The following is a 41,059-nucleotide window of genomic DNA, read 5'->3' on the forward strand; positions in this document are numbered from 1 at the left end:
TAAGCCTTTCAGCGCCGATGGTACTGCAGGGGGGACCCTGTGGGAGAGTAGGACGCCGCCGAACAATTGTTGGCCGCAGTCCCCTGGATCGTGAGATCCCGGGGACTGCGGCATTTCTGCGTTCAGGACCCTGTGGTTCCTTCACGATCTCACCCATGACCGTGGTCTTCCCATTCAAGGTCAAAGCCTTTGGCTTTCTCGAAGCCGGTCAGGCACTGCGGGCCAGATCCGCTGCCGTCACCTCACCCAGCAGCGGGAGACCCCGCACCAGCCGTTCGACTTCGGCGACCGCGTAGGCACCCAGACGGCTTACCTCGCTGCCCTGGGCACCGGCGATATGCGGAGTGACCAGGACGTTGCGCAGCGAAAGCAGGGGGTGCTCTGCCGGCAGAGGCTCGGGGTCGGTGACATCGAGGTACGCGGCGAGCCGACCGGTGGCGCATTCGTGGGTCAGCGCCTGGGTGTCGACAAGCGAACCGCGGGCGGTGTTGATGACCGTACCGCCGTCGGGGAGCAGCGCCAGCCGCTCGGCGTTGAGCAGGTGCCGGGTCTCGGGGAGTTCGGGGGCGTGGATGCTGACGATGCTGCTGTGGCGGCAGAGCGCGTCCACCGGAACGAGTTCCGCGCCGAGCTCCTGGGCCTCCGCCACGCTGACGTACGGGTCGGCGAGCAGGATGCGATAGCCCGCGCCGTGAGCGGCCAGGCGGGCGATGACACGCCGCCCGATCCGGGATGCGCCGATGATGCCGACCGTGCGGCCGTCGGCCCCTTCCCGCTCCGCCACGGTCGGCCAACCCATCGCGTACCGGGCCGCGGTCGGAAGCGCCTGCTTGGCGGCGAAGGCAATCGCGGCGCAGGTGAAGTCGGCGACGGGCCCGGCGTTGGCGTCGGCGGCGGAGGAGACCACGATGCCGCGTTCCCACACCTCGGGGGAGAGAAGATGTTTGACCGAGCCGGCCGCGTGCACGACAGCGCGCAGCCGCGGCGCCTGGTCGAGGGCGGACGCGTCAAGGCGCGGGCAGCCCCACCCGGTGATGAGGATGTCGGTATCCGCGAGCGCTTCTCTGCCGTACGCGGCGGGGGGCTCCGCAGCGATCAGGTCCGGAGCGAGCTCGACGACCGCGGCCAGCCGGTGGCGCATGTCGGAGGTCAGGGCCGCCCTCACGGTGTCGGCCCCCATGGAGATCACTGCGATGGGACGGCGGTCGGCCACGGAGTCCACCCGGCTTCTCGGACAAGTGGTGGGGAGGCTAGAACCGGCCGCCCTCGCGGTCAACCACCGTCGTCGCGGCGTCGTACGTCACGTAGGGCACGACCGGAGTCTTCCCCGGTGGAAGCCGGGCGCCTGGGCCCGCGACGGCGATGGCGGCCTCGGCTGTCCCGGGGGCTGCGCGGCGCTGCCTCGTGCGAGCATCAAGGCATGGGCTATGCGATCCGTACGGTGTGCGTCGAGGACTGGGCCGAGCTGAAGGAGCTGCGGCTCGCCGCGCTGCGCGACCCGGTGGCCCGTGTGGCCTTCGTCGATACGTACGAGAAGGGCGCAGCACAGGCCGATGACTTCTGGCGCGGGCGTGCCACCCCCATCGCCGAAGGCGGTCTCGCGACAAGTGTGATCGCGGCGGATGACGCCGGCCACTGGGTCGCGATGCTGGCCCTGCTCGACGAGACGGGCCGGTCGGCGCCGCCCGACGGTGCGCTCGGCGGCCTCGGCAAAGACGGGGTCGCGCCACCGCAGATACATCTCGTGAGCGTCTACGTACGCCCGGAGCACCGGGGCACGGGCGTCGCCGAACAGCTTTTCCGGGCGGCCATCGAATGGACCTGGGAGCACACCAAGGCCGAGCGCATCCGGCTCTGGGTCCACTGCGACAACCCGCGGGCCCAGGCCTTCTACGACCGGCTCGGCTTCACCCTGACCGGTGAGACCATGCCTTTCCCGCCCGTCCCGGAGGAGTTGGAGTACGAGATGGTGCTGCCGAGGCCCTGAGGAGCTTCGACGTGCCTCGAAAGGCCGGTGCGTGGAGGGGTTCCGCCTGCGTGCGGAGGTGCTTCGGCGGCTTCGTACGGATGACCGCGGATGACTGAGGACGGCCGAAAGCCTCAGGTGACCAGATTCCGGTGCGGCCAGCGTGCCCGAGCCTGCTCCTCGGAGCGGAGCAGTGCCAGCGTCGGAATCCCCTGTGCCGCGCCCCCGGCGAGGAGTTCCGGGAGCTGCGGGAGTGGTGCCACGGCGGCCACGTCGTCGAGGATCAGAGAGAGTGGTGGGTCGAGCCGGCCGGCGGATGACCGTTCGGCCATGCGGCGGCCGTGCTCGACCACGCTTGAGACGAGTGCGGTCAGCAGCGGCATCGCACCCGGGTGGGTCCGCGGATCCTCGATCGCTTCGCCCACCACGTACAGCGTTCCCCCTTCGGCGACGAATGACTCCAGTGCGAGCGAATCGGCGCGCTTGGGATTACAGGCGTCCCTGATGTGGATCGAGGAGAGGGCGGAGAGCGCACGGGCCGTCAGCTGCTGGGCCACCTCGCGGCGTTGGGGATGCCCGGTGAGGGTGCTCTCCAGCTCGCCGGCGGAACCGGACGCGGCCTTGGAACTCGTACGGAGGATCCGCACGGGCTCGTGTGCGGCGCTGCCGGACGCCCAGCGGTGCACCTCCCGGAACGGCCGCCCGTCCACAGCCGCCGCGTGCAGCCAGCAGCGAAGCAGGGTCGCCGCCGCCTCCGCCATGGCCGAGTCGAGTGCGTGAACCGGCCGTACGGGTGCGAGCAGTGCGGTCGCGCGTGCGGCGGCGATGTCACGGGACTCACAGCCGGCGGTGGGGGACCAGCGGAGCCGGGCGGGGGTGTCCAGGAGATGACTGGGGTCGTAGAGATGTGTGGGGCCGAGCTTGGCGCGGGCGCCCTTGGTCTCGGTCCACAGGGCGGGTTCGGACGTGGTGACGAGGACGGGCCCGTCGGCGGCGAGGATCGCCTGCACTGCGAGGGCGGTGTGGTGATCGTCGCGGGGACCGGTGAAGTGGAGGCCCGAGGCATGACGTTGACCGGGCAGTACCGCTGGTACGGCGGCTGTCGGTGGTACGTCGAGGGCTGCCGGTACATCGACTGTCCGTGGTTCGCCTGCTGCCTGCGGTACGTCGGCGGCAGGCGGTGCGTCGGCGGCAGGTGGTCCGCCCGCGGGAGGGGATGTGTCCCCCGCCCGCGGCCGTGCCGGTGCCCCGTACGCCGCGATGGCGGGTGCGTCGCCGACGGTACCCGGTGGCGGTCCCGCGGCCGGGACCGGTGTCGTTCCAGGGCCGCCCGTGGTTCTCTCGCCAGGGATGCCGAAGCCGTTCCTCGGCATTCTCGCCGCAGGGTCGCCCTTCGGGCTGTGGACGCCCGTGGTGGCTCCCGTAGCGGGAAGGGCCGCGTCGGTTGCTGGCGCGGCCGTCCCTGTGGCTCCAGGCCCGGCAACCCCCATGCCTCCGGGCTTGGCAGCTCCCGTACCGGCGGTGGGTCCGGCTCCAAGTCGAGCAGTCGCCGCGTCCGCCGCCTGTACCGGCCCGGCCTCGATCGGCCCGGCCTGTACCGGCCCGGTCTGTACCGGTCCGGCCCCGGCGTGCCCCGGGGTCATCGGTCCCGCCTCGAGTGGCCTCGCCTCGGTGGCGGTGGCCCGCGGCCCCATCGCGCTGTCACCAGGGCCTGGTGTCCGCGCGGCATCATGCGTGAGGCGAGCGGCCCGGCGGAGGGCACGCCACCGCGTCACCACACCGATCACGAACACCGACAGCACGAACAGCACCATCAGCTCGCTGATGAGTACGCCCCAGAACAGCCCGTACCCCGACAGCCCGTCCGCCGGGGCCTCCGGCCATGCGGCCGCCAGGTCATGGGGGTTCGCCACCAGATGGCGCATGGCCAGCGGGGTGTGCGTGAAGGAGATGCCTTTCGGCCACGTACCCCGGGCGAAGAGGGCCGACAGTCCCGTTGCCGTCCACACCAACAGCGTCAGCCCCAGCAGAAAGCCCAGGGCCCCGACGAGCAAACCGTCAGGAATGCCGCGCTCCTGCCGGTGCCCCTCCCTGGCGTCCCTGCCTCTCGCCGCGGACGTCACGTCAGGCCACCGTCGACTCGTCCGCGAGCCGCTGTTCCATCGCCTTGGCCGCGCGCTCCTCCGCCTCCGCTTCGGCTGCTCGCTCCACGGCCAGCGCTTCATCGCTCATCGAGGATTCCGTCATCGCGCGGTCGGTGTAGACCAGAGGCCGCTCCGCCTCCGTCACCAGGTGCTTCACGACCTGGACGTTGCCGTTCACATCCCACACCGCGATGCCGGGGGTGAGCGTCGGGATGATCTCCACGGCCCAGCGGGGCAGCCCGAGCACCCGCCCCGTGGCCCGTGCCTCGTCAGCCTTCTGGGCGTAGATCGTCCGTGTCGACGCCATCTTCAGGATCGCGGCCGCCTCCCGCGCCGCCGCGCCGTCGACCACATCGGAGAGATGGTGGACGACGGCGACGAATGACAGGCCGAGGCGGCGGCCGAACTTCAGCAGCCGCTGAAACAGTTGGGCCACGAAGGGCGAGTTGATGATGTGCCAGGCCTCTTCGACCAGGAAGATCCGTTTCTTGCGGTCGGGGCGGATCCAGGTGTGCTCCAGCCACACGCCCACGATCGCCATGAGAATCGGCATCGCGATCGAGTTGCGGTCGATGTGCGAGAGGTCGAAGACGATCAGCGGCGCGTCGAGATCGATCCCTACCGTCGTCGGCCCGTCGAACATGCCCCGCAGGTCACCGTCGACCAGCCGGTCCAGCACCAGGGCGACATCCAGGCCCCAGGCTCGTACGTCCTCCACGGCGACGTTCATCGCCTCGGCCGACTCCGGCTCCGGGTGGCGTAGCTGCTCGACGATGTCGGTCAGCACCGGCTGTCGGTCCGTGATGGTCTCGTTGACGTACGCGTGGGCGACCTTCAGCGCGAAGCCGGACCGCTCGTCGAGCCCGTGCCCCAGCGCGACCTCGATGATCGTACGGAGCAGGGCCAGCTGCCCCGTCGTGGTGATCGACGGGTCGAGCGGATTGAGCCGGATTCCGCCGTCGAGGGCGGCCATCGGGTCGAGCCGGATGGGCGTGATCCCCAGCTCCTCGGCGATGAGGTTCCACTCACCGACTCCGTCCTCGCCCTGGGCGTCCAGCACCACCACCTGCCGGTCGCGGAAGCGCAGCTGCCGCAGGACGTATGTCTTCTCCAGGGCCGACTTGCCGTTGCCGGACTCGCCGAGCACCAGCCAGTGCGGGGCGGGCAGCTGCTGCCCGTAGAGCTGGAAGGGGTCGTAGATGTAGCCCTTGCCCGAGTACACCTCGCGACCGATGATCACGCCGGAGTCGCCGAGACCGGGGGCGGCTGTGGGCAGGTAGACGGCCTGCGCCTGGCCCGTGGACGTACGGACCGGCAGCCGAGTCGTCTCCACCTTCCCGAAGAGGAAGCTGGTGAACGCCTCGGTCACGGCGGTCAGCGGATCGAGCACGGCGGAGCCCCTATCGTCGGATGCCGGTCGCGAAGGGCAGCGTGTTCACAAAGGCCCGGTGGTGTTCGCGGTCGCACCACTCCAGCTTGAGGTAGGACTTGCCCGCCGAGGCGCGGATCGTCCGCTTGTCCCGGGCCAGAGCCTCCGGGTTGCGGGACGAGACGGTGATGTACCCGACCAGGTTCACGCCTGCCGCGCCGCTGGCCAGGTCCTCACCGCGCTGGTCCAGCCGACCGTGCGCTGCGATGTCCCGCGGGTCCACGGTCCGGTTCATCTTCGCCGCACGCGAGGCCTCAGCCTCGTCGTTCGTCTTCTCCGTCAGCATCCGCTCGATGGCAATTTCGGTCGGTTCCAGATCCATGCAGACCGCGACCGTACGGATCACATCGGGGGTGTGGACGAGCAGTGGCGCCAGGAAGTTGACCCCGACGGGGGTCATCGGCCACTCCTTGACCCATGCCGTGGCGTGGCACCAGGGCGCGCGGGTGGTCGACTCGCGCGTCTTCGCCTGGAGGTACGTCGGCTCCATCGCGTCCAGCTCGGCCGGCCAGGCGTTCCGCTGTGTCATCGCTTGGATGTGGTCGATCGGGTGGTCCGGGTCGTACATCGAGTGCACGAGTGAGGACAGCCGCGACTGCCCGAGCGGCTGGCGGACCCGGATGTCGGCCTCCGTGAGCCGGGCGCAGATGTCGGTCAGCTCGCGCGCCATGACCACGGCCAGGCCCGCGTCCTTGTCGAGCCTGCCGCGCCCCTGCCGGGTGGCCCGGGCCATTGCGTGCGCCTCGGCGGCCAGCTCGCGTGTGTAGTGCATACAGGCGACCAGATAGGCCCGGTGCTGCTCGGAGGAGGTGGACACCATCGACTGCAGTTGGTCGTACGAGTCCTGGAGCCACGCGGGGGCCTTGGTGTCACCACGACGCTCCACGTCCTTCGCGTGCGCGTCCGGGTCCGCGGGGAGGGTACGGGCCAGCATCTGCAAGCGCGTCACAAAGCCGTCTCCGTTGGCGACATGCTTCAGCAGGGTCCCGAACCGGTCGACCAGCGCCTCCTGGTCCTCGCTGTCCCGGAGCCCGACGCCCGGTCCCTCGATCTCGATCGCGGCGGTGACGGTGCGGCGGTCCGCGTGCAGCAGCACCGCGATCTCATCGGGACCGAAAGGGGCGGCAAGCCAGCTGATCCGCCCGATACCGGGCGGCGGCCCGACCTCGACCTCCCGCCCGTCCAGCCGGGTACCGGCCTCGGCGGCGCCCGAGCGGTAAGCCGTGCCCCGGCGTAGGGACCGCTTGTACGAGCGGTTGATTTCAAACCATTTGTAGAAGGTGCGCTGCTTGTACGGCACGTAGACGGCGGCCAGCGCCAGCGCCGGAAAGCCCGTCAGTGTGGCGATGCGCAGCGACAGGACGGGGACGAGCAGTCCGCACATCATGCCGAGGAACGCGCCCGCGATGATCAGTGCGATCTCGCCGGTCTCCCGGTTCTTGCCGATGATCGCATTCGGCCGGGCCCGGCCGATGAGATACGTACGGCGGGGCGCGATCGGCTGGGACTGGGTCGTCAACGCCGCTCACCTCCAGTGGAATTGCTGCTGTTACCGGCGTCGCGGTCGTGCGTACGGGGCCCGGGGGCGGACGCGCCGCTTCCGTTACCGCCGTTGGTCCTGAAGGGGGAGGAACTGCCGCGGGAGCTGTGCGCGGCCACCCCGCCGGACACGCCGCTGGGCTGGGCGGGCAAGGACGACCGGGACGAGCCGTCGTCCCCGCCTCCGCCGCCGCGGCTGCTGTGGGTCTTGATGCCCTGCTTGACGAGCGCGGCGGGGGAGGAGATGACGGCGGCGGCCTGACTGCCGTCCGTGGCGGCCTTGCGGTTGCTGCGGGCGCCCGCGATCTCGTCGCCGAATCCGGGGACGAAGCGGTAGATCATGGCGCTGGCGAAGATCGCCAGCAGGACGATCGCTAGACCGGAGACGACAGCGGAGAAGGCGTCCGGGCCGTCCTCGGAGGCGGAGAGAGCCCCGGCGAGGCCGAGCACGATGATGATGACCGGCTTGACGAGGATCACCGCGATCATGATCCCGGCCCAGCGGCGTACATGGCCCCACATGTTCTTGTCGACCAGGCCCGCGTAGACGGCGGTCCCGAGCAGAGCCCCGGCGTAGAGCAGTGCGGCCCGGATGACCAGCTCGAGCCAGAGCACACCGGCGGCCAGAACGGACACGAGGCTGACGACGATCAGCATGATCGGGCCGCCGCCGATGTCATCGCCCTTCTGCAGGGCATCGGCGAACGAACCGAAGAAGGTCTCGGTCTGTGAGGACGTACCGGCGGCGATGATTTCGGTGACGCCGTCGGTGGCGGAGACGATCGTGTAGAGGATCAGCGGCGTGAAGGCGGAGGCCAGGACAGTCAGCCAGAGGAACCCCACGGCTTCGGTGATCGCTTCGGTGAGCGGAACGCCCCGGATCGCGCGCTTGGCCACGGCGAGCAGCCAGAGGAGCAGGGTGAGGATGGTGGAGGCGGCGAAGACGACGGCGTACTGGCGGAGGAAGGCGTCGTTGGTGAAGTCGACGTCGGTGGTCTCATTGACCGCCTTGGACAGCTTTCCAATGATCCAGGAGGCGGCGTCGGCACAGCCCTTGGCGAGGGAGGAGAGGGGGTCTAGCGGATTGTCTTTCAGGGGATCCCCACCGCCGCCACCGACCTCGCTGGGGTCCTGGTCGCCGCGTTCGCAGTACTCCTTGGCGGGGCCACGAATGAGATCGCAGGGGTCGTTGCTCGGCGAGGGGCTCGGCGATGGTGCGGCGAAGGCACGTGCCGACACGACAACGGCTGCCATTTGGATGCCTGTCACGGCACCCGCGAGTGTGAGGGCGCGGCGGTGACGACTAGCGGGCATAGGTAAACCCTCCGAACCCCTGGACGGCATCGGCCATGTCTTCGGCCGACGAGGCGGCTTGGTCCCGGCCGACCGGGGTCGGCCCGTCCTTCTGCTGGAAGTCGGTGATCTTCCAGTCGTCGCCGACCCACTTCATCTGGAACGTATTCGTGTACCAGCTTTCGGCGACCGGGTTTTTGGAGCCCTCACCGGCCAACCCGAACAGTGTCGAGTACCAGACCGACACTCTGGCGCTGTCGCCCTTCAACTGCTCCAACTTGGTGCCCACGGGGTTGGTCCGGGATACGAAGGTCATCCCGTCCGGAGCATTGCCGTTGGCGTTGAGCCCGATGCCCTTGAGGAAGTCCTTGCCCGAGTACACGTCGTCGAGGTCGTCCTGGCGAGCGGCTGCCACATCAGGTGCGTAGACCGCGCTCACGATCTGGCGACGAGTGTCCGCTCTGAACATCCCGTCGCCTCCCAGCGCCACCGCGTAGTTCGCCGCCGCGCTCTGCGCGCCCTGTTCCGTCTTCGGGAAGCCTGATGCGATCCCGCCGTCCGAGCCCGGGACCGGTTTCTCGCCGGTCGGGGCCGTCGGCTGCGACTGCGGGCCTCTGCCGGACGAGCCCGCGTCGGAGGAGTCCCCGCCGCCGCCCCGGTTCGCGAAGGCGATGGCCGCGATCAGCAGCACCACCACACCCACGACCGTGACCATGCCCTTCGACGGCCGGGTGCCGACTCGAGCGCGCCGTCCGGCAGCGTACGCTCCGCCGTCCGGCAAGCGAGTACGAGTCTGACGGCCGCCCGGTGCCAAGCTCGTGCCCGCCCTCTCTCGCTCGTCGTAATCATCGCCGCCGATGGTCATGCCGCGCGTGCCCCCTGCCCTTTCGCTGCTCAACCAGCGCCAGTCGTCCGTGCATTGTCTCCTCACACGACGTTAGCGGTGCAGCCCCCCGTGCGGGGAACCTGTGGACAGGCAGCTTGCAATTTGAGACGTCCCCTCCAGCAGCCGGTGGCGACGTGGGCGTTCAGGCCGGGCACCACGCCGCGGAGGGCTTCGTTGCTCTCGGGGCCAGCTGAGGCTTCATGGCGCGGATGTGCCAGGTCGCCCTGCTGCGAGTCCGACCGTACACAGGCTCGCTAGGTGAAGGCCGCGATGGCCGGAGGCGTCGCGCCGGTCCCGCCGGCTCGGCTCACCACCGGTGGTGTTTGATCAACGCTCGCCGCCGAAGTCCAGGTCTCCGGCCTTGATGTGGCCGAGCAGGGCCCGTACGGCCGGGAGAGGAGTCGTGAGTATCGCGGTGGGCTCGTCGCTTTCCCGTAGGTGGAGAGCGCCGGTGGGCCCGGTGGCGAGCTCTACGCAGTTGGTGTTGCCGTCGCCGCTGCTGAAGGAGGACTTTTGCCAGTTCAGACCGATCACAGATACCCCTCACAGGATGTACAGCAGATGCTGCAACAGGCTAAGCGAATCTCGTTGTGAGGCGTACTTGCGTTCGGATTCCGAGGCAAGGGGCGGCAGTGCAAGTGCCACGAGCCGGTCGAAGATCTCGTTGTACCGGGTGAGGTCGGCCACGTCGCTGAGGAAGACCGAACCTGCGTCGTGTTCCAAGTAGACCGTGTTGAGCGTGGGGTCGTCACCTCCGAACACGACGAAGGGTCCGCCTACGGCCGGGAGAGGCCCGGCCGCCCGGAACGGAACGATCTGGATGGTGACATGTGGCAGCCGTGACACCTCGATGAGGTGGGTGATCTGACGGCGCAGGACCTCCGTATCGACGAAGTTCATCCGGAGAGCGGCCTCGTGGATGATCGCGTGGTACTTGGGCGCGGGATCGTGAGTCAAGATCTCCTGTCGTTTGAGCCGGAACTCGTAGAAGCGCTGCACCGCCTTGGTGTCCTGATTGACCGCTTCGATGAGTGCTCTCGCGTACTCGGGTGTCTGGAGCAGGCCTGGGAGGTGTACGACCTCGAAGCCACTGAACGAAGTGGACATCGACTCCAACTCGGCAAGGTCACGCGCGCGAACGTCGACATCACCGATGAACTCACGCCACCAGCCGCGCCTGTTGGTCTCGTTCATGGCAACAAGTGCTTCGACATAGGTTTCAGACTTGCATCCGTATGAGTGGGCGAGCGTGCGTAGCTTTGCTTCGGGAATGGCGGTCCGACCGCCCTCGATGTGACTGAGGTGAGGCCCGCCCAGGGCGACGAGAGCACCGGCCTCAACTGCTGACATTCCGCTGGCCGTGCGGAGTTTACGCAACTCGTATCCCAAACGGCGCTGTCGCTGCGTTGGGTTGGTTCGAAGTCCCATGGAGCTCTCCTAGCAGCGGAGTCCGTCTCGTGGTGTGGATGCCTGGGCCTGTCACCCGATGGAACGAAGAGCCCACAGAAGGTATCAGGATGCAACTCTGTGTGCCGTACCTTCTCACTCGTAGCGCCCGGACCGGATCAATCGGAAGTGCACCACGCCCGCCCTCGCTTGGAGGCGGGTTGCGGCATCGCCACCGCAGCGGGTCCGGTCCGTTGAGGTCCGTCATCGCGCCACCGACGCCCCCGCGCGAGTGAGCGGTACCCCCGACACCTCGGAGGCCCCATGTTCCACACGCCTGTTCCCAACTTCTCGCTCACCTTTCCACCTGATCCCGCATGGGTCCGTATGTGCCGGGAGACCGTTCGTACGTCGACACTCACCGTCAAACAGCCCTCGCTCACCGAACTCGCTGTCCTCCTCACCTCCGAAGGCGTCACCAACGCCATCAACGCCTGTGCCACGTACGGCTGCCCGCATCCCATCAGCCTCTACGGCGAATGGCTGGCGACAGGTCCTCTCCGCATTCACGTCAGAGATGCCGCCCCCGGCGTACCGGCGGTGCAGAGCGTCGCCACCTGTTCCGAACACGGCCGCGGGATGTGCCTCATCGCAGAGTTCGCGGATCGCTACGGCATCTGTCTGGACGGGCCGGGTCCTGGCAAGTCCCTCTGGTTCCAGCTCGAGGAGGGCGTCCAGTGACACCGTGGATCCGGCGGAAGCGAAGCGTCGTACGGCCCGTACGGCTGGGGCCCGGACCGTTACGCGCCGCCGCCGAAGTCCTCACGAAAGCCACGGGCCTGAGCGTGGAGGTGGTCCTGCCAGGAGCCGTTCCTCCCCGGTGCGGCAAGCACGTGGGGAGCGTACGGACGCTCGCAGCCGCGATCGGAGCGCGGCTGCCCGTGGGACTGATCGCAGCCGAGGGAGCCTCCGTGCAGATGCCGGGCGAAGTCGGAGCGGGAGCCGAAACCGGAGCTGGCGGCGGAGGTGGGACAGGCGGCTGGGCGGCCAGGGGCGCGGACAGGGCCAGGGAGAAGGTCAGGGCGGAGGCCAAGGGAAAGGACAGGAGTGGCGTTTTCGACAACTATGTGACCCCTGATCTCACCGTCTGCGCGCTCGGGTTCCTCGATTCGGACGAGATGCTGATTCATCCGGACGATGTTGAACTCGTTGCCGAGGTGGTCCCCAGCACCGCCGGGCAGCAGGAAGTCATCGACAGATTGGGCCGGTACGCCGCCTGCCGTGTGCGCGCGCTGCTCTTGGTCGACCCTGGTGAGGGCGTATGGGCCTTGTACACGGAGCCTGGAGGGACCGCGTATCACCGGACCGTGCATGGTGAGTACGGTGAGGAGATCCCGCTCCCCGGCCCCCTCGGTTTCCCCGTCGCGACCCGCCGGCTCCCGCGGTACCGCTGCGATAGCGGTACGGCCGCGACGGAGGCATCCCCCGGTGACTGATCCACCGAGGGGGCGGGCGTGAGCACCGCGGCCTTCTTCGCGCTCAGCCCTCAGTCCTCGGTGGCGCGGCGCCCTCGACGAAGTGGTCGAACTCGTCGTTCCGGACACCCAGAACGAACGCCCGCCACTTGGCCGCCGTCGTCGTCACGACGGTGTCCGGATCGTCGGAGTACCGGATGTGGATGAGATCACCCTCACCTGCCGCGACCTCGATGCAGTGCTCCTCGGAGCTGTCCGAGGCCCGGATCCACTCGAGGCCGTTCCTCTCGCTCACGACCTCGCTCACGGTCACCTCGCCCATGGGCACCTCACTTGGGCACATGGCTCATGCTCACCTCGCTCATGGGCACATGGCTCATGGACTCACCTAGGGCGTGTTTCGAAAGTAGCGCCGTCCGCCCGAAGGGCGGGGGTCGCGGCGGCTGGTGCGTGCGATCGCAAGGCGGAGGGTCGTCCTCGTACTGGGCGTACTCGGACGAGCCCGACAACGCAGCGAGCGTGCGTGCCAGAAACACGCCCTAGGGCCGTAGCGCCGAGCGGCGGCGCGGCGCTCGCGGACCCGCATGCGCCGCCGCAGCTCACCACCAGGGACGCGGATGCCGGCAGGCAGGCTAGACGGCCATGCCGTACACGATGGTGAACAGCGTGCCGAGCGATCCGATGATGAAGACACCTGTGAGGCCCGCGACGATCAGGCCCTTCCCCTGCTCGGCGCTGAAGGTGTCGCGCAGAGCCGTGGCGCCGATGCGCTGCTTGGCCGCGCCCCAGATCGCGATGCCGAGGCAGAGCAGGATCGCCACTGCCATCACGACCTCGATCATGACGCGGGCCTCGTTGCCCAGGCTTCCGAACGGCCCCCAGTCCGGGGCGATGCCGCCGATGATGGTGGTGATGTCGCCCTTTTCGGCTGCCAGGAACATGTGGAACTCACCGCCCCTCAATGGGTAGTTGTACGACGCCCTGCCGCATGGCGCGGGCCGGCCCCTATCTTCGCCGACAATGCCGCCAACGCATGACGACTTGGAGGCCAATTTTGGCGGATCCCGTGCGTGTCTCCGGTCACGGTCCCGGGAAGGGGCCCGGCGGGAGCGGTGCTGGGGCGTACCGTCCCTGTATGTATCACGGGGGATGACATGCAGCAATGTGGTTGACGGAGCATCCGCTGAGGGCCTGGTCCGTACCTTCGTCGCATTCCTGGGCCGAGGGTGCCAGCGCGGCATACCGAGCGCGTCATTGATCACACGTCAGCTCTTCGCCGTACATCCCGGTCCCCTGCTGTGACACAGTCGGATCCCGTGGAAGCCTTACGCCTTCAGGAGTCCGCCGCTCCCCTCGGGCACGCCCACCGCCCTGGCCTTGCTCGGCCGGGTGGTGTGGGGGTGGTCCATCCGGCCAGGCCCTCGGGCGGGGGCCACACGACACTGGGGCAGCGCAAGGTTTCGGCCAGGCCCAGGCCAAGGCCCGAGCCCGAGCGCCCACCAGCGGCCGGTCGTGGCTCCACCGAAGGCAGGCGAACGGACGGCGGCGCAAAAACAGGCAGTGAACCAGGCCCGGATGGGGGAGGGTTGGGGAGTGCGGAAATTCTGGGTGGCCGGTGCGCTCGGGGTCGGGCTGTGTCTCTGTTTCCTCGGGCTCCTCGTGATCGGTACGTACACGGTGGCGTCGCATCTCGCCGGAGGTGCGGGGAGGTCGGCCGGTCTGGCGAAGGGGTCCGTGCCCGCCGCGTACCAGCCGCTCGTGCAGAAGTGGGGCAATCTCTGCCCGGCCATCAGTCCGGCGCTGCTGGCGGCGCAGCTGTACCAGGAAAGCGGCTGGAATCCGAGTGCGAAGAGCCCCGCCGCCGCACAGGGCATCGCGCAGTTCATCCCGGGGACGTGGGCGACGCACGGTATCGACGGGGACCGGGACGGGGACCGGGACGTCTGGGACCCGAAGGACGCCATTCCGTCCGCGGCGTCGTACGACTGCGAGTTGGCGCGGTACGTCAAGGATGTGCCGGGCGATCCGACCGCCAACATGCTGGCGTCCTACAACGCCGGGGCGTATCGCGTCATCCGGGCGGGCGGGGTGCCGCAGATCAGCGAGACGCAGAACTACGTCAAGATCATCACGACCCTCGCCAAGAGCTTCGAGGCGCCGGTCGCCAAGGTGCCGGCGTCGCGCCAGGCGGCAGGGGCGATCTACTACGCGCAGAAGAAGCTGGGCACGCCGTACCTCTGGGGCGGGACGGGGACATCGGAGCAGGGCGGGCGCTTCGACTGCTCCGGGCTGACCAAGGCGGCGTACGCGTCGGTCGGCATCGAGCTGCCGCGCGTGGCGAACGACCAGTACAACGCCGGGTCGCACCCCGCCCGGGACGAGCTGCTGCCGGGCGATCTGGTCTTCTTCTCGGACGACCTCTCCGACTCGAGGGCGATCCGGCACGTGGGGATCTATGTCGGCGGCGGCTACATGATCGACGCCCCGTACACCGGAGCCGTGATCCGTTTCGACAAGATCGATACACCGGACTATTTCGGGGCGACCCGGGTCACCGAGGATGGCGCAAAGGCACTGCCCTCGGCCGGTGCTGCGTAAAGCTGTCCACCGAGGCAGGGAGGGCTCCGGGGCGGAGTCCGGGGGGAGCTCTCGTCAAGAACTCGTCCGGAACTCGTCTGCGACTCAGCGTGAAGTCGCCCCCTGAGCTGCGACGATGGATCACCCTTGGATAACGTCCTGGTGATCTTTCGGTGGAGAGCGGCACGCAGGTACGGGAACCTGACGTTCCCTTGACTGGGGACGCAGAACCTCAGGAGACCGCGAGGATTCTCAGCAGTTTCGTACGAGCACGGACGTTTCGTACGAGCACAGACGTTTCGTACGAGCACAGACAAGGGGCCGCGCCAGATGGCTGGAGTCGAATCGACCGGGTCGAACCCCGACGTCACCCTGCTCTACGACATCAACGGACTGGCTGTGGACGCGCCCGGCTGGTTCGACCGGGTCATGGAGTGGACCGGTGAGTACGGGATCATGGCGGCGATGCTGTCGCTGGTGGCCTGGTGCTGGTGGAGTGTCAGAAGGCGCCCCGAGGCACCGACCGCTGTGGCCGCTCTCGTCTGGGCGCCGCTCGCCGCGGGTATCGCGCTGCTCATCAACATCCCGATCCGCGGGTTCGTCGAGCGACCGAGACCCTTCCGCGACCACAGGGGTCTGGAAGTCCTGGTCGGTGGGAAGACCGACTTCTCCTTCGTCAGCGATCACGCGACGATGGCGATGGCCATCGGGGCCGGGCTCTTCGTCGCCGACCGGAAGTTCGGGCTGGCGGGCATCGGGCTCGCGCTCCTGGAAGGCTTCTGCCGCGTCTACATGGGTGTGCACTACCCGACGGATGTCGTCGGCGGCTTCGCGCTCGGTACGGCGGTCGTGCTGCTGCTCGCCCCGGCGGCCATGGCCCTGCTCACCCCGCTGACGCGGACGGTGGCGGACTCACCGCGCCTCGGGCCCCTGGTCCGGAGCCCGGCGGCTCCACGGGCCGTGGAGGCCGGGGGGCCCGCCCCGGTGGTCGAGCCGGGGACCGAGGCCGAGGGCGGGGCCGGGGCCGGGCCGGGGGCCGAGGACGGTCCCGGGACGGCGCCAGAGCCCCGCGATGCGGACGGCGACAAGGGCCTCGCGGCCTGAGCGGCCGGCCGGGCACACGGCTGAAGGGCCCTGATGAGCGCCCTTATGAGCACGGGTCGAGCATCGGTCGAGCACCGGTTCTGCACTGGCTGAACGACCGGCTGAGCTGTCCGGAGCCACGCAGGCCGAACCTGCCGCCCCCGTACGCGGAGGCCGCAGGAGCTTCCCTGCGCGGTCGCCCAGCTCACAGAGCCTGGGGGAAGTCGAAGAGCCGGTCCGGGTCGTACTTCTTCTTCAGCTGCGTCAGCCGGTCCGCCGCGGAGCCGTAGTACGCCCGGCGCCAGTCCCTGAGCTTGGCGTCCGTGTAGTTCTGGTACGCCGCGCCCGAGGCGTGCCGCCGCATCGCCTGGTGCAGACCGTCCAGCCAGGCCGACTGCCGGGACCCGCTGCCGCCCGCGGGGTAGGCGGCCACGTACTGGGCGAGAACGCGCGAGCGGCGGTGCACGAACGCCGTCGCCCCGGGAGCGACCCGGTTGACCGCCCCGCCGAGCGCGGTGAGTTGGATGCTGCCCGAGCCGCGTCCGCCGACCCTGCTGTAGCGCTCGGTCCGGTCGATCAGGACCCGGATGCCCTCTGCGCTGAGCGAGCGGTCGTAGAAATCCGAGCGCGCGAGGTACGTCTCGCGCTTGAGCACGCCGCCCGGACGGCGGCCCGGTGTGGTGCCCGGCAGATGGCACTGGTCGGTGGTGTACGTCGAGCAGCCCGCGTAGCCGGTCATCGCCTCCTGGTAGCCGCGGCGGCGCAGCGACACCGAGGACGCCGGGGCGCCGACGCGGTCGGCGAGCCGGTCCACGGCGTTCTTGAGCCCGCTGTACGTACCGAGGGAGAAGATGGAGACGGTCACCCGCGGGGTGCCGCCCGCGGCGGCGCTGAGGTGCGCGGCGGACCAGATCTCGTCGTCCTGGGCCGGCCCCCATTCCTGCCAGGCGCGGATGACCGCTGCCGCCTTGGCCCAGGGCCAGTTGAGGTGGGCACTGGCCGCCTCCGGCGTCCGGTGCGTACGGAAACGGAGTTCCGTGACGACGCCGAAGTTGCCGTTGCCCGCGCCGCGCAGGGCCCAGAAGAGGTCGGAGTGGTGCTCCTTGTCGCACCGCAGCGTCCGGCCGTCGGCGGTGACGAGCGTGGCACCGACGAGACTGTCGCAGGTCAGGCCGTAGGCACGGGAGACGACGCCGTGGCCGCCGCCGAGGGTCAGTCCGGAGATGCCGACCGTGGGGCAGGAGCCGCCGGGGACCGTGAGGCCGTGCGCGCCGAGGCGGGTGTAGACGTCGATGAGCTTGGCGCCCGCGCCGATGGTGGCGGTGCTCCCGGAGGTGATCCGGTCCAGCTTGGAGACATCGATGACGAGGCGGCCGTTGCCGCTGGACCAACCGGCGTACGAGTGACCGCCGTTGCGGATCGAGACGGGGATGGAGTGGCGGCGGGCGAAGGCCAGGCACTCGGCGGCGTCGGCGGTGTTCGCGATGTAGGCGACAGCGGCGGGGCGCAGACCGTCGAAGCGGGTGTTGTAGAGCCGGCGAGCCGCGGACCAGTCGGCGTCGCCGGGCCGTACGAGGCCTCCGTCCAGGCCGCGGCCGAGGGCGGACCAGTCGGCGGCGCCGGCCGCTCCCTTCCCGGCGGCCGCTCCGCTTCCGGTGGCGGCACGGGTGCGTGGCGCTGTCCCGCCGGAGCCCGGACCGGGTCTGTCGGAGGGCCCGGGCCGGCTAGGAGACGCCTGTCCGGCGGCGTCACCGCAGGCGACGAGCCAGGCGGCGGTGGCCGCGAATCCGGTGCCTGCTTGCAGCAGCGTTCGCCTGTCCATGTCGAAAACCGAACCCTTCCCCGAGGACATCTGATGCTCTGCCAGACGGTGTCCGGGGGATACGGGTTCCTTTGCCCCGGTCCGGGAGTTCGGGCGCACCGGGCCCGGTGCCGCCCGCGCGTTCACGGACAGCGGGCTCGCGGGCTCCGCCTCGCGCCGTACGACGCAGGGGCCCACCGCGCCCTACCCAGGGGGGCGGAGCGCCGGGGGTGTCGACGGCCCGCCCCGGCGACGTGATGGCGGGCGGGGTGGCGGAGGCCCGCCGAGGGGAGGCACCCTGGTCGAGGTCACCGGGGGTGTTCCACCACGGGACGGGGCCGAGGGCTGTCCCCGCTCCGGCGATGCGCACGACGCCGTCCGGGGCACAAGCTCTCGGCCATGGCGTTCGGCCACCGGCCACGGTGTTCGGCGACGAGCCTTTGGCCACGGTGGCAGCCACGGGTTGTTCGGCCGCGGTGGCGGCTACGGGCTGTTCGGCCGCGACGCCCTGCCCTGTGCGGGGCCGCTGGTGCCGGGTGGGGGCACAGGCCGTCCCGCCTCGTCTCAGCCGAGCGCGGCGTGCCCCTGTTCGGTGGCGGCGCGCAGCAGTTGGGAGGCCGTCCAGTGGCAGGTCCGCCCGGTGGCAGCCGGGGCGCCTACGCCGTCAGCTCATGCGCGGCAGCTCATGTGCGGCCGCGTCCTCGCGGGCTCTCGCGCGGGCGCGCCGCGCCGGACCCGCCCAGCCGCAGGAGCACCGAGCGATGCTGAAGGAGCCCCGCTCGTCGGTGCGGGTGTGGTGCCGCTCGCCGCGTGCGGGGTCGTTGCTGTGGGCTGTCTGGCGCACCGGTCCACCGTACCGGCCGTGACGGGCCCCCCGGGAGCGTCGTTAAGCGGAAAGAGCTTCGGACCAGCTCAATCCGGCTGGGTCTTTCTGGGGGTACGCGGCGATGGTGGTGCAGCGGCACAGAGGACGGGGCGGCGCCGTCGCCGCCGTGGGCAGCTTGCTGGTCGGCCTGGTGACGACCGGCTGTTCGGGCATGGGCGCGGCCGCCGACGAGCGCGGCCCCGCCGACGAGGGCGGGGGAGGCAGCGAGTCCGCCGCCGCTGCCGTTCACCGCGCCGCCGACGTCCTCGTACGGTCCGGCAGCTCCCGGGCCCGGACGTCCATGGAGACGGCCACCGGTGGCACCCGGGTCACCATCCGCGGCAGGGGCGCCTTCGACTACGGCAGACGGATCGGGCGTCTCCGGGTCGTGCTGCCGCAGGACGCGGCAGGAGACGAGGAGCACCGGCCGGTCACCGAACTCCTCTCCCCCGGTGCGCTGTATATGAAGGACCGGGGCGCGGGCGTACCCCCCGACAAGTGGGTGCGGGTGGACACCACGGCGCTGGCCGACGGGAATCTGGTGACGGGCGGGGCGACCGATCCGCTGTCCGCGGCGGAACTGCTGCGCGGGGCGCGGCAGGTGGAGTATGCCGGTGAGGAGACGGCCGCCGAGGACGGGGCGAGGGTGCTGCACTACCGTGGGACGGCGGATATCGAGCGTGCCGCGAAGGCCGCCTCGCCGCATGCGCGCGGGGCCCTGGAGGCCGCCGCGAGGGGATTCTCCGAGGACGCCGTGCCGTTCGATGCCTACCTCGACGAACAGGGACGGCTCCGGAAGGTCCGCCACCGGTTCACCTTCTCCAACGGCAGCGGCACGGCCGGTACGGAAGTCGTGTCGACGACCGTGCTCTACGGGTTCGGGTCCTGGGTGGATGTCGAACTGCCGGCCGAGCGTGATATCTACGCCGGGAAGATCGCGGTCCCGGAGGCGTAGCGGCAGGGCATCCGGGGGGCATGAGCGGCAGGGCATCCCGGCGGCATGGCTGCCGGGCGCGACGACGGCATGACGGCATGACGGCAGGCTGCCACGGAGGCATGGGGGAGAGAGCGCGTGCGGCGAGCGAAGAGCCCGGAGACGAGCGGCGGGCGAAGAGGCGGGTGTAAGGGTGCGTGGCAGGGGCAGGGGGTCGATCGGGCCCGGGGAAATGGTCCGTCCGTGCCATGCGCGCGCTGTGTACGGGTCCCTACTCTGGGGTGTGCATGCCCAGGGGTGGGTGACACAGGCGATGCTCGTCAGAGGAGGTGACGCACGTGGTGATGTCCTGCGGTTCGACGGTCCAGGACCACGTGGCCCTCGCCGAGATCGAGCTGTGCGGTGAGTTGATGATCGCGGCATCGGCCGCGGACGAGGAACGGCTCAGCTCGGACCGTATCGACGAGGTACTCATGGTGGCGGGGGACCGTCCCGATGAGATGCTGCCCCCCACTGGCAGACGACGACGCAGCTCCGGCTGACGGTCGCCATCCGCCACCGGACATGGGACGGTCACCACCCGCCAACCCGCCGCCGGCGTTGGACGGTCGCCCCCGCCCCGGGTGGTGGCTGAAATCCGACGTTCCGCCGCCCGCGGCGACCGCTATGTCCTCAGCAGTCGCGCGATGGCCGCTGTGGCTTCCGTCACTTTCTCGTCGATCTCCCTGCCGTCCTCCGCCGACCCGTCGGCGGCGGCGCTCTCCACCGCCGCGCTGGCCACACAGTGCCGCAGATGCTCTTCCAGCAGTTGGAGGGCGAAGGACTGCAGAGCCTTGGTGCTGGCCGACACCTGGGTGAGTATGTCGATGCAGTACACGTCCTCGTCGACCATGCGCTGCAAGCCCCGGATCTGGCCTTCGATCCGGCGCAGCCGCTTGAGGTGCTGGTCCTTCTGCTGGGTGTAGCCATGCGGGCCGGTGTCCCTGGGGGGCTCGGACTCCGGGGTGTGGCAGGCGGCGGCCTCGGTGGTCGTCATGGGGTCCTCCCGTTGTCCACTGGGATGGCAGTTGCCATGGCTTATACCCCTGGTGGGTATATGTTACCGAATGTCGCGACAGGGTGCCGGGGGGCCCTGCTGACCACTCTCTTCGATGGGCGACACTGAGGGAACTCCGGTTAGCCGTGGCCGGATGATGCGCCTAGCATCACCCTGACCGAATCCGATGCATCCCGAGGACCCCACGTGCGCTTTCGTCTGACCCCCAGGGAGACGAGCTTCTACGACATGTTCGCCGCGTCCGCGGACAACATCGTCACGGGCTCGAAGCTCCTGATGGAACTGCTCGGGGCTGACCCCTCCGCCCGGGCCGAGATCTCCGACCGGATGCGGGCAGCGGAGCACGCGGGTGACGACGCGACCCATGCGATCTTTCACCAGCTGAACTCCTCCTTCATCACACCGTTCGACCGCGAGGACATCTACAAGCTGGCCTCGTCGCTCGACGACATCATGGACTTCATGGAGGAGGCCGTCGATCTGGTCGTTCTGTACCAGGTCGAGGAGCTGCCGAAGGGTGTCGAGCAGCAGATCGAGGTCCTCTCGCGGGCCGCGGAGCTGACCGCCGAGGCCATGCCGCACCTGCGGACGATGGAGAACCTCACCGAGTACTGGATCGAGGTGAACCGCCTCGAGAACCAGGCGGACCAGATCCACCGCAAGCTCCTCGCCCAGCTCTTCAACGGCAAGTACGAGGCCATCGAGGTCCTCAAGCTGAAGCAGATCGTGGACGTGCTGGAGGAGGCGGCGGACGCCTTCGAGCATGTGGCCAACACCGTCGAGACCATCGCGGTCAAGGAGTCCTGACCCGAGGTGGACACCTTCGCTCTTGTCGTGACCATCGGGGTCGCGCTCTTCTTCACGTACACCAATGGCTTCCACGACTCCGCGAACGCCATCGCGACCTCCGTCTCGACACGGGCGCTGACCCCGCGGGCCGCGCTGGCCATGGCTGCGGTGATGAACCTCGCTGGCGCCTTCCTGGGGAGCGGGGTCGCCAAGACCGTCAGTGAAGGGCTGATCGAGACCCCGACCGGGCGGTCGGGGATGGGGATCCTCTTCGCCGCACTGGTCGGTGCGATCGTCTGGAACCTCGTCACCTGGTACTTCGGTCTGCCCTCCTCCTCCAGCCACGCGCTGTTCGGCGGCATGGTGGGCGCGGCGCTCGCCGGCGGCACCGAGGTCATCTGGACCGGGGTGGTCGAGAAGATCGTCATTCCGATGTTCCTGTCCCCGCTGGTGGGACTGGTGCTCGGTTATCTCGTGATGGTCGCCATCCTCTGGATGTTCCGGAAGGCCAATCCGCACAAGGCCAAGCGGGGCTTCCGCATAGCCCAGACCGTCTCGGCGGCGGGCATGGCGCTCGGTCACGGCCTCCAGGACGCCCAGAAGACGATGGGTATCGTCGTGATGGCGCTGACCATCGCGGATGTCCAGGGGCAGGGCGACGCGATTCCGGTCTGGGTCAAAATCGCCTGCGCGCTGATGCTGTCGCTCGGTACGTACGCCGGCGGCTGGCGCATCATGCGGACCCTCGGCCGACGGATCATCGAGCTGGACCCGCCGCAGGGCTTCGCCGCCGAGACGACCGCGGCGTCGGTCATGTACACCGCGTCCTTCATGTTCCACGCGCCGATCTCGACCACGCATGTCATCACGTCCGCGATCATGGGCGTGGGCGCCACCAAGCGGATCAACGCCGTGCGGTGGGGTGTCGCCAAGAACATCGTCGCCGGCTGGTTCATCACCATGCCCGCGGCGGCGCTGGTCGCCGCGCTCTGCTACTGGATCGTGGAGCTGGCCTTCGGCTGACGGCCGCCGCGTCTCGGCGGAGTCCGGGTAGGCCCCGGCGGAGCCCGGCAGGCTTGCGGAGCGCGGCAGGCTCGGCCCGGACGGGCCCCTCAGCAGGGCCGCAGTCGAGCCGCGGACGGCACGGGGTGGCAGTCGGGCTCGGTGCCGACCGGAGTGGCGGGCCCCCGCAGCGCGAGCGCGAGCGGAGCCCTGGCCCAGCAGAGCCGGGCGCCGATGCCGGAGAACGCGGACCGGTCCGCCCCGGGACCCGGACGACAGGACATACACATGGATGGGCCCGCCCCCGGGAGCCAGGGGCGGGCCCTTCGTCTTGCGGTGGCACCGCCATGCAGCACCGCAGGACGGTCAGGTCTCCAGATCCATCAGCCGAAGCGGCCGGAGATGTAGTCCTCCGTCGCCTGCACGGACGGGTTGGAGAAGATCCGCTCGGTCTCGTCGATCTCGACGAGCTTGCCGGGCTGGCCGACGGCGGCCAGGTTGAAGAAGGCGGTGCGGTCCGAGACACGGGCCGCCTGCTGCATGTTGTGCGTCACGATGACGATCGTGAAGCGCTCCTTCAGCTCGCCGATCAGGTCCTCGATCGCCAGGGTCGAAATCGGGTCCAGGGCCGAGCAGGGCTCGTCCATCAGCAGGACCTGCGGCTCCACCGCGATCGCACGGGCTATGCACAGACGCTGCTGCTGGCCGCCGGAGAGACCGGAGCCGGGCTTGTTCAGACGGTCCTTGACCTCGTTCCAGAGGTTGGCGCCCTTGAGGGACTTCTCCACGACGGCGTCGAGCTCGCGCTTCTTGTACGAGCCGTTGAGCCGGAGGCCCGCAGCGACGTTGTCGTAGATCGACATGGTCGGGAACGGGTTCGGGCGCTGGAAGACCATGCCGACCGTACGGCGTACGGCGACGGGGTCCACCCCGGAGGCGTAGAGGTTCTCGTCGTCCAGCATCACCTTGCCCTCGACGCGGCCGCCGGGGGTCACCTCGTGCATCCGGTTGAGGGTGCGGAGGAAGGTGGACTTGCCGCAGCCGGACGGGCCGATGAAGGCGGTCACGGAGCGGGGCTCGACGGTCATCGAGATGTCCTCGATGGCCCTGTGGTTGCCGTAGTACGCGGTGAGGCCGCTGACGTCGATGCGCTTGGCCATGTGAATCACTTCTTTTCTGTGGCCTCAGCGGCCGGTCTTCGGGGCCTTCCAGCGGGCAATGCCGCGGGCCACCAGATTGAGGATCATGACGAACGCGATCAGGACGAGCGCGGCCGCCCATGCGCGGTCGAAGGAGGCGTCGGTACCGATCCGGTACTGCTCGAACACGTAGAGCGGGAGCGAGGACTGGGCTCCGCTGAACGGATCGTTGTTGATGAACGCGTTACCGAACACCAGCAGCAGGACAGGGGCGGTCTCACCGGCGATACGTGCGACGGCGAGCATCACGCCCGTGGTGATACCGCCGATCGCGGTCGGCAGCACCACCTTGAGGATGGTCCGCCACTTCGGCACGCCCAGGGCGAGGGACGCCTCGCGCAGCTCGTTCGGAACGAGCTTGAGCATCTCCTCGGTCGAGCGCACGACCACCGGCATCATCAGGATCGCCAGGGCCAGCGCGCCGGCGAAGCCGGAGAAGCCCATGTTGAAGGTCAGCACCCAGGTGGACAGGATGAACAGACCCGCGACGATCGACGGGATGCCCGTCATGACGTCCACGAAGAACGTGACCGCCTGCGCCAGCTTTCCGCGGCCGTACTCGACCAGGTAGATCGCCGTGAGCAGACCGATCGGAGCGGCGATCAGCGTCGCGATGCCGACCTGTTCGAGGGTGCCCAGGATGGCGTGGTAGACACCGCCGCCCTCGTCGGTGTTGGCGAGTCCGGCCATGGAGTGGCTGAGGAACGCGCCGTCCAGCACCTTCGAGCCGCGGACGACGGTGGTCCACGCCAGCGAGACCAGGGGGACGATCGCGACGACGAAGGACACCCAGATGAGGCTGGTGGCGACCCGGTCCCTCGCCTGGCGGCGGCCCTCGACGGCCGAGGTGATCCCGTAGGTGCCGAGGACGAAGATGATCGCGGAGATCAGGCCCCACTGGACCCTGCTCTGCCAGCCGGCCGCGAGGCCGATGCCGCAGCCGAGGGCCACCGAGACGACGGCGATACCTGCCGGTGCCCAGCGCGGGAGCCGTGCGTGCGACAGGGCGGCCGGACGTGGTGCATCCGTGACCGGACGCTTGTCCATGACGGCGTTGCTCATGCCGCTGCCCCCGTTCCCTTCGCGCCGCCGCACCGGCGGCTCGTGTTGCCCGCCGGGAGCCCGGCGACCGTGATGACGTTGCTCATGCGTTGGCCCCCGAGTACTCCTTGCGGCGGGCGATGATCAGCCGGGCCGCGCCGTTGACCAGCAGCGTGATGACGAACAGCACCAGGCCGGAGGCGATCAGCGCGTCCCGGCCGTAGTCGTCGGCCTCGTTGAACTTCGCCGCGATGTTCTGGGCGAACGTGCCGCCGCCGGGGTCCAGCAGATGGCCGGAGAAGAGGAAGCTCGGGGACAGCACGGTGGCCACGGCCATCGTCTCGCCGAGCGCTCGGCCGAGGCCGAGCATCGAGGCGCTGATGATGCCGGAGCGCCCGAAGGGCAGCACCGACATACGGATGACCTCCCAGCGCGTGGCACCGAGGGCCAGGGCCGCCTCCTCGTGCATCTTCGGCACCTGGAGGAAGACCTCACGGGTGACGTTGGTGATGACCGGGAGGATCATGACGGCCAGCAGGATGCCGACGGTGAAGAGCGAGCGGGCGGGGCCGGCGCCCTCCTTCTGGAAGATGTACGTCCAGCCCAGGTAGTCGTTGAGCCAGGCGTTCATGCCGTCGAGGTACGGCACCAGGACGAGGGCGCCCCAGAGGCCGTAGATGATGCTGGGGACCGCGGCGAGCAGGTCGATGACGTACGCCAGCGGAGAGGCCAGCTTGCGCGGTGCGTAGTGCGAGACGAACAGTGCGATGCCGACCGCGACGGGGACGGCGATGACCATGGCGATGATCGAGCTCACGACCGTGCCGTAGGCGAGGATCGCGATACCGAACTCCGGCGGGCTCCCCGCCGGGTTCCACTCGAAGGCGGTGAGGAAGTTGGCCTCGTCCTTCGAGATCGCCAGATAGGCGCGGTACGTCAGAAAGACCGCGATGGCCGCCATGATGACCAGCAGCAGAACGCCGGAACCACGGGAGAGACCGAGGAAGACCCGGTCTCCGGGGCGGGTGGCCCTGCCCTTGGTGGCGGGGGACGGCGATGGCGGTGGGGCTGTCGCGGTGGGAGATATGTCCATGGATTGCTCCGGTCTGGTTGGGGGATGTCCCCTGGCGGCGGTGCACCGGATGGGTGGAGACCCGGGACGACCGGCCCCGCCCGGTGATGGTGGGCGGGGCCGGTCGCTCGGATCAGGAAAGGGTCGGCACGGTCTCGCGGACCTTGGTCGCGATCTCGGCCGGCAGCGGGGCGTAGCCCTTCTCCGGGAGGATCTTCTGGCCGTCCTCGCTGGCGGTGTAGGTCAGGAAGGACTTCACGGCGTCGAGGGTCTCGGCCTTGTTGCCCTTGTCGCAGGCGACCTCGTAGGTCACCAGGATGATCGGGTACGCGCCCTCGGCCTTGGTCCCGTAGTCGAGTTCCAGGGCGAGGTCCTTGCCCTTGCCGACGACCTTGGCGGCCGCGATGGCCTTGGAGGCGTTCTCGGCGGTCGCCTCGACGGGCTTGGCGGCGCCGGTGTCGACCTTCACGGTGTTGATGTTCTGCGAGGTCGCGTACGACAGCTCGGCGTAGCCGATCGCGCCGTCGGTCTGCTTGACCTGGGAGGCGACGCCGGAGGAGCCGCTCGCGGACTGGCCGCCCTTGGCCGGCCAGGACTTCTCCGCCTCGTACTTCCAGTCGCTGCCGGCGGCCTTGTTCAGGTACTTGCCCAGGTTCTGGGTGGTGCCGGACTCATCCGAGCGGTGGAAGGCCTGGATCTCGGTGGACGGCAGCTTGGCGTCCGGGTTGAGCTTCTTGATCGCCGGGTCGTTCCACTTCTTGATCTTCGAGTCGAAGATCTTGGCGATGGTCGGACCGTCGAGGACGAGGTTGTCCACACCGGAGACGTTGTAGGTGATGGCGACGGGGCCGCCGAGCATCGGCAGGTTGATGCCCTGGCCGCCCTTGCAGACCTTCTTCGACTGGGCGACCTCCTCCGGCTTCAGCGCGGAGTCGGAGCCTGCGAAGGCGGTCGAGCCCTGGAGGAACTCGGTGATGCCGCCACCGGAGCCGATGTCCTTGTAGTTCAGCTGCACGTCCTTGCAGGCCGTCGCATAGTTCTGGACCCAGGCGTCGATGGCGTTCTTCTGCGCCGAGGAGCCGGACGCGAGCAGCTGGCCCTTGCCGTCGCACTTGATGTTGCTTGCCGCCTTGGTGTCGGCGCCACCGTTCTTGGTGTTGTCGTCCGAACCGCAGGCGGTGAGGACGAGGGCACCGGAGACCGCGACGGCGCCGACGGTCAGGGCTCGCAGACCGCGGCCGTTCTTACGCTGAAGCTTCACCTTCGAGTGTTCCTTCCTGAAGCCCGCCGGCGGACGGCGAAGACGAGGTGTGTGGTTCTGCATCCACCGGCGCTGCACGCTCACCGGCTACGGCTGAAATTAGGCAGATGAAGTGAATCGAGCGACGGGCCCAAGTGAACGCAAGGTGAACCTCGTCCATCGGTGCGGCGACCGGAAACGGGGTGGTCCTGCCTGCTGGCGCGGGATGTCCTGGGGGATGCGCCCCGCTCGCCGTACAGCTTCAGTGTGATCCCGCTCACATCGCATCGCGCGTTGTCGGGCCCCGCCCGCCCCTGCGTGTCGGCCACGGGGCGACTGTACGGGTGCGGGCCCCGACGGGCGGGGCCTCGTCCGTGGGGGCGCCGGTGCGTGGGGAGCGCGTTCGCGTGGGGCGCCGTCGCACGGGCTCACCGGCGGACAACCGGAACCTCACGGGGTCCTCGTACCTCTGTCGGATTGCGGGGAGGCGTGGCACCATCCGCGCCGGGGGAGACAGCTTGTCGGGACCAACTGGTGGATGAGGAAAGGACGGTGGCCGGTGACGCGGCAGGGGGTCGGGACGGTGGGGGTTCGCAGGGTGGGGCGCGGGACGGTCGTCACGGCGGCGGCGCTGGTGTGCGGCGTGAGTTCCCTCCTGGCGCCCGGAGCGGCGTACGCGGCCCCCGCGGAGCCCGAGCCCAGGACGGACCGGAGTCTCGAAGAGGTCCGCAAGGAGATGGACGGTCTGTACCGCAGGGCGGAGGCCGCCACCGAGGCGTACAACAGGGCTCGCAGCGCGTCGGAGAAGCAGTCCCAGGAGATCGTGCGCATCGCCCGGTCGATCGCCGACGCCCAGAAGCGGATGGACCGCCTCAGGACCCAGGCGGGCGCACTGGCGCGCGCCCAGTACCGCGCCGGCAGCCTGCCCGACGAGGCCCGGCTTCTCCTCAACGACGATCCCGGGGACTTCCTCAGGGACGCGCGCCTCGCCCGTAAGGGCCATCAGGCGACGAAGGGCTTGATGACCACGCTGGCCGCCACGCAGAGGGACCTGGACGGCTATGCGAAGTCAGCGAACGAGCAGTGGCGGAAGCTCGAGGAGAACCGCAAGCGGAAGGCCGCGGCGAAGAAGCAGGTCAAGGCCCGGCTCGCGGCGGTGAGGGAGCTGGAGTCCACGCTCCAGCGCGAGGAGCTGGAGCGGCTGCGCGAGCTCGAGGACGAGGCCGCGCGCAAGGCGCAGGCGAAGTGGCTCGGCTCCGGTGTGCTGGACAAGGCCGGCGGCAAGGCCTCGGAGCGCGGCAGGAAGGCGATCGCGTACGCGACCCGCCAGATCGGCAAGGACTACGAGTGGGGGGCGGAGGGCCCGAAGACGTACGACTGCTCGGGGCTGACCTCGCAGGCGTGGCTGGCCGCGGGCCGGGCCATCCCGAGGACCTCGCAGGAGCAGTGGCGTCAGCTGCCCCGGGTGGACATCGAGGACATGCGGCCGGGTGACCTGATCATCTATCACCAGGACGCCGGTCATGTGGGGATGTACGTCGGCGACGGCGCCATCGTCCACGCGCCGAGGCCGGGGCGGCAGGTCACGCTCGCCGGGGCGGGGTCGATGCGGATCCTGGGTGTCGTACGCCCTGACAAGTGATGTTCAAGCCAATATTCCTTGACGGTGCGTCAGTTCTGAACGGTTCTCAGGGAGCGGACAGCGCGCGCAGGGTGTCGGCGAACACGTCGTAGGCGTCCTGGCCGAAGAGGACGAAACGGCCTTCGGCCACGGTCTCCGGGTGTGCGGCGAGGACCGTGGAGAGCGCGATGCGCGCGGCGTCGGCGAGCGGCCAGCGGTAGACGCCCGTCGAGATGGCGGGGAAGGCGACCGTACGGGCCCCGAGCTCGTCGGCGACGCGCAGGGACTCGCGGTAGCAGGAGGCGAGGGTGTCCGAGCGGTCCTCCGTGTCCGACCACACAGGACCCACGGTGTGGATCACCCAGCGGGCCGGCAGCCGTCCCGCGGTCGTCGCCACGGCCTGCCCGGCCGGGAGGCCGCCGCCGTACTGTGCCGCACGCAACACGCGGCACTCCGCGAGGATCTCGGGCCCTCCCTTGCGGTGAATGGCGCCGTCCACACCGCCGCCGCCCAGCAGGGAGCTGTTCGCGGCGTTCACCACCGCGTCGACGGACTGCTCGGTGATGTCGCCCATGATCAGCGTGATGTTCGTCATTCCCCTATTGTCCCGCTTCCGGTCAAAAGCCCAGTACGGAGGGGCATATGACGCTGGCGGATCTCGTTACGGCATTCCACTCCGGCGTCGGCTACCGCTATGGTCGCCTGACAGTGCCCGGCGCAGCTTCCGAACCTGACCAGACCATGCGCGCTCCGGGCCTGGCGGTATGCCGATCGGCGGCCGCCGCGCCCTCGGGGGGAGGGAAGGAAACAGAGCAATGCCCGTACCCGTACCGCAGCAGGGGAAGTCCCTTGTTGCGGGAGGTGCTCCGGCTGACCTCTCGGCACGCACCGAGGAGGGGCGGCCGACAGTGCCTGTGCCGCACCAGGCCGGGCCGGTGGACAGCGCCGGACCGGCGGACATGGCCCTGTCCCGGCCCGCGCCCACGCCTGCCCCTGAGGCGGCGAACGGCGCCGGGCTGACGCTGCTGGTGATCGAGGACCACCCGGCCGTTCCGCTCACCATCCCGGAGATGCTGGACGCCGAGGGCAAGCGAGTCCGTATCCGTACCGCCCGTAACCTCACCGAGGCGGAGCGGCTGCTCACCGACGATGTGAACTGCATCCTGCTCGACCTGGCCCTGGACGTCCCCGGCCAGGAGTCCGGTGACGAGCTGGACACGCTGCGCCATGTCCTGCGGCTCGCCCCCAGCACCGCGGTGCTCGCGCTGACCGCCGTGGCCGACGCCGAGCGGGGCGCCGAGGCCGTACGGGTCGGCGCCCAGGACTACCTCTTCCGCGACGAGCTGGACGGACGGCTGCTGAACCGCGCCATGCGCTACGCCGTCGAGCGCAAACGCGCCGATGTCGCGCAGCGGCAGCTGACCGAGTCGAGGCTGCGCGGACAGGAGAACTCCCGGCTGGAGCGGGGGCTCCTGCCCAAGCCACTGCTGGACGGGTCCGACCTCCGGTTCGCCGCCCGTTACCGGCCCGGCCGCAGCCGTGCGCTGCTGGGCGGGGACTTCTACGACACGGTCCGTACGCCGGACGGCACGGTTCACGCCATGATCGGCGACGTCTGCGGGCACGGCCCGGACGAGGCCGCGCTCGGGGTCGAGCTGCGGATCGCCTGGCGGGCGCTGACCTTCGCGGGTCTCTGCGGCGACGAGCTGCTGGGCACCCTGCAGAAGGTCCTGGAGAACGAGCGGGCGGACGAGGAGATCTTCGCCACGCTCTGCACCGTGGACATCGCGCCGGACGGCCGTCGGGCCGGGCTGTGCCTGGCCGGGCACCCCTCGCCGCTGCTGGCGCGCGCCGGCCGGCCGCCGCAGCTGATGCCGTTCGAGGACGGGGGCCCGGCGCTCGGCCTGCTGCCGCGCGCCCGCTGGCCCCGCCGCCAGGTGGAGCTGGGCGGGGCCTGGAGCCTGATGATGTACACCGACGGCCTGATCGAGGGCCGGATCGGGCAGGGAACGCAGCGGCTGGGCCAGGACGGCATGACCGAGATGGTCGCGCGGCAGCTGGCCGAGGGGCTGCGGGGCGAGGACCTGCTGGACGCGGCCGTGACCGAGGTGCGGTCGCTCAATGGCGGCGAGCTGACGGACGACGTGGCAGTCCTGCTGCTGGACCGGGGGCAGTGCTGAGCGTCGCGCCCGCGCAGGGCCCGGCTGCGCCCAGGAGGGTTCGGCTGCGGGGCGACGGGGCTCGGCTGTGCGTCGGCGGGAATTTCTCTGAGGCTCGGTGGCCGGGTGGCGCCTGGCGGGCGCGCGGTTCGGCTGGGCTCGCTGGCCGGATGAGGCCCGGCGTGCGCGGTTCGCGTGGGGGCTCGGTGGCCGGGTGAGGCCCGGTGTGCGCGGTTCGCTCGGTGGCCCTGCCGCGCCAGGTTCGGGTGGGTCCCGGAAACAGGCTGTGCGCCGTGGGGACGTGGCCCCCATGGCTCAGCGGCCGCAGTCGGGGCGGGGCCAGGTGCGCCGTGGGGTCGGGCCGCCCCATGGCTCAGCGGCCGCAGTCGGGGCGGGGCCAGGTGCCTGACCGGCCTGAGGCCGGTCGTCCGCGGCCCGGGACGGACGGTGGCTCAGCGGCCGCCGTTGTACGGCCCGTACGGACCGTCCGAGCTGCTGCCGCGGCGGCTCCGGCCGCCGCCCGAGATCTGCCTGAGCGCGGGCCGGACATCCACGATGTACACGATGGTGGCGATCAGCCCGATGATCGGCAGGAACGACATGATCCCGAAGATCAGGCTGACCAGGCTCGCCAGACCGAGGATGATCAGCCAGAAGGGCTTCGTCTGCTTGCCGGCGGCGCGATAGGCGTCCTCGCGGCGCACGGCGGAGTCCACGAAGGCGAACAAGGTGAAGAGGAAGAGGGCAAGGGACAGCCACCCCAGCACCTCGTTGAACCCCTGCAACAACACGCCGTCCACCACCTAGAGAGTCTGTCGAGCGAGTGTCTCGCCGACACCGTACCCGTACAACGGGCCGGGCACGCAGTGCGTGCCCGGCCCGTCCGTACGTGCGTTCACTCGCCCGGCTTCGGGGCGGGCTTCTTCGCGGTGGTCGTCTTGCGCGGCGCGGGCTTCTTGGCCTGGCCGGCCTTGTCCTTCTCGGCCTCCACCACGGAGCCGACGGTGGGCTCCGGCCGCTGGGCCGCTTCGGACGGCTGCTCCGGCTCGGTCCGGGGCTCGACCGCGACGGCGATCTCGGTGATCTCCTCGGCGGCGTCGCCGCGCCAGGTCTTCACGGCGCGCTGACCGCGCTCGGCGAGCTCGTCGTAGGTCTCACGGGCCTTGACCGCGTACTCGGCGGCCCGCCCGACACCCTGCAGGGCGAAGTCCTGCGCGGTCTGGCCGATCTTCTTGAGGTCCGTGTCGAGGGTGCCCAGCACCTCGTTGACCTTGCTCTGTACGGTGACCTGGGCCTCCTTGGCCTGCTTGGTCACCCGCTCCTGCACGGCCCGGGGGTCGGTGGACCGTACGGCTGCGATGCGCTCGGGGGCCTCGGCGCGGAACTTCTCGATCAGCGCCGGGACCTCCCTGAGCTTCTCGGCCGCGAGGTCGGCGGTACCGGCGGCGGCGTAGAGGGGGGTCGGGTCGGTGAGGGTCTTGCGCAGGTCGTCGGTGATGGCCATGGAGATGGTCCTCCCGGATCAGTTCGAAGGTTTGGTGGCTTCGTCGTCCGTCACGAGCCCGTTCTCCTTGCGGAAGGACTCGTAGATCTGCAGCAGCACCTGCTTCTGCCGCTCGTTGATCGTCGGGTCGGTGAGTATCGCGCTCTGCACCTCGAGCCCGTCCCGGTCCTTCTCGTCGAGGATCCCGGCCTGCACGTACAAGGTCTCGGCGGAGATCCGCAGCGCCTTGGCCAGCTGCTGGAGGATCTCGGCGCTCGGCTTGCGCAGACCGCGCTCGATCTGGCTCAGATAGGGATTCGACACCCCGGCGGCGTCGGCGAGCTGCCGGAGCGACAGCTGCGCGTTGCGCCGCTGGTCCCGCAGGAACTCGCCGAGGTTGCCGACGTTGAGTGAAGCCATGCCCCGATGCTGCCTCACGCGCGCTAACTTTTGCAAGCAGGCGCTTGCAGAAGTGGTGTAACCGGTGTGTTGCCGACCATGTGCCTCGCAGCGACAACAGTCACCTCACAGCGCGAACTGTCACCGCACGACCGTTCGCCGGGATCCGGGTCCGGGTTCGTGCGATGTTCCAGGTCACCGGCTTGCGCCCACATCGACGTGGTGACAACCGGGCTGCGAAAGAGGCGCTGGTGACAACAAGCTCGCGCATCTGGTGACAGATAGCGCTGAGAAGCCGGAGCCGAGTCCCAATTCGGCCGCCGTCGGCGGTGACATCTACCGCTACGAGGCACAGACCGGGATCCTCGCAGGGTTTCCGGTCTTCGACGAGGTGGAGGGCCGGCCCTTGCCGCCGCACGGTGACGGCGCCTCGACCGGCCGAGGAGGCCGGCGACTCCGACAGTGGCCGCCACCGCCGCCGCGCTCCGAGGCCCGCCACCACCGCAGCGCTCCGAGGGCGGCTGACGCGCTACGACGGGCGGCGCAGCAGGCCCCGTTCGAGCGCGACGACCACGGCCCGGGTCCGGTCGTTCACATCGAGCTTGGCGAAGAGCCGGAGCAGATGGGTCTTCACCGTGGCTTCCGCGATGACGAGCCGTCTGCCGATCTCGGCATTGGTGAGCCCATCCGCCACCGCGTTCAGCACATCGGTCTCCCGGCCGGTCAGTGGGGCCTGCGCGGGCTGCCGCATCCGGGCGACCAGCCTCTCGGCCACGCGCGGTGCCAGCACGGTCTCGCCGCGAGCCGCGGCATGGATGGCGTCGACGAGCTGGTCACGGGTGGTGTCCTTGAGCAGATAGCCGATCGCGCCGGCTTCGACCCCCCGCTCGATCTCGGCATCGGTGTCGTACGTCGTCAGGATCAGCACCCGGGTCCGCGGATGCCGGGCGACGATCTCGGTCGTGGTCGCGACCCCGTCCAGATGCGGCATCCGCAGGTCGATCAGGGCGACATCGGGCTCGTACCGGTCGACGAGCTCGAGGGCCGGGCGGCCGTCGTCCGCCTCTCCGACGATCTCGATGGTGGGCTCCGAGGCGAGCAGGGCGATGACACCGGCGCGCATCACCGAATGGTCGTCCACCACGATGATGCGGAGCTTCTCGCTCCTCATGCCGTCACCTCCCTCGGCGGGCCGTCCGTGCCGCCCCTCGCGCTCTCCGCACCCGGTGCGCCCCGCGTGCTCCGCGTGTCCCGTTCCGCGTTCGGTGGGCTCTGTGGGCCGCCCGCCCGTGGGTCGTCCACGCTCTCCGTGGGAATCATCGCCAGAATGCGCGTGCCGTCGCCGACCGAGCTGGTCACGGTGAGCCGTCCGCCCAGCTCGGCGAGGCGCTTCCGCATCCCGTCGAGGCCGAATCCCGGAGACCGGCCGACCCGGAAGCCGCGCCCGTCATCGGTGATCTCCAGTTCGACACCGAACGGCTGCCGGGTGAGGACGACGCCCACCGTGGAGGCCGCCGCGTGCTTGCTGACGTTGGCCAGCGACTCCTGGGTGCAACGCAGCAGCGCGATACGGGTCTGCTGGTCGCACACGATGTCCGTCAGTTCCGCGACGACCGTGAGCCCGGTGTCCTCGGTGAACCGGTCCAGGGTCCTGCGCAGCGTCCGGGCCACCGAGCCCGCCGCCTGGCTCTGCTGAGCGGAGCCGACCAAAACGCGTGCCTCGGCGAGGTTTTCGCGCGCCGTGCGCTCGATCGAACGCAACTGCTGTGCGCTTCTGCCCGTATCGGTGTCGAGCCCCGCCCGCGCGGCTTCGGCGAGCACGATGATCGACGCGAATCCCTGTGCGAGCGTGTCATGGATCTCCCGCGCCATACGTTCCCGCTCCTCCACGGCGCCCTGCCGCTGGTGCGCCTCGGACAGCTGAAGCTGCGTACGCTCCAGCTCGACGATCAGCCGGGCGCGTTCATGGCTCTGCTCGACGACCGCGTGCACCCACAGCCCCATCAACACGCCCGCGGCCACCACGACGAGGGTGGAGACGAGCGTGGAACTGAAGAACTCCGCACTCCAGCCCTGCCGCAGCCAACTGCCCGTCAGCGACGCAACGGTGGCGAGCCCGATGAAGACCATCGAAGCGCGCAGGGTCCGGCCGAACAACCAGAAGTGCGGCAGCGTCACCACGAACAGCGCCGCATAGCCGCTGCGCAGATACGCGAGTCCGCCGAGCCCGAGGACGAGCACCCCCAGATAGGTGTGCGGACCCAGCACGGGATTGTCCGGGAACCGTTCGAGGACCGCGTAACAGAGCACCACACAGCCCAGCATCGCCAGCGCCCAGTACTTGCTGCCGCCGGGACGGTCCATCGCGGCGAGCCCGAGGGACATCGCACCGAACAGCACCCAGCAGACCACGTTCCACTGGCGCAGCGTCCTGCCCCAGAAAGGGTCGGCGGGCCTGCCGAGAGCCGGGCCGCTGAAGGAGTTCTGGCGGCTGCCGGCCCTCGACCATGGATTCATACGGCTCACGGTACGTCGACCGCCGGCTTCCGCTCAGCCGCACGCCGACGCCGTACTGTCCCCCTCCCCGCCCGCCGTATCGCCCGCGAGGGCCACCAACTCGCCTGGCCCAGCAGCAGCATGGCCGACGGCAGGATCATGATCCGGATGATGAAGGCGTCGAGGAACACGGCCACCGCGAGACTGAAGCCGATCTGCTTCATCTCGATCAGATGCAGGAAGACGAAGGCGGCGAAGACCGTGACCATCACGACGGCGGCACTGGTCACCACGCTCGCCGAGCTGCCGATCCCGTCGAGTACGGCCTTCCGCGTGGGGACGCCGCGCAGTGCCGCCTCTCTGATCCGGCTCACCACGAACACCTGGTAGTCCATCGAGAGCCCGAAGAGGATCACGAACAGGAACAGCGGCACCCGTGAGCCGATCGACCCCGTGGAGTGGAAATCCAGCAGGCCCTCGGCCCACTCGCCCTGGAAGACCAGGACCAGCAGCCCGAGCGCTGCCGCGGCGGAGAGCAGATTGAGCACGACGCCGATCAGTCCGAGCACCACCGAGCGGAACGCCAGCACCGTCATGGCGAAGGTGACCAGCAACAGGGCCCCGACGACCAGCGGCAGCTTGCCCGCCTGGTGGGCGGGGTAGTCGGCGTAGCGGGCGACGTCCCCGGTCACCCCTTGCTCGACCCCGGGTATCCGGCCGACGGTGGCGGGCACGTAGTGGTCCCTCAGACGGGCGAGGGATGCCCGCGCCTCGTCGGAGTTGCCCCGGTGCGGCACGGACAGCTCCAGCACGGCGACCCTTCCGTCGGCCGACGTCCGCTGCCGCGGACGGCCGGTGAACAGCGGGTCGGCCTCCGCGCGCCGACCGAGCTCCCGCAGCGCCCCGGCCACCTCGCGGGCACGGTCGGGCGCACCGCGTACGACGACCTGATGCGTGACCCGCAACTCCGGGAATGCCTGGTGCAGCCGGTCGTACGTCCGCATGGCGGGAATGTCGCGCGAGTGGGTGTCCCGGCTCATCTCCGTGAGCTTCAACCCCGCCACCGGGGCGGCGAGACCGAGCATGACCAGCACCGAGACGCACAGGGTGATCGCCGGGTGCTTGCTCGCGGGCCGCATCAGGGCACTCCACACCCGGCCGGTCCCGGTCCTCCGTACCGGTCGGGGTTTGCGCGTACCGGGCGTGCCGCGCTCTCCGCGCGCCGCACGGCGCTCGGAGCGCTGCCCGATCTTCACCAGCAGCGCGGGCAGTACGGTCAGCGAACTGGCCACGGCGACCAGGACGACGACGATCGTGCCGGTGGCCAGCGAGGAGAAGATGACATCGGACGCCAGATACAGCGTCGCCGTGGAGACGACGACCGCGAGCCCGGAGACGACGATCGCCCGCCCCGAGGTCGCCGCGGCAAGCTCCACCAGGGCTTCGGAACCGAGCCGGCCGCCGGAGCGCGCCCGTTCCTCCCGCTCCCGCTTGAGATAGAAGAGCGAGTAGTCGACACCGACGGCCAGGCCGATCAGCAGGATGACGTTGTTTCCGACTCCCGCGTCGGGGGAGAGGTGCGAGACCACCATCGAAAGACCCATGGCCGCGGCGATCGAGGAGAGGGCCAGCAGCAGCGGCACTCCGGCCATGACCACGGAACCGAACACGATCAGCAGCGTGATCAGGGTGACCGGCAGGGTGATCGCTTCGGAGAGCGCCAGATCGCTGTCGCGCTGGGCGTCCACGCCCTTGCCGACCGAGGGGCTGCCGGTCTCCTCCACCCGCAGGTCCGGATGGTTCCTCTGCACTGCCGCGGTCTGTGCGCGGAGCGCGTCGACGTTCTTCTTGCCCACCAGCTCCGGGCCCCGCATGGTGACTTCGACCAGGAGGACCTCACCGCTCCTCGACGTACGGGGGGCGGCCACGCTCCCGACCTCGGGCAGCTTCGCCATCCGGGCGGTGAGATCCCGGGCGGCCGCGGCCGCCGCGGCGCCGGCCGGTACGCCGGACCTGGCGGAGATCAGCACCTGCTCGACAGGTTTGCGCTCCAGATGCCCCTCGGCCGCCATCGCCTCGGCCCGGCCGGCCTCACCGACCCGGTAGTCGTCGGTGGTCGCGCTGTTGGTGCCGACCGCGATGCCGGCTCCCAGACACAGAACCACGAAAAGCAGCCATCCGATGATCGCGCGCCAGGGGTGCAGGGCGCTCCAGCGGGCGGCGCGCACAGGTAGCTCGTTCATACGGAAAGCCTTGCTGGCCAGGCCCGTTCACGACAGCACCGTCCGGTTGTACTTCCCGTCCACCGATCAGTGGACCCCTCCGCTGGGGCTGTCCCCCCGGTTCCGCGTACCGGGAACGAACCGGGGGCGCGCCGTGCCCCCGGCTCCTGACCACCCGTCGGACGGGACCCGTGGTCCCGGTGTGCCCCGGGCTCGCCCGCCACGGACAGCCCGAGTCATCGGGTCTCCGGTGGTGGGCACGGGGCGTTTTCCTCCAGGTGCGTCCCGGCGGGCCTGGTGCCGATGACGACCGTGGCGTCCAGTTCGTCGGACGCGGCCACCCGCGGTATCAGTCCGTTGCGGGCGAAGGCCTCGACGGTCCGCGGCGCCTGGCGTTCGCTCGTCTCGACCAGCAGATGGCCGCCCGGCGCCAGCCACAGGGGCGCCTCGGCGGCCACCCGCCGCTGGACGTCCACCCCGTCCGCGCCGCCGTCGAGCGCCACCCGCGCTTCGTGGATGCGGGCCTCCGGGGGCAGGAGCCCGATCTCCTCGGTCGGTACGTAGGGCGCGTTGGCGACGAGGACGTCGACCCGGCCCCGCAGCGCGGCGGGCAGCGGTGCGTAGAGGTCGCCTTCGTACACCTGGCCGCCGGCGGCGGCGACGTTGCGGCGGGCGCACCGTACCGCGGCGGGGTCGATGTCGACGGCGTGCAGCTGAGCCCGGTCCAGGCACGCGGCCAGCGCGGCGCCCACCGCACCCGCGCCGCAGCACAGGTCGAGGACGACGGCCGCTCGTGGCGGGGCGAGTGCGGCGGCCTCACGGACGAGGAACTCGGTGCGGACGCGGGGTACGAAGACCCGGGCGTCGACGGCGATCCGCAGGCCGCAGAACTGCGCCCAGCCCAGGACGTGTTCGAGTGGCAGACCGGCGGCGCGCCGCTCCACCATGGCGTCGAGGCCGTCCGGCGTGCGTGCCGCGGAGATGAGCAGTCGCGCCTCGTCCTCGGCGAAGACACAGCCGGCGGCGCGCAGCCTGGTGACGACGGTGGAGGGAGCGAGAGGTGAGGGGGAAACCGACATGAGAGCCTTCCGGGATGCCGAAGGGAACTCTCGCGGTCACCTATGCCCGGTGGACCGTACAGCCGTGAGGTGAGAGCACCCAGCCTGTGACAGCGGTAATGGGTCTCACCTCCTCGGTACGTACCGGAGCCGGCAACATTACCCGAGCCGGGCCGCGTCGCGCAGACGGATCAGCGACTCCCGACGGCCCCGCCGCTGGTCGCTGTCCGTCGGAACCGGCGGCGGTTTCCCGTCAGAAGACGTCCGGGCACCATGGACGGCGGGGAGTCCGCAGCAGCGTGTCCGCGAGCGCTGAGGCCCCCGGGCGTTCCTCCGCCACACGGCCCAGCGCCGTCAGCCGGACCGCCGACTCGTCGCCGAGGTAGAGCGCTCCCAAGTCGCCGACGCCCAGCGACAGATCGGCCGACTCCGTGGTCGCGGTGCATGACGCCCCCTCCGGAGAGGCGTCCAGCCGGAAGCGGCCGGCCGAGAGTCCCGCGGGGTCGTGCACATCGAGGACCAGGGAGCCCGGGGCCGGGTAGGTACGGGACTCCAGGGCGCGCGGGATGTCCAGGAGCTTGATCCAGAGAAAGTCCGCATGGGTGGTCAGCCGCGCCGCCCGGGGGTCGGGCAGCAGCAGGGGGAGGAGGTCGTCGGGGGCGCGGAGGCCGGAGACGACCGTGGTGATCCAGTCGGCCGACAGCAGGAAGTGCCACAGCGCGCGCTCCGCGGCCGGGGTGGCCGCGATCAGGCCGGTGACCGTTGCCCGGCAGTGCGGCCGCTTGGCATCCCACCGGTCGTCCGGGACATAGCTGAGCAGGCCGTCGACCCGGCCGCCGGCCGCCGAGCGGTAGACCGCGTAGAAGGGCTCCCGCCACGTCTCGGAGGGCATACGGACCTCGCCCGTGTTCCGGAGCCACCAGCGCTCGTCGCGGTCGACCGCGCCGTGCTGTGCGGCGCGCAGCCGCTCATGCAGCTCCGGGCCCGTCTTCCGGACGTCGGGGCCGTCGACGAGGTCCACCCGGCCGCCGTCGTCCGGGCCCGACCAGCGTGGGTCCAGGCCGGCCCGCGCCACGTCGACCTCCCACTCGGAGACCCAGGCCGCCGGGCCGAAGCCGTACCGCCCGTAGATCGGGTACTCCGCGGCGATCAGGGTGGACAGGACATCGCCCCGCTCCTTCGCCCGCGCCTGGTCCTCCGCCATCATCCGGCTGAGCAGCCCCCGCCGGCGGTGCGTGGGCGAAACGCTCACATTGCTGACCGCGTTGGCCGTCAGGGCCGCGCCGCCGGGCGCCGTGATCTCCTGCGGGAAGCTGCGGTACGTGCCGACGCACCGCCCCGCGTCGAACACTCCCTGGGTGCGGTCCATGATCAGGCCCGCATGCCGTATCTCGATCTCCTCGTCGGAGATCTCCGGTGAGCGCAGAAAACCGGTCGACAGGGCGCGCACCCAGTCCGGCAGATCGGAGCCGGTGATCGTACGGATGTCGAGGCTCATACCGGCCACGCTAGGCGAGACCGCCCCATCCGGTCGTTCGAATTATTTGCGGGCCGTCCCGGCCGGTGCCGGACGAACGCCCTCGGCATCCGGACGACGGTGTGCGCGGCCGTCCGCCGCCGTGGGTCATGCGAGCAGATCGTCCACCTGGGCCTCGCCCGCGCGGTACCGGCGGGCGATCTCGGCGCTGCAGTCGTCCGCCGTGCGCTGGAGCTGCTGCCGCCGCCGCGACACCTGCTGCTCGCAGCGGGCGAGCCGCCCCATCGCGCCGTGCAACTCCTCGTCCGTACGGGAGTCGAGATCCGACAGCTCGACCTCGGACAGCATGTCCTCGGCCAACTGCCGGTACTCCTCGCTGTGCGGGGTGCCCAGCGTCACATGGCGGGCCGAGCGGTTCCGGGAGGGCCCGTCGGCGAGGATCTCCCCGAGCCGGTCCACGACGGGCGACTCGGGTGCGGCACGCCTCTCCTGCTCGGCGCCGAGGATGTCGATCCGCCCCTGCAGCAGCCGCCGTACATAGCTCAGATCGGCCTCCTCCTGCTGCGACTCACGGCGCAGCGCCCGCAGTTCGGGAAGCCGTAGCTCCCGCAGCTCGTGGCGCGGCACGTCCGGCAGGGATGCCGTCCTCTGCGTCGGCGGGCGGGTGGTGGTGGTCGTACGGGCTGTCGGTACGGGACCGGGTGTCTGCCCGGTGTCAGGTGTGCTCATGGGTCATCCGTCCCCTCGTCCGGTGCGGCGCCAGGTCACCGACGTGCGCACCGCCTGTGAGCATCGTGCCACTGTGCGAGGTGCACGTGCATCGGCACCGCACCCGATGGGACCCGGACGGGTGCAGGGCATCATGGTCCGTATGCGTGCTGTGGTGCAGAGAGTGAACGGGGCGAAGGTCGTCGTGGACGGCGACACGGTCGGCGAGATCGTCGGCCAGGGCCTGTGTGTGCTGGTCGGGGTCACCCATGAGGACACCGTGGCCAAAGCCGCCCAACTGGCCCGCAAGCTATGGTCCGTACGCATCCTGGAAGGCGAGAAGTCCTGTTCGGACCTCGATGCACCCCTCCTGGTGATTTCGCAGTTCACTCTCTACGGTGATGCCCGGAAGGGCCGCCGGCCCACCTGGAACGCGGCGGCGCCCGGTGAGATCGCCGAGCCGCTCGTCGACGAGGTCGTCGCGCAGCTGCGGGCTCTGGGCGCGCACGTGGAAACGGGCCGCTTCGGAGCGGATATGAAGGTCTCGCTCACGAACGACGGCCCGTTCACGGTTCTGCTGGAGGTCTGACCCGGCCGGGTCCCTGTCCGGCCACGGGGGGCGGGGGGGCCCATGACCCCCCCCCCCCCCCCCACCACC

The 41,059-nt window shown here is 70.0% G+C and carries 39 protein-coding genes and 1 rRNA gene; 13 read left to right on the forward strand and 27 right to left on the reverse strand.

Going from position 1 to position 41,059, the window contains the following annotated elements:
- A 5S ribosomal RNA gene (rrf, locus tag ACTWQE_RS22120) occupies positions 1-64 on the forward strand; the annotation flags it as partial.
- A gap of 144 nt (positions 65-208) precedes the next feature.
- Here rrf and ACTWQE_RS22125 read toward each other — a convergent pair.
- Complete coding sequence (locus tag ACTWQE_RS22125) at positions 209-1,180, reverse strand: hydroxyacid dehydrogenase (protein WP_443330790.1); 972 nt, start codon at positions 1,178-1,180, stop codon at positions 209-211.
- Positions 1,181-1,420: 240 nt separating this feature from the next.
- Between ACTWQE_RS22125 and ACTWQE_RS22130 the strand changes: the two genes are divergently transcribed.
- Positions 1,421-1,987: a GNAT family N-acetyltransferase gene (locus ACTWQE_RS22130; RefSeq protein ID WP_443330756.1), complete on the forward strand. Its 567-nt coding sequence runs from the start codon at positions 1,421-1,423 to the stop codon at positions 1,985-1,987.
- Positions 1,988-2,100: 113 nt separating this feature from the next.
- Here the strand turns inward: ACTWQE_RS22130 and ACTWQE_RS22135 are convergent, their stop codons facing one another.
- The 7 genes from ACTWQE_RS22135 to ACTWQE_RS22165 all read right to left on the reverse strand — a co-directional run bounded on the left by ACTWQE_RS22135 (position 2,101) and on the right by ACTWQE_RS22165 (position 10,685).
- Entirely contained in the window at positions 2,101-4,089 is a 1,989-nt protein-coding gene (locus ACTWQE_RS22135; protein WP_443330757.1) for a hypothetical protein, read from the reverse strand.
- A 1-nt stretch (position 4,090) separates the two neighbouring features.
- A complete protein-coding gene (locus ACTWQE_RS22140) occupies positions 4,091-5,500 on the reverse strand; it encodes an ATP-binding protein (protein ID WP_443330758.1) in 1,410 nt (469 codons plus the stop codon).
- 10 nt (positions 5,501-5,510) lie between these two features.
- Positions 5,511-7,058 carry an SCO6880 family protein gene (locus ACTWQE_RS22145; RefSeq protein ID WP_443330759.1) on the reverse strand — a complete coding sequence of 516 codons (1,548 nt, stop codon included), beginning with the start codon at positions 7,056-7,058 and terminating at the stop codon, positions 5,511-5,513.
- Positions 7,055-8,392 (reverse strand): hypothetical protein, encoded by a 1,338-nt coding sequence (locus ACTWQE_RS22150; RefSeq protein ID WP_443330760.1) that lies wholly within the window; start codon positions 8,390-8,392, stop codon positions 7,055-7,057. The genes ACTWQE_RS22145 and ACTWQE_RS22150 overlap by 4 nt, the downstream gene beginning before the upstream one ends.
- Entirely contained in the window at positions 8,382-9,236 is an 855-nt protein-coding gene (locus ACTWQE_RS22155) for a hypothetical protein (RefSeq protein ID WP_443330761.1), read from the reverse strand. Before ACTWQE_RS22155 ends, ACTWQE_RS22150 begins: the two co-directional genes overlap by 11 nt.
- A gap of 348 nt (positions 9,237-9,584) precedes the next feature.
- A complete protein-coding gene (locus tag ACTWQE_RS22160) occupies positions 9,585-9,791 on the reverse strand; it encodes a DUF397 domain-containing protein (protein WP_443330762.1) in 207 nt (68 codons plus the stop codon).
- A gap of 9 nt (positions 9,792-9,800) precedes the next feature.
- On the reverse strand, positions 9,801-10,685 hold the full coding sequence (locus ACTWQE_RS22165) for a helix-turn-helix domain-containing protein (RefSeq protein WP_443330763.1): 885 nt from the start codon (positions 10,683-10,685) through the stop codon (positions 9,801-9,803).
- Positions 10,686-10,967: 282 nt separating this feature from the next.
- Between ACTWQE_RS22165 and ACTWQE_RS22170 the strand changes: the two genes are divergently transcribed.
- Positions 10,968-11,384: an ATP-binding protein gene (locus tag ACTWQE_RS22170; RefSeq protein WP_443330764.1), complete on the forward strand. Its 417-nt coding sequence runs from the start codon at positions 10,968-10,970 to the stop codon at positions 11,382-11,384.
- Between the two features lie 200 nt (positions 11,385-11,584).
- Positions 11,585-12,139, forward strand: a complete 555-nt coding sequence (locus tag ACTWQE_RS22175) for a Uma2 family endonuclease (protein ID WP_443330765.1) — start codon at positions 11,585-11,587, stop codon at positions 12,137-12,139.
- 43 nt (positions 12,140-12,182) lie between these two features.
- Here the strand turns inward: ACTWQE_RS22175 and ACTWQE_RS22180 are convergent, their stop codons facing one another.
- The gene (locus ACTWQE_RS22180; RefSeq protein WP_443330766.1) at positions 12,183-12,440 is read right to left on the reverse strand and encodes a DUF397 domain-containing protein; all 258 of its coding nucleotides are present in this window, start codon (positions 12,438-12,440) and stop codon (positions 12,183-12,185) included.
- A 310-nt stretch (positions 12,441-12,750) separates the two neighbouring features.
- Entirely contained in the window at positions 12,751-13,059 is a 309-nt protein-coding gene (locus ACTWQE_RS22185) for a hypothetical protein (protein WP_093658653.1), read from the reverse strand.
- A 652-nt stretch (positions 13,060-13,711) separates the two neighbouring features.
- On the opposite strand from ACTWQE_RS22185, the gene ACTWQE_RS22190 reads away from it, so the two are divergent.
- A complete protein-coding gene (locus ACTWQE_RS22190) occupies positions 13,712-14,716 on the forward strand; it encodes a C40 family peptidase (protein ID WP_443330767.1) in 1,005 nt (334 codons plus the stop codon).
- 309 nt (positions 14,717-15,025) lie between these two features.
- Positions 15,026-15,799: a phosphatase PAP2 family protein gene (locus tag ACTWQE_RS22195; RefSeq protein WP_443330768.1), complete on the forward strand. Its 774-nt coding sequence runs from the start codon at positions 15,026-15,028 to the stop codon at positions 15,797-15,799.
- Between the two features lie 184 nt (positions 15,800-15,983).
- On the opposite strand, the gene ACTWQE_RS22200 is transcribed toward ACTWQE_RS22195, so the two are convergent.
- Together ACTWQE_RS22200 and ACTWQE_RS22205 are read right to left on the reverse strand one after the other, a co-directional pair.
- On the reverse strand, positions 15,984-17,600 hold the full coding sequence (locus tag ACTWQE_RS22200) for an FAD-binding oxidoreductase (protein ID WP_443330769.1): 1,617 nt from the start codon (positions 17,598-17,600) through the stop codon (positions 15,984-15,986).
- Between the two features lie 643 nt (positions 17,601-18,243).
- Positions 18,244-18,423, reverse strand: coding sequence for a hypothetical protein (locus ACTWQE_RS22205; RefSeq protein WP_443330770.1), 180 nt, complete (start codon positions 18,421-18,423; stop codon positions 18,244-18,246).
- Positions 18,424-18,526: 103 nt separating this feature from the next.
- On the opposite strand from ACTWQE_RS22205, the gene ACTWQE_RS22210 reads away from it, so the two are divergent.
- Positions 18,527-19,399 (forward strand): hypothetical protein, encoded by an 873-nt coding sequence (locus ACTWQE_RS22210; protein WP_443330771.1) that lies wholly within the window; start codon positions 18,527-18,529, stop codon positions 19,397-19,399.
- 323 nt (positions 19,400-19,722) lie between these two features.
- Positions 19,723-19,920: a hypothetical protein gene (locus ACTWQE_RS22215; RefSeq protein ID WP_443330791.1), complete on the forward strand. Its 198-nt coding sequence runs from the start codon at positions 19,723-19,725 to the stop codon at positions 19,918-19,920.
- Between the two features lie 122 nt (positions 19,921-20,042).
- On the opposite strand, the gene ACTWQE_RS22220 is transcribed toward ACTWQE_RS22215, so the two are convergent.
- On the reverse strand, positions 20,043-20,414 hold the full coding sequence (locus ACTWQE_RS22220) for a metal-sensitive transcriptional regulator (protein ID WP_443330772.1): 372 nt from the start codon (positions 20,412-20,414) through the stop codon (positions 20,043-20,045).
- Between the two features lie 207 nt (positions 20,415-20,621).
- On the opposite strand from ACTWQE_RS22220, the gene ACTWQE_RS22225 reads away from it, so the two are divergent.
- Positions 20,622-21,242, forward strand: a complete 621-nt coding sequence (locus ACTWQE_RS22225; RefSeq protein WP_443330773.1) for a DUF47 domain-containing protein — start codon at positions 20,622-20,624, stop codon at positions 21,240-21,242.
- Between the two features lie 6 nt (positions 21,243-21,248).
- Positions 21,249-22,247, forward strand: a complete 999-nt coding sequence (locus tag ACTWQE_RS22230) for an inorganic phosphate transporter (RefSeq protein WP_443330774.1) — start codon at positions 21,249-21,251, stop codon at positions 22,245-22,247.
- Positions 22,248-22,609: 362 nt separating this feature from the next.
- Here the strand turns inward: ACTWQE_RS22230 and pstB are convergent, their stop codons facing one another.
- From pstB to pstS, 4 genes are all read right to left on the reverse strand, one after another.
- A complete protein-coding gene (pstB, locus tag ACTWQE_RS22235) occupies positions 22,610-23,386 on the reverse strand; it encodes a phosphate ABC transporter ATP-binding protein PstB (protein ID WP_443330775.1) in 777 nt (258 codons plus the stop codon).
- Between the two features lie 24 nt (positions 23,387-23,410).
- Positions 23,411-24,487, reverse strand: coding sequence for a phosphate ABC transporter permease PstA (pstA, locus tag ACTWQE_RS22240; protein ID WP_443330776.1), 1,077 nt, complete (start codon positions 24,485-24,487; stop codon positions 23,411-23,413).
- Between the two features lie 82 nt (positions 24,488-24,569).
- A complete protein-coding gene (gene pstC, locus ACTWQE_RS22245) occupies positions 24,570-25,559 on the reverse strand; it encodes a phosphate ABC transporter permease subunit PstC (RefSeq protein ID WP_443330777.1) in 990 nt (329 codons plus the stop codon).
- Between the two features lie 112 nt (positions 25,560-25,671).
- Entirely contained in the window at positions 25,672-26,799 is a 1,128-nt protein-coding gene (gene pstS / locus ACTWQE_RS22250; RefSeq protein WP_443330778.1) for a phosphate ABC transporter substrate-binding protein PstS, read from the reverse strand.
- Positions 26,800-27,316: 517 nt separating this feature from the next.
- Here pstS and ACTWQE_RS22255 point away from each other — a divergent pair.
- Entirely contained in the window at positions 27,317-28,420 is a 1,104-nt protein-coding gene (locus ACTWQE_RS22255; RefSeq protein ID WP_443330779.1) for a C40 family peptidase, read from the forward strand.
- A 46-nt stretch (positions 28,421-28,466) separates the two neighbouring features.
- On the opposite strand, the gene ACTWQE_RS22260 is transcribed toward ACTWQE_RS22255, so the two are convergent.
- Positions 28,467-28,994, reverse strand: coding sequence for an O-acetyl-ADP-ribose deacetylase (locus ACTWQE_RS22260; RefSeq protein ID WP_443330780.1), 528 nt, complete (start codon positions 28,992-28,994; stop codon positions 28,467-28,469).
- A gap of 364 nt (positions 28,995-29,358) precedes the next feature.
- On the opposite strand from ACTWQE_RS22260, the gene ACTWQE_RS22265 reads away from it, so the two are divergent.
- The gene (locus tag ACTWQE_RS22265; RefSeq protein ID WP_443330792.1) at positions 29,359-30,579 is read left to right on the forward strand and encodes a PP2C family protein-serine/threonine phosphatase; all 1,221 of its coding nucleotides are present in this window, start codon (positions 29,359-29,361) and stop codon (positions 30,577-30,579) included.
- Between the two features lie 431 nt (positions 30,580-31,010).
- On the opposite strand, the gene ACTWQE_RS22270 is transcribed toward ACTWQE_RS22265, so the two are convergent.
- The 9 genes from ACTWQE_RS22270 to ACTWQE_RS22310 form a co-directional block, all read right to left on the reverse strand.
- A complete protein-coding gene (locus tag ACTWQE_RS22270; RefSeq protein ID WP_443330793.1) occupies positions 31,011-31,349 on the reverse strand; it encodes a DUF2516 family protein in 339 nt (112 codons plus the stop codon).
- Positions 31,350-31,453: 104 nt separating this feature from the next.
- Complete coding sequence (locus tag ACTWQE_RS22275; RefSeq protein WP_443330781.1) at positions 31,454-32,062, reverse strand: hypothetical protein; 609 nt, start codon at positions 32,060-32,062, stop codon at positions 31,454-31,456.
- A gap of 18 nt (positions 32,063-32,080) precedes the next feature.
- Complete coding sequence (locus ACTWQE_RS22280) at positions 32,081-32,461, reverse strand: helix-turn-helix domain-containing protein (RefSeq protein WP_443330782.1); 381 nt, start codon at positions 32,459-32,461, stop codon at positions 32,081-32,083.
- Between the two features lie 508 nt (positions 32,462-32,969).
- A complete protein-coding gene (locus tag ACTWQE_RS22285; RefSeq protein WP_443330783.1) occupies positions 32,970-33,611 on the reverse strand; it encodes a response regulator in 642 nt (213 codons plus the stop codon).
- The gene (locus tag ACTWQE_RS22290; protein ID WP_443330784.1) at positions 33,608-34,957 is read right to left on the reverse strand and encodes a sensor histidine kinase; all 1,350 of its coding nucleotides are present in this window, start codon (positions 34,955-34,957) and stop codon (positions 33,608-33,610) included. The genes ACTWQE_RS22285 and ACTWQE_RS22290 overlap by 4 nt, the downstream gene beginning before the upstream one ends.
- Before the next feature lie 5 nt (positions 34,958-34,962).
- Complete coding sequence (locus ACTWQE_RS22295) at positions 34,963-37,179, reverse strand: MMPL family transporter (protein ID WP_443330785.1); 2,217 nt, start codon at positions 37,177-37,179, stop codon at positions 34,963-34,965.
- A 215-nt stretch (positions 37,180-37,394) separates the two neighbouring features.
- Complete coding sequence (locus ACTWQE_RS22300) at positions 37,395-38,237, reverse strand: putative protein N(5)-glutamine methyltransferase (protein WP_443330786.1); 843 nt, start codon at positions 38,235-38,237, stop codon at positions 37,395-37,397.
- Positions 38,238-38,469: 232 nt separating this feature from the next.
- Positions 38,470-39,714 (reverse strand): GNAT family N-acetyltransferase, encoded by a 1,245-nt coding sequence (locus ACTWQE_RS22305; RefSeq protein WP_443330787.1) that lies wholly within the window; start codon positions 39,712-39,714, stop codon positions 38,470-38,472.
- 126 nt (positions 39,715-39,840) lie between these two features.
- Positions 39,841-40,422, reverse strand: coding sequence for an RsiG family protein (locus ACTWQE_RS22310; RefSeq protein ID WP_443330788.1), 582 nt, complete (start codon positions 40,420-40,422; stop codon positions 39,841-39,843).
- 142 nt (positions 40,423-40,564) lie between these two features.
- On the opposite strand from ACTWQE_RS22310, the gene dtd reads away from it, so the two are divergent.
- Positions 40,565-40,990 carry a D-aminoacyl-tRNA deacylase gene (gene dtd / locus ACTWQE_RS22315; protein ID WP_443330789.1) on the forward strand — a complete coding sequence of 142 codons (426 nt, stop codon included), beginning with the start codon at positions 40,565-40,567 and terminating at the stop codon, positions 40,988-40,990.
- Positions 40,991-41,059 lie beyond the last annotated feature (69 nt).

Source organism: Streptomyces sp. 8N706 (genome assembly GCF_052245415.1).
GTDB lineage: Bacteria > Actinomycetota > Actinomycetes > Streptomycetales > Streptomycetaceae > Streptomyces.

Coding starts and splice junctions, on each gene's coding strand:
- ACTWQE_RS22170 (WP_443330764.1), top strand. CDS start 10,968: ATGTTCCACACGCCTGTTCCCAACTTCTCGCTCACCTTTCCACCTGAT.
- ACTWQE_RS22210 (WP_443330771.1), top strand. CDS start 18,527: ATGGTGGTGCAGCGGCACAGAGGACGGGGCGGCGCCGTCGCCGCCGTG.
- pstA (WP_443330776.1), bottom strand. CDS start 24,487: ATGAGCAACGCCGTCATGGACAAGCGTCCGGTCACGGATGCACCACGT.
- ACTWQE_RS22260 (WP_443330780.1), bottom strand. CDS start 28,994: ATGACGAACATCACGCTGATCATGGGCGACATCACCGAGCAGTCCGTC.
- pstB (WP_443330775.1), bottom strand. CDS start 23,386: ATGGCCAAGCGCATCGACGTCAGCGGCCTCACCGCGTACTACGGCAAC.
- ACTWQE_RS22290 (WP_443330784.1), bottom strand. CDS start 34,957: ATGAATCCATGGTCGAGGGCCGGCAGCCGCCAGAACTCCTTCAGCGGC.
- ACTWQE_RS22295 (WP_443330785.1), bottom strand. CDS start 37,179: ATGAACGAGCTACCTGTGCGCGCCGCCCGCTGGAGCGCCCTGCACCCC.
- ACTWQE_RS22215 (WP_443330791.1), top strand. CDS start 19,723: ATGTCCTGCGGTTCGACGGTCCAGGACCACGTGGCCCTCGCCGAGATC.
- ACTWQE_RS22165 (WP_443330763.1), bottom strand. CDS start 10,685: ATGGGACTTCGAACCAACCCAACGCAGCGACAGCGCCGTTTGGGATAC.
- ACTWQE_RS22275 (WP_443330781.1), bottom strand. CDS start 32,062: ATGGCCATCACCGACGACCTGCGCAAGACCCTCACCGACCCGACCCCC.
- ACTWQE_RS22150 (WP_443330760.1), bottom strand. CDS start 8,392: ATGCCCGCTAGTCGTCACCGCCGCGCCCTCACACTCGCGGGTGCCGTG.
- ACTWQE_RS22200 (WP_443330769.1), bottom strand. CDS start 17,600: ATGGACAGGCGAACGCTGCTGCAAGCAGGCACCGGATTCGCGGCCACC.
- ACTWQE_RS22125 (WP_443330790.1), bottom strand. CDS start 1,180: ATGGGGGCCGACACCGTGAGGGCGGCCCTGACCTCCGACATGCGCCAC.
- dtd (WP_443330789.1), top strand. CDS start 40,565: ATGCGTGCTGTGGTGCAGAGAGTGAACGGGGCGAAGGTCGTCGTGGAC.
- pstC (WP_443330777.1), bottom strand. CDS start 25,559: ATGGACATATCTCCCACCGCGACAGCCCCACCGCCATCGCCGTCCCCC.
- ACTWQE_RS22130 (WP_443330756.1), top strand. CDS start 1,421: ATGGGCTATGCGATCCGTACGGTGTGCGTCGAGGACTGGGCCGAGCTG.
- ACTWQE_RS22310 (WP_443330788.1), bottom strand. CDS start 40,422: ATGAGCACACCTGACACCGGGCAGACACCCGGTCCCGTACCGACAGCC.
- ACTWQE_RS22300 (WP_443330786.1), bottom strand. CDS start 38,237: ATGTCGGTTTCCCCCTCACCTCTCGCTCCCTCCACCGTCGTCACCAGG.
- ACTWQE_RS22155 (WP_443330761.1), bottom strand. CDS start 9,236: ATGACCATCGGCGGCGATGATTACGACGAGCGAGAGAGGGCGGGCACG.
- ACTWQE_RS22305 (WP_443330787.1), bottom strand. CDS start 39,714: ATGAGCCTCGACATCCGTACGATCACCGGCTCCGATCTGCCGGACTGG.
- ACTWQE_RS22265 (WP_443330792.1), top strand. CDS start 29,359: ATGGCCCTGTCCCGGCCCGCGCCCACGCCTGCCCCTGAGGCGGCGAAC.
- ACTWQE_RS22280 (WP_443330782.1), bottom strand. CDS start 32,461: ATGGCTTCACTCAACGTCGGCAACCTCGGCGAGTTCCTGCGGGACCAG.
- ACTWQE_RS22185 (WP_093658653.1), bottom strand. CDS start 13,059: ATGTTCCTGGCAGCCGAAAAGGGCGACATCACCACCATCATCGGCGGC.
- ACTWQE_RS22195 (WP_443330768.1), top strand. CDS start 15,026: ATGGCTGGAGTCGAATCGACCGGGTCGAACCCCGACGTCACCCTGCTC.
- ACTWQE_RS22220 (WP_443330772.1), bottom strand. CDS start 20,414: ATGACGACCACCGAGGCCGCCGCCTGCCACACCCCGGAGTCCGAGCCC.
- ACTWQE_RS22180 (WP_443330766.1), bottom strand. CDS start 12,440: ATGGGCGAGGTGACCGTGAGCGAGGTCGTGAGCGAGAGGAACGGCCTC.
- ACTWQE_RS22285 (WP_443330783.1), bottom strand. CDS start 33,611: ATGAGGAGCGAGAAGCTCCGCATCATCGTGGTGGACGACCATTCGGTG.
- ACTWQE_RS22255 (WP_443330779.1), top strand. CDS start 27,317: ATGAGGAAAGGACGGTGGCCGGTGACGCGGCAGGGGGTCGGGACGGTG.